General features: G+C 63.0%; 52 protein-coding genes and 2 pseudogenes (2 of these 54 cut by a window edge). 26 read left to right on the top strand and 28 right to left on the bottom strand.

The features are described from left to right. Both BTO32_RS10610 and hemN read left to right on the top strand, forming a co-directional pair. Positions 1-789 carry the 3' portion of an HAD family hydrolase gene (locus BTO32_RS10610; RefSeq protein ID WP_076724616.1) on the top strand. 900 nt of this gene lie to the left of the window's left edge, so only the last 789 of its 1,689 coding nucleotides appear in the window; its start codon lies beyond the left edge, outside the window; it ends in the stop codon at positions 787-789. A gap of 192 nt (positions 790-981) precedes the next feature. After that, entirely contained in the window at positions 982-2,397 is a 1,416-nt protein-coding gene (gene hemN, locus BTO32_RS10605) for an oxygen-independent coproporphyrinogen III oxidase (RefSeq protein WP_076724615.1), read from the top strand. Positions 2,398-2,404: 7 nt separating this feature from the next. Here the strand turns inward: hemN and moaA are convergent, their stop codons facing one another. Continuing rightward, positions 2,405-3,397 (bottom strand): GTP 3',8-cyclase MoaA, encoded by a 993-nt coding sequence (moaA, locus tag BTO32_RS10600; RefSeq protein ID WP_076724614.1) that lies wholly within the window; start codon positions 3,395-3,397, stop codon positions 2,405-2,407. Positions 3,398-3,558: 161 nt separating this feature from the next. Here moaA and BTO32_RS10595 point away from each other — a divergent pair, with 161 nt between their 5' ends. Further along, positions 3,559-3,996 (top strand): RrF2 family transcriptional regulator, encoded by a 438-nt coding sequence (locus BTO32_RS10595; RefSeq protein ID WP_076724613.1) that lies wholly within the window; start codon positions 3,559-3,561, stop codon positions 3,994-3,996. Here BTO32_RS10595 and BTO32_RS10590 read toward each other — a convergent pair. Continuing rightward, positions 3,984-5,075, bottom strand: a complete 1,092-nt coding sequence (locus BTO32_RS10590) for a fatty acid desaturase family protein (protein ID WP_076724612.1) — start codon at positions 5,073-5,075, stop codon at positions 3,984-3,986. The genes BTO32_RS10595 and BTO32_RS10590 overlap by 13 nt on opposite strands. 50 nt (positions 5,076-5,125) lie before the next feature. Continuing rightward, positions 5,126-6,244, bottom strand: a complete 1,119-nt coding sequence (locus tag BTO32_RS10585) for a ferredoxin reductase (RefSeq protein WP_076724611.1) — start codon at positions 6,242-6,244, stop codon at positions 5,126-5,128. A gap of 178 nt (positions 6,245-6,422) precedes the next feature. Here BTO32_RS10585 and BTO32_RS10580 point away from each other — a divergent pair, with 178 nt between their 5' ends. Next, the gene (locus BTO32_RS10580; protein ID WP_076724610.1) at positions 6,423-7,052 is read left to right on the top strand and encodes a TetR family transcriptional regulator; all 630 of its coding nucleotides are present in this window, start codon (positions 6,423-6,425) and stop codon (positions 7,050-7,052) included. Positions 7,053-7,064: 12 nt separating this feature from the next. Here BTO32_RS10580 and BTO32_RS10575 read toward each other — a convergent pair whose 3' ends face one another. Beyond that, entirely contained in the window at positions 7,065-8,498 is a 1,434-nt protein-coding gene (locus BTO32_RS10575; RefSeq protein ID WP_076724609.1) for a WS/DGAT/MGAT family O-acyltransferase, read from the bottom strand. 135 nt (positions 8,499-8,633) lie between these two features. Between BTO32_RS10575 and BTO32_RS10570 the strand changes: the two genes are divergently transcribed. Together BTO32_RS10570 and BTO32_RS10565 are read left to right on the top strand one after the other, a co-directional pair. Further along, entirely contained in the window at positions 8,634-9,014 is a 381-nt protein-coding gene (locus BTO32_RS10570) for a CidA/LrgA family protein (RefSeq protein ID WP_076724608.1), read from the top strand. After that, positions 9,007-9,741, top strand: coding sequence for an LrgB family protein (locus BTO32_RS10565; RefSeq protein WP_076724607.1), 735 nt, complete (start codon positions 9,007-9,009; stop codon positions 9,739-9,741). The genes BTO32_RS10570 and BTO32_RS10565 overlap by 8 nt, the downstream gene beginning before the upstream one ends. 19 nt (positions 9,742-9,760) lie before the next feature. On the opposite strand, the gene BTO32_RS10560 is transcribed toward BTO32_RS10565, so the two are convergent. The 4 genes from BTO32_RS10560 to tmpT all read right to left on the bottom strand — a co-directional run bounded on the left by BTO32_RS10560 (position 9,761) and on the right by tmpT (position 15,548). Further along, positions 9,761-11,338 (bottom strand): SpoVR family protein, encoded by a 1,578-nt coding sequence (locus tag BTO32_RS10560; protein ID WP_076724606.1) that lies wholly within the window; start codon positions 11,336-11,338, stop codon positions 9,761-9,763. After that, entirely contained in the window at positions 11,335-12,630 is a 1,296-nt protein-coding gene (locus BTO32_RS10555; RefSeq protein WP_076724605.1) for a YeaH/YhbH family protein, read from the bottom strand. Before BTO32_RS10555 ends, BTO32_RS10560 begins: the two co-directional genes overlap by 4 nt. A gap of 32 nt (positions 12,631-12,662) precedes the next feature. Beyond that, positions 12,663-14,585: a PrkA family serine protein kinase gene (locus BTO32_RS10550; protein ID WP_076724604.1), complete on the bottom strand. Its 1,923-nt coding sequence runs from the start codon at positions 14,583-14,585 to the stop codon at positions 12,663-12,665. A 309-nt stretch (positions 14,586-14,894) separates the two neighbouring features. Further along, the gene (tmpT, locus tag BTO32_RS10545) at positions 14,895-15,548 is read right to left on the bottom strand and encodes a thiopurine S-methyltransferase (protein ID WP_076724603.1); all 654 of its coding nucleotides are present in this window, start codon (positions 15,546-15,548) and stop codon (positions 14,895-14,897) included. An 80-nt stretch (positions 15,549-15,628) separates the two neighbouring features. Here tmpT and BTO32_RS10540 point away from each other — a divergent pair, with 80 nt between their 5' ends. Together BTO32_RS10540 and BTO32_RS10535 are read left to right on the top strand one after the other, a co-directional pair. Beyond that, positions 15,629-16,564, top strand: coding sequence for a D-2-hydroxyacid dehydrogenase (locus tag BTO32_RS10540; protein ID WP_076725075.1), 936 nt, complete (start codon positions 15,629-15,631; stop codon positions 16,562-16,564). Between the two features lie 87 nt (positions 16,565-16,651). Then, entirely contained in the window at positions 16,652-18,025 is a 1,374-nt protein-coding gene (locus BTO32_RS10535; RefSeq protein ID WP_084206831.1) for a YhjD/YihY/BrkB family envelope integrity protein, read from the top strand. Here BTO32_RS10535 and BTO32_RS10530 read toward each other — a convergent pair. The 4 genes from BTO32_RS10530 to BTO32_RS10515 form a co-directional block, all read right to left on the bottom strand. Beyond that, positions 17,958-18,980, bottom strand: a complete 1,023-nt coding sequence (locus tag BTO32_RS10530) for an HDOD domain-containing protein (protein WP_076724602.1) — start codon at positions 18,978-18,980, stop codon at positions 17,958-17,960. The two genes, BTO32_RS10535 and BTO32_RS10530, sit on opposite strands and share 68 nt — an antisense overlap. Positions 18,981-19,074: 94 nt before the next feature. Further along, on the bottom strand, positions 19,075-20,304 hold the full coding sequence (locus tag BTO32_RS10525; RefSeq protein ID WP_076724601.1) for a DUF445 domain-containing protein: 1,230 nt from the start codon (positions 20,302-20,304) through the stop codon (positions 19,075-19,077). Between the two features lie 165 nt (positions 20,305-20,469). Beyond that, complete coding sequence (locus BTO32_RS10520) at positions 20,470-21,213, bottom strand: 16S rRNA (uracil(1498)-N(3))-methyltransferase (RefSeq protein WP_076724600.1); 744 nt, start codon at positions 21,211-21,213, stop codon at positions 20,470-20,472. A gap of 6 nt (positions 21,214-21,219) precedes the next feature. Then, positions 21,220-22,569 (bottom strand): adenosylmethionine--8-amino-7-oxononanoate transaminase, encoded by a 1,350-nt coding sequence (locus BTO32_RS10515; RefSeq protein WP_076724599.1) that lies wholly within the window; start codon positions 22,567-22,569, stop codon positions 21,220-21,222. 168 nt (positions 22,570-22,737) lie between these two features. Between BTO32_RS10515 and BTO32_RS10510 the strand changes: the two genes are divergently transcribed. Next, entirely contained in the window at positions 22,738-23,244 is a 507-nt protein-coding gene (locus tag BTO32_RS10510) for a DUF2505 domain-containing protein (protein ID WP_076724598.1), read from the top strand. Between the two features lie 572 nt (positions 23,245-23,816). Further along, entirely contained in the window at positions 23,817-24,212 is a 396-nt protein-coding gene (locus tag BTO32_RS17735; protein WP_139339057.1) for a hypothetical protein, read from the top strand. A 47-nt stretch (positions 24,213-24,259) separates the two neighbouring features. On the opposite strand, the gene arsB is transcribed toward BTO32_RS17735, so the two are convergent. Beyond that, entirely contained in the window at positions 24,260-25,330 is a 1,071-nt protein-coding gene (gene arsB / locus BTO32_RS10505; protein WP_076724597.1) for an ACR3 family arsenite efflux transporter, read from the bottom strand. A 10-nt stretch (positions 25,331-25,340) separates the two neighbouring features. Next, the gene (gene arsH / locus BTO32_RS10500; RefSeq protein ID WP_076724596.1) at positions 25,341-26,057 is read right to left on the bottom strand and encodes an arsenical resistance protein ArsH; all 717 of its coding nucleotides are present in this window, start codon (positions 26,055-26,057) and stop codon (positions 25,341-25,343) included. A 212-nt stretch (positions 26,058-26,269) separates the two neighbouring features. Between arsH and BTO32_RS10495 the strand changes: the two genes are divergently transcribed. Genes BTO32_RS10495 through arsJ form a run of 3 tightly spaced genes read left to right on the top strand, consistent with a single transcriptional unit; the run spans position 26,270 to position 29,285 of the window. Continuing rightward, the gene (locus BTO32_RS10495; protein WP_076724595.1) at positions 26,270-27,034 is read left to right on the top strand and encodes a metalloregulator ArsR/SmtB family transcription factor; all 765 of its coding nucleotides are present in this window, start codon (positions 26,270-26,272) and stop codon (positions 27,032-27,034) included. 45 nt (positions 27,035-27,079) lie between these two features. Continuing rightward, entirely contained in the window at positions 27,080-28,084 is a 1,005-nt protein-coding gene (locus BTO32_RS10490) for an ArsJ-associated glyceraldehyde-3-phosphate dehydrogenase (protein WP_076724594.1), read from the top strand. Between the two features lies 1 nt (position 28,085). Then, positions 28,086-29,285 (top strand): organoarsenical effux MFS transporter ArsJ, encoded by a 1,200-nt coding sequence (gene arsJ, locus BTO32_RS10485; protein ID WP_076724593.1) that lies wholly within the window; start codon positions 28,086-28,088, stop codon positions 29,283-29,285. A 4-nt stretch (positions 29,286-29,289) separates the two neighbouring features. Here the strand turns inward: arsJ and BTO32_RS10480 are convergent, their stop codons facing one another. From BTO32_RS10480 to BTO32_RS10470, 3 genes are all read right to left on the bottom strand, one after another. After that, positions 29,290-30,351 carry an ArsO family NAD(P)H-dependent flavin-containing monooxygenase gene (locus tag BTO32_RS10480; RefSeq protein ID WP_076724592.1) on the bottom strand — a complete coding sequence of 354 codons (1,062 nt, stop codon included), beginning with the start codon at positions 30,349-30,351 and terminating at the stop codon, positions 29,290-29,292. 63 nt (positions 30,352-30,414) lie between these two features. Further along, complete coding sequence (locus BTO32_RS10475; RefSeq protein ID WP_076724591.1) at positions 30,415-30,651, bottom strand: thioredoxin family protein; 237 nt, start codon at positions 30,649-30,651, stop codon at positions 30,415-30,417. A 40-nt stretch (positions 30,652-30,691) separates the two neighbouring features. Then, entirely contained in the window at positions 30,692-31,708 is a 1,017-nt protein-coding gene (locus BTO32_RS10470) for a permease (protein WP_076724590.1), read from the bottom strand. Positions 31,709-31,953: 245 nt separating this feature from the next. Here BTO32_RS10470 and BTO32_RS10465 point away from each other — a divergent pair, with 245 nt between their 5' ends. Further along, positions 31,954-32,532 carry a sigma-70 family RNA polymerase sigma factor gene (locus BTO32_RS10465; protein ID WP_076724589.1) on the top strand — a complete coding sequence of 193 codons (579 nt, stop codon included), beginning with the start codon at positions 31,954-31,956 and terminating at the stop codon, positions 32,530-32,532. On the opposite strand, the gene merA is transcribed toward BTO32_RS10465, so the two are convergent. Together merA and BTO32_RS18090 are read right to left on the bottom strand one after the other, a co-directional pair. Beyond that, a complete protein-coding gene (gene merA / locus BTO32_RS10460) occupies positions 32,504-33,907 on the bottom strand; it encodes a mercury(II) reductase (protein WP_076724588.1) in 1,404 nt (467 codons plus the stop codon). The genes BTO32_RS10465 and merA overlap by 29 nt on opposite strands. Next, positions 33,904-34,026 (bottom strand): annotated as a pseudogene (locus tag BTO32_RS18090) (mercury resistance system transport protein MerF); the annotation flags it as partial. The pseudogene BTO32_RS18090 and the gene merA, both read right to left, overlap by 4 nt. Before the next feature lie 96 nt (positions 34,027-34,122). On the opposite strand from BTO32_RS18090, the gene merR reads away from it, so the two are divergent. The 3 genes and pseudogenes from merR to BTO32_RS18285 form a co-directional block, all read left to right on the top strand. Next, positions 34,123-34,560 carry a mercury resistance transcriptional regulator MerR gene (merR, locus tag BTO32_RS10450; protein ID WP_076724587.1) on the top strand — a complete coding sequence of 146 codons (438 nt, stop codon included), beginning with the start codon at positions 34,123-34,125 and terminating at the stop codon, positions 34,558-34,560. A gap of 20 nt (positions 34,561-34,580) precedes the next feature. Further along, positions 34,581-35,540 carry an arsenic resistance protein gene (locus BTO32_RS10445; RefSeq protein WP_076725074.1) on the top strand — a complete coding sequence of 320 codons (960 nt, stop codon included), beginning with the start codon at positions 34,581-34,583 and terminating at the stop codon, positions 35,538-35,540. Positions 35,541-35,601: 61 nt separating this feature from the next. Further along, positions 35,602-35,673: pseudogene (locus BTO32_RS18285) on the top strand (hypothetical protein); the annotation flags it as partial. Positions 35,674-35,746: 73 nt separating this feature from the next. Here BTO32_RS18285 and BTO32_RS10435 read toward each other — a convergent pair. From BTO32_RS10435 to BTO32_RS10405, 7 genes are all read right to left on the bottom strand, one after another. Beyond that, on the bottom strand, positions 35,747-36,493 hold the full coding sequence (locus BTO32_RS10435; RefSeq protein ID WP_076724585.1) for an amino acid ABC transporter ATP-binding protein: 747 nt from the start codon (positions 36,491-36,493) through the stop codon (positions 35,747-35,749). 13 nt (positions 36,494-36,506) lie between these two features. Continuing rightward, the gene (locus tag BTO32_RS10430; protein ID WP_076724584.1) at positions 36,507-37,178 is read right to left on the bottom strand and encodes an amino acid ABC transporter permease; all 672 of its coding nucleotides are present in this window, start codon (positions 37,176-37,178) and stop codon (positions 36,507-36,509) included. A 90-nt stretch (positions 37,179-37,268) separates the two neighbouring features. Beyond that, positions 37,269-38,024 carry a transporter substrate-binding domain-containing protein gene (locus BTO32_RS10425; protein WP_076724583.1) on the bottom strand — a complete coding sequence of 252 codons (756 nt, stop codon included), beginning with the start codon at positions 38,022-38,024 and terminating at the stop codon, positions 37,269-37,271. Positions 38,025-38,323: 299 nt separating this feature from the next. Further along, a complete protein-coding gene (gene metF / locus BTO32_RS10420) occupies positions 38,324-39,193 on the bottom strand; it encodes a methylenetetrahydrofolate reductase [NAD(P)H] (protein WP_076724582.1) in 870 nt (289 codons plus the stop codon). Between the two features lie 12 nt (positions 39,194-39,205). Then, positions 39,206-40,600, bottom strand: coding sequence for an adenosylhomocysteinase (ahcY, locus tag BTO32_RS10415; protein WP_076724581.1), 1,395 nt, complete (start codon positions 40,598-40,600; stop codon positions 39,206-39,208). Between the two features lie 140 nt (positions 40,601-40,740). Beyond that, on the bottom strand, positions 40,741-41,931 hold the full coding sequence (gene metK / locus BTO32_RS10410) for a methionine adenosyltransferase (RefSeq protein ID WP_076724580.1): 1,191 nt from the start codon (positions 41,929-41,931) through the stop codon (positions 40,741-40,743). Between the two features lie 152 nt (positions 41,932-42,083). Further along, on the bottom strand, positions 42,084-43,085 hold the full coding sequence (locus BTO32_RS10405) for a metalloregulator ArsR/SmtB family transcription factor (protein WP_076724579.1): 1,002 nt from the start codon (positions 43,083-43,085) through the stop codon (positions 42,084-42,086). A 226-nt stretch (positions 43,086-43,311) separates the two neighbouring features. On the opposite strand from BTO32_RS10405, the gene tkt reads away from it, so the two are divergent. From tkt to BTO32_RS10370, 7 genes are all read left to right on the top strand, one after another. Further along, entirely contained in the window at positions 43,312-45,312 is a 2,001-nt protein-coding gene (tkt, locus tag BTO32_RS10400) for a transketolase (RefSeq protein ID WP_076724578.1), read from the top strand. A 6-nt stretch (positions 45,313-45,318) separates the two neighbouring features. Next, a complete protein-coding gene (locus BTO32_RS10395; protein ID WP_076724577.1) occupies positions 45,319-46,353 on the top strand; it encodes a type I glyceraldehyde-3-phosphate dehydrogenase in 1,035 nt (344 codons plus the stop codon). Positions 46,354-46,384: 31 nt separating this feature from the next. Beyond that, positions 46,385-47,545: a phosphoglycerate kinase gene (locus BTO32_RS10390; protein ID WP_076724576.1), complete on the top strand. Its 1,161-nt coding sequence runs from the start codon at positions 46,385-46,387 to the stop codon at positions 47,543-47,545. A 113-nt stretch (positions 47,546-47,658) separates the two neighbouring features. After that, complete coding sequence (gene fba / locus BTO32_RS10385; protein WP_076724575.1) at positions 47,659-48,723, top strand: class II fructose-bisphosphate aldolase; 1,065 nt, start codon at positions 47,659-47,661, stop codon at positions 48,721-48,723. Positions 48,724-48,904: 181 nt separating this feature from the next. Then, on the top strand, positions 48,905-49,867 hold the full coding sequence (locus BTO32_RS10380; protein WP_076724574.1) for a DnaJ C-terminal domain-containing protein: 963 nt from the start codon (positions 48,905-48,907) through the stop codon (positions 49,865-49,867). 12 nt (positions 49,868-49,879) lie between these two features. After that, positions 49,880-50,224, top strand: coding sequence for a chaperone modulator CbpM (locus BTO32_RS10375; protein WP_076724573.1), 345 nt, complete (start codon positions 49,880-49,882; stop codon positions 50,222-50,224). Between the two features lie 116 nt (positions 50,225-50,340). Then, entirely contained in the window at positions 50,341-52,284 is a 1,944-nt protein-coding gene (locus BTO32_RS10370; RefSeq protein ID WP_076724572.1) for a methyl-accepting chemotaxis protein, read from the top strand. Here BTO32_RS10370 and BTO32_RS10365 read toward each other — a convergent pair. Next, positions 52,281-53,249, bottom strand: coding sequence for an NAD(P)H-dependent flavin oxidoreductase (locus tag BTO32_RS10365; protein WP_076724571.1), 969 nt, complete (start codon positions 53,247-53,249; stop codon positions 52,281-52,283). The two genes, BTO32_RS10370 and BTO32_RS10365, sit on opposite strands and share 4 nt — an antisense overlap. A gap of 193 nt (positions 53,250-53,442) precedes the next feature. On the opposite strand from BTO32_RS10365, the gene trhO reads away from it, so the two are divergent. Then, complete coding sequence (trhO, locus tag BTO32_RS10360; RefSeq protein WP_076724570.1) at positions 53,443-54,462, top strand: oxygen-dependent tRNA uridine(34) hydroxylase TrhO; 1,020 nt, start codon at positions 53,443-53,445, stop codon at positions 54,460-54,462. 29 nt (positions 54,463-54,491) lie between these two features. Next, positions 54,492-55,223 carry a DUF481 domain-containing protein gene (locus BTO32_RS10355; RefSeq protein WP_076724569.1) on the top strand — a complete coding sequence of 244 codons (732 nt, stop codon included), beginning with the start codon at positions 54,492-54,494 and terminating at the stop codon, positions 55,221-55,223. A 14-nt stretch (positions 55,224-55,237) separates the two neighbouring features. Here BTO32_RS10355 and BTO32_RS10350 read toward each other — a convergent pair whose 3' ends face one another. Further along, positions 55,238-55,860: the 3' portion of a YbgA family protein gene (locus BTO32_RS10350; protein ID WP_076724568.1), read on the bottom strand. 325 nt of this gene lie beyond the right edge of the window; 623 of the gene's 948 nt are visible here — the last part of the coding sequence; the start codon falls outside the window, past its right edge; it ends in the stop codon at positions 55,238-55,240.

The raw sequence follows: 55,860 nt of genomic DNA, 5'->3' as shown, positions 1-55,860 counted from the left end.
CTGATCCGGCCGGCGGTGATTCTGTTCGACTGGCACGCGACTCTGGTGGATACCCTGGATGCCATGTACCACGCGGTGGACGATATGCTGCCGGAATTCCATTCGCTGGGGTTGATGACGCGGATGGTGGCACCGGAAGACAGCAAGACGCCGGAGGATGCCCGGCTGGTCGCCTATGTGCGTGAGTTCGCGCGTCTGCATCCGAAGGTGAAGGCCGACCGGAAGATCTCCCGGACGGACATTTTCGAGGTACTGTTCGGGGACGACGAAAACGCCAAGCAGATCGCGCACCACGCCTTCAACCAGCACTACCGCAACCACTACGGTACCGTGAAGGCCTTTGAGCCGAAGGTGCGCGAGATGCTCGAGGGGCTACGGCGGCTGGGCCTTCAGCTGGGCGTGATTACCAACCGGGACCGGGAGTTCTTCGAACATGAGCTGGCGGCGGTGGAGGGGACCGGCTGGTCGCACCTGTTCGATGTTGACGTCTGCGGCGACGACACGCCCCTGCGCAAACCCCACCCCGACCAGCTGCTGCTGGCGGTGCAGAAACTGGACTATCCCCCGGACCCGAGTGTCTGGTACGTCGGCGACAGCACCACCGATGTCATCGCCGCCAAGCGCGCGGGCATGACCTCGGTGTTCTTCAACGGCGCCCAGTGGGACCTGCCGTGGCTGAACAAGATCTTTCCCGGTACCCACAAGCATCCGGACAAACCGGACGTGGTGGTCAACGACTTCTCCGAATTCTGGGCACTGGTGCTGGCCTGCGAGGTCGGGCCGCCCTAGTGTTCGGAGCGCCTCCAGATTCGCCAGCAGGGCTTCGACGCGGGCCCGCACATTCGCAGCGGGGGTTACCGGCTGCATGCCGTGCGTCGACGATCGTGCCCGGTCCTGACCCGGGTCAACGGCGGGGAGCCCGTAAGCTGCCATAATGAAACGCTTACGTGATGCATAGTTTTTCTACTCCAGAGTGTTGCCATGGCTTTCGATACCGTTGCTGAACGTTCCAATGAACTCCCGTCTTTCATCTGGGATGAGGCCCTGATCCGTCGCTACGACCTCAGCGGCCCACGCTATACCTCCTATCCCACCGCGGTGGAGTTCACCGCCGAGTTTGGGCCCGAGGCCATGGCGGAAGCCGCCCGCCGCAGCCGGGCGACCGGCGGTCCGCTGTCGCTGTATACGCACCTGCCGTTCTGCGCGCACCTGTGCTATTACTGTGCCTGCAACAAAGTGATCACCAAAAAGCGCGACAAGGCGATGCCCTATGTGGAGCGCCTGCTCCGGGAAGCGGCTCTCCAGGCCCGCCTGTTTGGCGCGGACCGGCCGGTGCAGCAGCTGCACTGGGGCGGCGGCACCCCCACCTTCCTGCCGCGCGAGGCCATGCGCCATCTGATGGCCGGGTACGCCGAACTGTTCAAGCTGGACAGCAGCGAAACCCGGGACTACAGCGTTGAGATCGATCCCCGCGAGGTTGCGGACGACACGCTGGCGACCCTGTGGGAGCTGGGTTTCAACCGCATCAGTCTGGGGGTGCAGGACGTCAACCCTGCGGTGCAGAAGGCGGTCAATCGGGTGCAGCCGCGCGCGATGACCGAGGCGGTGCTGGACGAGGCGCGCCGGCTCGGCTTCCGTTCCATCAATCTGGACCTGATCTACGGCCTGCCCTATCAGACGCCGGAAAGCTTTGCCGAAACCCTCGAGGCGGTGATCGAGATGTCGCCGGACCGGTTGTCGGTGTTCAGTTACGCCCACCTGCCGGACCGTTTCTATCCGCAGACCCGCATTCAGGCGGACACTCTGCCCAGCCCGCAACAGAAGCTGACCATCCTGCACAACACCATCAACCGGCTGCTGGACGCGGGTTATGAGTACATTGGCATGGACCACTTCGCCAAGCCGGACGACAGCCTGGCGGCGGCCCAGCGCGAAGGCCGTCTGCACCGGAATTTCCAGGGGTACACCACCCATTCGGATTGCGACCTGGTGTCGCTGGGTGTGTCGGCCATCGGCCAGACCGACGAGGCCTACTTCCAGAACAACCACGACTTGGCCGCTTGGGAGGCCGCCATCGACGAGGGCCGCCTGGCAACGATCCGGGGCGTGGCCCTGACCCGGGACGACCGCATCCGGCGCTGGGTCATCGGCCAGCTGATCTGCCAGTTCCGTCTCGACCGGAAACAGTTCGCGGCCCGGTGGCAGGAGGACTTCGACCGCTACTTCAGCGATGAACTGCGCCGGCTGGCGCCGATGATTCAGGACGATCTGGTCGCCGACCGGGGACAGGTTCTGCAGGTGCAACCGGCGGGCCGGCTGCTGATCCGCGCCATCTGCCAGATCTTTGATCTGTACCGCAAGGAAGGCGCCAGCCAGCGGTTCTCGCGGATCATCTGAGGCGGAGTCAGCCGCCGGTCATGTTCATGAAGCGCAGGATCTGGACCTCGCCCCGGCTGGAGAAGTGGTGGCGTTCCGGTTTCAGGTCCATGGCGTCGATGATGGCCTGGCGCAGGCGGTCATCGTCCTCGGCGTGCTCCCTGAGCACCGGGCGCAGATCGACCGAGTGCTCGTTCCCCAGGCACAGCAGCAGGCGTCCTTCCACCGTGACCCGGACGCGGTTGCAGCTGGCGCAGAAGTTGTGGGAGTGGGGGGAAATGAACCCGACCCGAATGTGGCTGTCGGGCATCCGGTAGTAGCGTGCCGGGCCGCCGGAGTCTTCGGTGGCCGGAATCAGGTCGTGGTGCCGCTGGATGATCGCACGCACCTCGTCGCTGGTGCACAGTGACAGTCCCCGGTCGTGCTCTTGGATTTCCCCAAGCGGCATCTCTTCGATGAAGGTGATGTCCACCTGCTTGCGTCGGGCGAACTCGATCAGCTCCGGAATCTCGTCGTCGTTGCGCCCTTTCATGATCACGCTGTTGAGCCGGATACGCCGGAAGCCCGCCTGTCGCGCCGCGTCGATGCCTTCGAGTACCCGGCTCAGGTCGCCGGTGCGGGTGATCTGCCTGAAGCGCGCCGCATCCAGGGAGTCGAGGCTGATGTTGAGCCGGTGCAGACCGGCCCGGCGCAGTGGTTCCGCCATCGTCGACAGTTGGCTGCCGTTGGTGGTCATGGCGAAATCCCGGAGGCCGTAACCGCCGATTTCCCGAACCAGTTCGAGGATGTTGCGGCGTACCAGGGGCTCGCCGCCGGTCAGGCGGACTTTTTCGGTACCCAGAGTCATGAAGGTCCGGGCGACCCGGGCGATTTCCTCCAGGGTGAGAACCTGTGGGCGTGGCAGAAAGGTCATGTCCTCCGCCATGCAGTAGACGCACCGGAAATCACAGCGATCGGTGACGGATAACCGAACGTAGTTGACGGTGCGGCCGAATCGGTCCGTGAGTACCTGTCGGGCCATGGTTCACCTGCTGTTCGCGTGCTTCCTGACTCTGAGTATAGTGGCAGTATTGCAGATCGGGGGCGGGAATCCGAGGGCCGGCGTGCAGTGGGCGGTGGAATGCCTATAGAATAGGCGATCCGCCGACCCCGCCTGATGGCCTCGCGACCCTGGAGTACTGCATGCACATCACCCGTTACACTGACTATTCCCTGCGCGTGTTGATTTACCTGGCCGTGCAAGGGGATCGCCTGGCCACCATTCAGGAAATCGCGGACAGCTACGAAATCTCCAAGAATCACCTGATGAAGGTGGTGCACCAGCTCAATAAGCGTGGCTACGTCGAAACCATCCGGGGCAAGAACGGCGGCATGCGGCTGAACCGGGTGCCGGAGGAGATTAACGTCGGGATCTTGGTGCGGGAAACCGAGCAGGATCTGGACCTGCTGGAATGCTTTTCCTCCAAGGATACCTGCAAGATCACGCCGGTGTGCGGTCTGAAGCCAATGTTCGCCGAGGCGCTGGAAGGCTTCCTCGGCGTACTGGATCGCTACACCCTGGCCGACGTGATTCAGGCGCCACACCGGCCACAGCTGTTGCGCCTGCTTCAGATGGCCTGAGCCGGAGGCTCGCGCCGCAGCCGTGCCCGCAGCCGGTCCGGCAGCGAGTAGTGCAGGATCCGGCGCAATACCGTGGCGTACTGCCGGCTGAAGCGTCCGGTGTTGTAGGGGATGCCGTAGCGCTCGCACACCGCCTGAACCCGTACCGAGATTTCCGGGTAACGGTGTGCCGGCAGGTCTGGAAATACGTGGTGCTCGATCTGGTAGCTGAGGTGGCCGCTGAGGATATGCAACCAGCGGCCCCCCGTGAAGTTGGAGGAACCGGTCAGCTGGCGCAGGTACCAGTGGCCGCGACTCTCATGCACGCATTCGGCCTCGGTGAAGGTTTCCGCGTCGGCCGTGAAGTGGCCGCAGAAGATCACCGTGCTGGCCCAGAGGTTGCGGATCAGGTTGGCGCAGGCGTTACCGGCCAGGACCACCGGTGCCACCGGCAGTGTCAGCAGCGGAAAAAACACATAGTCCTTGAACGCCTGGCGGCCGCCCTTGCGCAGGAATGCCTTCAGAAACGGCCACTTGTCCCGCCAGCGGAGTTCCCGCCGGCGCAGCTTCTCACTCTCCAGCTCATGCAGCCCCACGCCCCACTGGAAAAACACGCTCAGCAACACGTAGTTCATGAACTGCAACGCGTGCCAGGGTTGCCAGGGCTCCTCGTCGGTCAGCCTCAGGACGGCGTAGCCGTAATCCCGGTCCTTGCCGATGATGTTGGTGTAGGTGTGGTGCTCGTAGTTGTGGGTCCGGCGCCAGGAGTCGCCGGTACAGACGGTATCCCACTCATAGCGCTGGGAGTTCAGGGTGGGATCGTTCATCCAGTCGTACTGGCCGTGCATGACATTGTGGCCGATCTCCATGTTTTCCAGAATCTTGGCCAGCGCCAGCGAGACGGTTGCCGCCACGAACACCGGAGGCAGGAAACCAAGGGGCATCAGCACGCGCCCGCCGAGTTCCAGGGTCCGGTGCAGGCGCACCATGCCGCGGATGTAACGGGCATCGCGTTCGCCCAGGTCGGCCAGAACCTCGTCTCGGATGGCATCCAGATCCCGGGCCAGGGCCTGAAGTTGCGTGTCGGACAGTGTTGGCATCAGGGACTCCTTGCGGCCATCGGTGTGGCCGTGTTGCGTGACAGGTGAGGTCAAAGTTCCAGGGTGACCGGGCCGGCCGGGACGGAAACGCACAGTTGCACGGTCTCCTCGCCAGGCCCGGACGGTTTGCCGGTCAGCCGGTTGAGTACGGTGCCTCCGGTTTTGCGACAGCTGCATTGATGACAGATCCCCATACGACAGCCGTAGCGCGGGTTGAGGCCGGCGGCTTCGGCCAGTGCCAGCAGGCTGGCATCGCCGGTGGCATCGACGCTAACGCCGGCCCGCCGGAAGGTGACGGTGCCGCCGGTGGTGCCGGGGGCCAGCGCCCGGGCCGGGCCGACACTGAAACTGGCTCGACGGATCTGCGACGATCGCAGCCCGCGCTGAAGCAACTGTGACTCGGCCAGCTCCATCAGCCCCTGGGGACCGCACAGGTAGACCTGCCGGGCCTTGAGCCCGGGCACCGTGTCCAGGTGCGCGTCGCCGAGATGCCGGGATGAGCGGGGACCGTCGTCGGTGACGATGGTTACGGTCAGGGCCGGTGAGCGGGCGTCGAGAGCCCGTAGTCGCTCGGCAGCGATAACATCCGCCGGGGTACGGACGCAGTAGATGAGGGTCATGGGCACGCGGGCGTCCCCGGCCACCAGGGTTTCCAGCTGGCTGAGAATGGGTGTGATGCCGCTGCCGCCGGCAATGAACAGCAGCGGTTGCGCCGGCTCCGGCAACAGGAAATCACCGAAGGCCTCGCCCAGGGCCAGAGTCTGGCCTGGAGTCAGGTGCTGGTGCAGCCAGGGCGTGACCCGGCCACCCGGCTGCCGCTTGATGGTCAGGGTGATCCGCCCCTGCCGCTGCCACAGCGTCGGCGGGCTGGACAGGCTGAACGTGCGGTGGTGACGGACACCGTCGATGTCGACACCGACGGTAACGTGCTGGCCGGCCTGGAAACCGGCCCAGCGCCGGGCCGGACGCAGGGTGAAGGTCAGCGTGTCGGCGGTCTCCCGCTCGACCCGTTCCACCTGGGCCGGTGTGTACGCCTGTACCCATAGAGGGTTGACGGACGCCAGCAGGGGGTCCAGCCAGGCACCGGGGTTGTCCTGGTTGGCGAGCTGGCGCCCGAGCCAGAGAACGGTGCGGCGGGTGGCCGCGGATAGCGATGTTGAGATGGGCATGGATGTCTCTCCATGAAAGCTGCTTGTGTACGACTGTTCACCAATGTGTACGAGTGTACACATGAGGCTGTGCGCGGCAACCGCAGGTGTCGACTTGGCGTGAAATGACAAGGCCGCTGGCGATGGCTCCGGACAAATGTGTACACTTGTGGCCTTGATGCGGGAGCGGATGGAGAGAATGGCGGAACGACAGCGGCGAAAACCCGGGGAGACCCGGGAAAAACTGATGCAGGCGGCTCTGACCCTGGTCGGCAAGGGGCGGCACTTCGCCAGCCTGGGGATTCGCGAGGTGACCCGACAGGCGGGAGTGGTGCCCACCTCTTTCTATCGCCACTTCCGCAACATGGACGATCTGGGCCTGCAGCTGGTGGACGAACTGGGGTTGGTGCTCCGGCGCATGATGCGCGAAGCCCGGGCCAACGGCTTGCAGGCGGACAAGCTGATTGACGAATCGGTCGCCATCTTCGTGGCGCACGTGCAGGCCAACCGCAGTTTCTTCCTGTTCATGGCCCAGGGGTTGGCGGGCGAGAGCCGGGCGGTGCGGGAGGCCATTCGCGGCGAAATGCGGTTTTTTGCCAGTGAACTGGGCAACGATCTGCGGCGGTTGCAGTTGATGCCTCACCTGAACGACGCGGACCTGGCGCTGGCCTGTGACTTGGTGGTTCGGACCGTGGCCTTCAGCCTGACCGACCTGCTCGGGGTGTCCCCGGACGATGACTACCAGGTGGGTGAGATCCGCCGGCGGACCACCCGCTTCCTGCAGATGGTTCTGGTGGGCGCGTCCCACTGGCAGAGTGACCGGGCCTAGGGCCCGGCCGTGTCAGCGGCGCTTGCGGGCCCGGGATTTTGCCGGTGGGGATGGCGGCAGCAACAGCGACTCCAGCTCCGTCAGGGCCTCGCCGGTGTAGACCGCCAGTTTCTGCATGCTGGGCAGTGTGTCCCGGCAGCCGGTATAGCCGAAATTCAGCGACCCGGCATAGCTGAGGCAGGTCACGTTGAGCGCGCCGCCGTGGGCGATCAGCGACACCGGGTACATGGCCTCGAGCTTCGCCCCTTCGTAGTACAGCGTCTGGCCTGGCCCGGGCACATTGGAAATGGTGACGTTGAACACCGGGCGCATGCGCCCGCCAAGGCCCGACATCAGTTGCAGAATGTAGGGGGACATCAGCAGCATGGTGTACTGGGTCAGGGCGCTGCGGGGCAGTTTTTGCAGGTGCTCCTTGGCCCGGCGGGTGGAGGTTTTGATCTGCTGCAGCCGGTTCAGGGGCTCCGCCTCGTTGGTGGCCAGGGAGGCGATCATGAAGCTGATCTGGGTTCCGGTGCCTTGGTCATCGGCCGGCCGGATGTTGACCGGAATGCCGGCGGTGAGCGGTGCCTCCGGCAGGTTGTCCTGCTCCAGCAGGAAGCGGCGCAGGGCGGTGCCGCACAGGTACAGCACGATGTCGTTGAGGGACGCGCCGGAGACCTTCGACAAGGCCTTGAGCCGCTCCAGACGGTACTGCTGGGTGGCAAAGCGGCGCTGGGCGGTGACTCGATGGTTGAGCACCGACACCGGCCCGGTAAACGGCGCGGTCAGGCCGTCCTCGGGATGGCGCACGGAGTGCACCAGGCGGCTGGCCGCCTGCCACAGCCGGGGCGCCATGTCCGCCTGCAGCTTGAGGGCATCCATGGCCTGGGAAAAGGCGGCCGGAATGCTGGCGTCCGGGTCCGTTTTGCTGCCGCGGCGCTGCTGCGGCCGGACCGTCCAGGGGGGCGGCATGTCACGCCGGTCCGGATCGGTGGTCAGCACCCGTTGCATCAGGCGGACGCCGCTGATGCCATCGATCATGGAGTGGTGCATCTTGGTGTAAAGCGCGAACCGGTTGTTCTCCAGCCCCTCGATGACATGGCACTCCCACAGGGGCCGGGAAAAGTCCAGGTGATTCGAGTGCAGCCGGGAGATCAGGACGCCCAGCTCCCGCTCGCCTCCGGGGCGGGGCAGGGCGGAATGGCGCACGTGGTAATCCAGGTCGATGTGTTTGTCGGGGACCCAGTACGGGGCGACCAGGCGCCCGAGGAAGCCGGGCCAAGCCAGCTTGCAGCCCCAGGGGGGCGCCACGTCGCCGGCTTCCTTCATCCGGCTGACCATGTCGCGCAGAAAGGTTTCGGGAGCGCCCTCGGGCAGTGAGAAAATCTGCAGGGTGCCGACATGCATCGGCGTGTCTTCGGATTCCACCGCCAGCCATGAGGCGTCCAGCGTGCCCAGACGTTTCATTCCTTGTTGTACTCCGCCAGTCGATTGTTCATTGTTTGCCACCAGTATACTGGTATCCGCCGGCATGCACGATGTGAAGCATGCTAAAGTTTCCCGTTCCTTGCGAGGTTTCACGGTCAGCCAGAGGAGAGTCCCATGCAGTTTCTCAACGGCATTACCCTGCTGCTTGTCTACCAGTTGGTGGGTGAGGTGGTGGTCCGCCTGCTTGATGTGCCGATTCCCGGTCCGGTACTGGGGATGGTGATGCTGTTCGTGACCCTGGCGATCCGGGGCGCCACGCCGGAGCCGGTGGCCCAGGCCTCCAACGCCCTGCTGAGCCACCTGTCCCTGCTGTTCGTGCCGGCGGGCGTCGGGATGATGGTGCATTTCGACCGCATCGCCGCGGAATGGCTGCCGATCACCCTGGCACTGCTGATCAGCACCCTGGTGACCATGGCGGCAACGGCCCTGATCATGCAGTTCACCACCCGCTGGCTGGTCGGCCATCGGGAACGGGAGGGGCAGGACCATGGTTGAGCACGGCCTGACGGATATCTGGGTTTACCTGTCGGCGTCGCCGCTGCTGGGCCTGACCATGACGCTGGTGGCCTACGGCCTGGCACACCGGCTGTACCTGAGGGCCCGGGCCAATCCGCTGGTGAATCCGGTGGTGGGGTCGGTGGCGCTGCTGATCACGGTGCTGATGGCCACCGGCACCTCCTACGAGGATTATTTCGAGGGGGCCCAGTTCGTCCACTTTCTGCTGGGGCCGGCCACCGTGGCACTGGCGGTGCCCCTGTATCAGCAGCTCTCGCGTCTGCGCCAGCTTTGGTTGCCGGTGGCCATTTCCCTGCTCAGCGGCGTGGTGATCGCCGCCGGCAGTTCCATCTGGCTGGCCCGGCTGTTCGGCGGTTCCCGGGAAATTCAGATGTCCCTGGCGCCGAAATCGGCGACCGCGCCGGTGGCCATGGGCATTGCCGAGAAAATCGGCGGGCTGCCGTCCCTGACCGCGGTGCTGGTGGTGCTCACGGGTGTGACCGGGGCGGTGCTGGGAACCAAGCTGTTCGACTGGCTGCGGGTGCGGGATGACTCGGTGCGGGGCATCGCCATGGGGGTTGCCGCCCATGGCATTGGTACGGCCCGGGCGTTTCAGGTCAGCCCCCAGATGGGGGCCTTTTCCGGGCTGGCCATGGCCTTGTCGGCCTTCGCGACCGCCCTTCTGGTGCCGTGGCTGGTGGACTGGATGGCGGTGCTTCTGGCCTGAGTCCCGGGCCCGTCCTGGGTCAGTGGGAGACGAGCTCGTCCTCGTCTTCCAGTTTCCTGGGCGGGCAGTGGTATTCCTCCACCACGGTACCGTCGTCCACACTTTCCAGGTGCACGTCAAAGCCCCACAGGCGGTGCAGGTGCCGCATCACTTCCTCGGTATCTTCGCCCAGGGGGACGCGGTTGACCGGGGTGTGGCGCAGCGTCAGTGACCGGTCGCCCCGGATGTCCACGTTCCAGACCTGGATGTCCGGCTCGCGGTAGCTGAGGTTGTACTGCCGTGCCAGCTTCTCCCGCAACGGGCGATAACCCGGGTCGTCGTGGATGGCGGTGACCGTGTAATGGTCTTCCTGGTCGTCGTTCTCAATGGCGAACAGTTTCAGGTCGCGCATCACCTTGGGTGAAAGGAACTGCTGGATGAAGCTTTCGTCCTTGAAGTTCCTCATCGCGAAGTGCACCGTCTCCAGCCAGTCCGAGCCGGCGATGTCGGGAAACCACAGGCGGTCCTCGTCGGTGGGCGCCTCGCAGATCCGGCGCAGGTCGCTGAAGATGGAAAAACCCAGAGTGTAGGGGTTGATGCCGGAATACCAGGGGCTGTTGAACGGCGGCTGATAGATCACGGCGGTGTGGCTTTGCAGGAACTCCAGCATGAAGCCGTCGGTGACCAGGCCCTTTTCATAGAGCCGGTGCAGCAGGGTGTAGTGCCAGAAGGTGGCCCAGCCCTCGTTCATGACCTGGGTCTGGCGCTGAGGGTAGAAGTACTGGGCCAGTTTGCGCACAATCCGGACGATTTCCCGCTGCCAGGTTTCCAGCAGGGGCGCGTTTTTCTCGATGAAATACAGCAGGTTTTCCTGGGGTTCCTCCGGGAAACGCTTCTGTCGGCGCACTGGGTCGTCCTCCCCGTCCAGCCTGGGAATGGTGCGCCACAGGTCGTTGATGCGCCGCTGCTGGTATTCTTCCCGCTCCTTCTGGCGCCGGGCTTCCTCGGCCGCGGAGATGGGCGAGGGACGTTTGTAGCGGTCGACGCCGTAGTTCATCAGGGCGTGGCAGGAGTCCAGGGTCTGCTCCACCGCGTCCACCCCGTAACGTTCCTCGCACTCGGCCACGTAATTTCGGGCGAAGACCAGGTAGTCGATGATGGCGCTGGCGTCGGTCCAGGTGCGGAACAGGTAGTTGCCCTTGAAGAAGGAGTTGTGGCCGTAGCTGGCGTGGGCGATCACCAGCGCCTGCATGGGCAGGGTGTTTTCCTCCATCAGGTAGGCGATGCAGGGGTTGGAGTTGATCACGATTTCGTAGGCCAGCCCCATCTGGCCGCGCTGGTAGCCCTTGGCGGTGTTGAGGAACTGCTTGCCGAACGACCAGTGATGGTAGCCGATGGGCATGCCCACCGAGCTGTAGGCGTCCATCATCTGCTCGGCACTGATCACCTCAATCTGGTTGGGGTAGGTGTCCAGGCCAAACTCCTCGGCGCAGCGGGCGATTTCCTCGTCGTAGCGCTGGATCAGCTCGAAGGTCCACTCGGAGGTGGTGGAAATCGGCTCCGGAGCCTTGCGGGGCGTGCTCCGGGGAGCATTCGGGCGGTCGATGAGATCACTCATGCGGCTTTCCTCTCGAACAACTGACGGAAGACCGGGTAGATTTCACCCGGGTCCGAAATCTGCTGCATGGCAAAGCTCTGGGGGAAGCGCTCCATGATCTTCTCGTATTCGTACCAGAGCATCTGATGGTCCTGTGGGGTGATCTCCACATAGGCGTAGTACTGCACCAGGGGCAGGATGCTATCGGCCAGCAGCTTGCCACAGATGGGGGAGTCGTCGTTCCAGTTGTCGCCGTCGGACGCCTGGGCGGCGTAGATGTTCCACTCCGCCGGCGAGTAGCGGGACTCGATGATCTTTTGCATCAGCTTCAGCGCGCTGGACACGATGGTGCCGCCGGTCTCTCGGCTGTAGAAGAATTCCTGCTCGTCCACTTCCTTGGCACTGGTGTGGTGTCGGATGAACACCACGTCGATCTTCTTGTAGTTCTTCTTCAGGAACAGGTAGAGCAAAATGAAGAAGCGCTTGGCGATGTCCTTGTGCATCTGGGTCATGGAGCCGGAGACGTCCATCAGGCAGAACATCACGGCGCTGGTCGCGGGCTGGGGCTGCTTGACGTGCTGGCGGTAGCGCAGGTCGATCTCGTCGATGAACGGGATACGCCGCACATTGGCCTTCAGTTGCCGGATTTCCTCCTCCAGAGCCTGGATCTGATCCTGATGGCTGAAGGCCGGGTCCAGCTCCGCCGGCGCGGCCTTCAGCTCGGCCAGCTGGGCTTCCAGATCCCGGATCTTTTTCTTGCGGGCGCCGCCCAGGCCGAGCCGGCGGGCATGGGCGCCCCGCAGCGAGCGCACCACGTCCAGTTTGGCCGGCACGCCCTGGCTGGTGAAACCGGCGCGGACGTATTTGAACGCCTCGGTGTCTTTCAGCTTTTTGCGCGCCAAGTTGGGCAGCTCCAGGTCATCGAACAGGAAGTCCAGAAATTCCTCCTGGGTGATCTGGAAGGCGAATTCGTCCATGCCCTCGCCGTCCGGGCTGGCCTGGCCCTGGCCGCTACCCTGGCCACCGCCGCCCTCCGGTTTGGGAATGGTGTCGCCGGCCACGAATTCCTGATTGCCGGGGTGGACCACCTCGCGGCGGCCGCCCGGGCCATGGTGGAACACCGGTTCATCGATGTCCCGGGTTGGTATGCTGACTTTCTCTCCCCGTTCGACGTCCGTGATGGAGCGCTGATGCACCGCGTCCGCCACCGCTTTTTTGATGTGGTGGCGGTAGCGGCGCAGGAACCGCTCCCGGTTCACCGCGCTCTTGTTCTTGCCATTCAGTCGTCGGTCGACGATGTGAGTCGTACCCATGATGCTACTCCTGTCAGCGAGTGGTCACTGACTCAGTGAGACTTGCGAACACGCAGGTACCATTCGGCGAGCAAACGGACCTGTTTCTCGGTATAGCCTCGTTCGACCATGCGTTCGACGAACTGCTTGTGTTTCTTCTGGTCTTCCTGACTGGCTTTGGGGTTGAAGGAGATGACCGGCAGCAGGTCCTCGGTGTTGGAGAACATTTTTTTCTCGATCACGCTGCGCAGCTTCTCGTAGCTGAGCCAGGACGGGTTGCGGCCCTGATTGTTGGCCCGGGCCCGCAGCACGAAGTTGACCACCTCGTTGCGGAAGTCCTTCGGGTTGCTGATGCCGGCCGGCTTCTCGATTTTCTCCAGCTCGTCGTTGATGGACGCGCGGTCGAGGATTTCGCCGGTTTCCGGGTCCCGGTACTCCTGATCCTGAATCCAGAAGTCGGCATAGGTGACGTAACGGTCGAACAGGTTCTGACCGTATTCGCTGTAGCTTTCCAGATAGGCGGTCTGAATTTCCTTGCCAATGAACTGGACATAGTGGGGCGCCAAGTATTCCTTGATGAAGCGCAGGTACTTCTCCTGAATTTCGGTGGGGAACTGCTCCTGTTCGATCTGCTTTTCCAGCACATAGAGCAGGTGCACCGGGTTGGCGGCCACTTCGGTGGTGTCGAAGTTGAACACCTTGGACAGAATCTTGAAGGCGAAGCGGGTGGACAGGCCGTCCATGCCTTCCATCACCCCGGCGGCGTCCCGGTACTCCTGAATGGACTTGGCCTTGGGATCGGTGTCCTTGATGTTCTGGCCGTCGTACACCTTCATCTTGGAGTAGATGCTGGAGTTTTCCGGTTCCTTGATCCGCGACAGCACCGAGAACTGCGCCAGCATGTCCAGGGTATCCGGAGCGCAGGGCGCGCCGGCCAGGGAACTGTTGGTGAGCAGTTTCTTGTAGATCTGAATCTCCTCGGTGACCCGCAGGCAGTAGGGGACCTTGACGATGTAGACCCGGTCCAGGAAGGCCTCGTTGTGCTTGTTGTTACGGAAGGTCTGCCACTCGGACTCGTTGGAATGGGCCAGGATCACGCCGTCAAACGGCACCGAGCCCATGCCTTCGGTGGTGTTGTAGTTGCCCTCCTGGGTGGCGGTGAGCAGCGGATGCAGCACCTTGATCGGTGCCTTGAACATCTCCACGAACTCCAGCAGCCCCTGGTTGGCTTTGCACAGGCCGCCGCTGAAGCTGTAAGCGTCGGGGTCGTCCTGGGAGAAGTCCTCCAGCATGCGGATGTTGACCTTGCCCACCAGAGCCGAAATGTCCTGGTTGTTGTCGTCACCCGGTTCGGTCTTGGCCACGCCGATCTGGTCCAGAACCGAGGGGTATTTCTTGACCACCCGGAACTGGCTGATGTCACCGCCGAATTCATGCAGGCGCTTCACCGCCCAGGGCGACATGATGGAGTTCAGATAGCGCCGGGGGATGCCGTACTCGTCCTCAAGGATGTCGGCGTCCTCCGCCGGGTCGAACAGCCCCAGGGGCGACTCGTTCACCGGCGACCCCTTGATCGCGTAGAAGGGCACTTTCTGCATCAGGGCCTTGAGCTTTTCCGCCAGCGAGGACTTGCCGCCGCCGACCGGGCCCAGCAGGTACAGGATCTGTTTCTTCTCTTCCAGCCCCTGGGCGGCGTGCCGGAAGAAGGACACGATGTTCTCCACGGCGTCTTCCATACCGTAGAACTCGGAGAATTCGGGGTATCGCTTGATGACCTTGTTCGAGAAGATGCGTGACAGCCGGGGGTCACGGGAGGTGTCGACCAGTTCTGGTTCGCCGATGGCGATTAACATGCGTTCCGCGGCGGTGGCATAGGCCGTCCGATCTTTTTTGCAGATCTCCAGGTATTCCTCGAGGGAGTATTCTTCCTCTTTGGTCGCCTCATACCGTTCTTTGAAATGCTGCAGTATGCTCATAGATATTCCCTCGCTCGCTGTTGCTCAGCTGTTCAGTTCACGCAGTTCCCTCGTTGCTGTTGGCGCCGCCGTTCCCGGCGGTGGTTCGTTAGGTTGTGTCCGGAAGGGTTAGATACTCACGAGCACAGGTGACCACTGCCGACCATCCCGCTCGCTTAATTTGAGCTTAGTTCACGTTCTGCAAATTCGACAGCAAGGGATTGGTATAGGTTCATTAAATCGTGGTATGCGATGCGCGGATGTGTCGCCACGCCCGCGGGCCACGGCAGGGGCAGCCCCGGCCCAGCGGCGGGGCGCCTGGAGATGGACTCAGCGCCGCGTCAGGCGGAAAACGCTCTCGGTGGCCTCGGCCAGGCCACGACGCTTGGCGAAGGGGTGGTCGTTGCCGAGGTTGTTGGTCAGGATCGGCTCGATGTCGTAATCCTGGCCGTACAGTTCCCGGACTTCGTCGTCACTGACATTGAACGGCGGCCCCTGGATGTTGGCCCGGTAATCCAGAGTGATCAGCAGGATTCGTGTGCCTTCGGGCAGGATGGCGGTCAGGTGCGCCACGTAGCGACGACGCATTTCGGGAGGCAGCGCGATGAGGGCGGCCCGGTCGTAGACCAGTCGCACGTGCTTGACGTCGTCCGGCACCAGCTGGAAAAAGTCGCCACACCACAGCTGCAGGTCATCGTGCCGGAACCGGGTGAACGGCTCGCCCGGATGGACCTGGGCCTTTTCGCCCGCTTCCTCGAAGAAATCCTTGCAAGCGATGTCGCTCAGTTCCACGCCGATGATGGGGTGCCCGCGGTCGTGCAACCACCACATATCGTGGGATTTGCCGCACAGGGGGACCAGCACCGTGTCGGTGCGCGTGCCGGCCAGCTCGGGCCAGTGGTCGTGCAGGTACTGGTTGACGGTACCCTCGTGAAAGCCGATTTCATTGTTCGCCCAGCGCTGGTGCCAGAATTCGTGTTCCATGGGATCTCCTTCGTTCCGCTGGTTTGGAGGTTTCCCCCAGTCTACCGTAATCTGTCCGATTCATGACCGTGGAGGAAAACATGAACGCCGTATTCCTGGATGCACGTACCCTGGGCAATGACGTTGACCTGTCTCCGATCGAGGCCGTGACCGGCCCTCTGACCCGTTATGACCAGACCCGGCCGGACCAGGTTCTGGAGCGCATCCGGGGCTTTGATACCGTGCTGGTGAACAAGGTGGTGCTGACCCGGTCCCATTTTGAGGCCTGCCCGGAGCTGAAACGCATAGCCGTGGTGGCCACCGGCGTGAACAACATCGACATGGCCGCCGCCGGTGAGCTCGGCATCCAGGTCATGAACGTGACCCACTATGGCCGCTCGACGGTGGCCCAGCACACCATGGCGCTGATCCTGGCTCTCGCCACCCGGCTGCTGGACTACGACCGGGACGTGCGCGCCGGGCGTTGGGCGAGCAGCGACAGCTTCTGCCTGATGCACCACCCGATCCTGGAGCTCGAGGGCCGGACCCTGGGCATCATCGGCTACGGTGACCTGGGGCAGGGCGTGGCCGAACGGGCCCGGGCCTTTGGTATGAACATCCTGCTCGGGGCCCGGCCAGGGCAGCCCCCGGGCGAGGTGGACGGATACCCCCGCCTGCCCCTGGAGGCGCTGCTGCCCCGGGTGGATGTGTTGTCGCTGCACTGCCTGCTGACCGACGACACGCGCAATCTGATGGGTGCGCGCGAGCTGGCCATGATGAAAAAGGACGCGCTGCTGATTAACACCAGCCGGGGCGGGTTGGTGGATGAGCAGGCTCTGGCCGACGCGTTGCGGGCCGGCAACCTCGGTGGCGCGGGGGTGGACGTGCTCACCGAGGAACCGCCACGCAATGGCAACCCGTTGCTGGCCGCCGACATCCCCAATCTGATCGTCACGCCCCACTCGGCCTGGGCCAGCCGGGAAGCCCGGCAGCGCATCGTGGACATCACCGCCCGTAATCTCGCCGCCGGAGCCTGAGCGCCGGACAAATGCGCCGGAACCGGCCATACTTGACGGCAGCCGGCCCCGGCGGCCGATGGCACAGGCACTGCAACAGGATGTGACGTGGCTTCATTTCAATTCCGAGAACGACTGCAAGCGGCCGAGGACTGGATCCTGGCCAACCCCAATCCACCCCAGCACTGGCCCTGGACCTGGCTGTACAAAGTCGGCCGTTCCCTCTATGCGCTGGTCCGGGATGTGCTCAGTGGCCAGCTGACCCTGCACGCCATGAGCCTGGTCTACACCACGCTGCTGAGCATCGTGCCGCTGCTGGCCCTGAGCTTCTCGGTGCTCAAGGCGCTGGGCGTGCACCAGCGCATGGAGCCCTTCCTGTTCCAGTTCTTCGAGCCGATGGGCCCCCAGGGCGTGGAGGTGGCCGAGCGCATCCTGGGGTTCGTGGACAACATGAAGGTGGGGGTGCTCGGCTCCGTGGGCCTGGCGCTGCTGGTGTACACGGTGATTTCCCTGGTTCAGAAGATTGAGCGCTCCTTCAACATGATCTGGCGGGTGCCGGACATGCGCTCCATGGCCCAGCGTTTTTCCAATTACCTCAGCGTGATCATGGTGGGCCCTTTGTTGATGGTGTCGGCGATCGGCGTCACCGCCACGATTTTCTCGTCCCGGGCGGTGCAGGCGCTGATGGCCATCGAGCCGTTCGGGTCGGTGTTGCTGGCGGTCAGCAAATTCACGCCGTTTTTCCTGGTGGTGGGCGCCTTCACCTTTGTCTACGTGTTCATCCCTAATACCCGGGTCAAGCTGCGCTATGCCTTCATCGCCGGGGTGGTGGCCGGGGTTACCTGGCAGGCAGGGGGCATGCTGTTCGCGTCCTTTGTTGCCGGCTCCGCCAAGTACGCTGCCATCTACTCCAGCTTCGCCATCGGCATCGTCCTGCTGATCTGGATCTACGTGAACTGGATGATTCTGCTGCTGGGGGCCAGTCTGGCCTTTTACCTCCAGAATCCGGGGGCGGTGGCCAAGCGCCGCCGGGTGGAGCTGGCCCCCGAGCTGCAGGAGAAAGTCGGGCTGGCACTGATGTGGCTGGTGTCCCGGCCGTTCAGCGAAGGCCGTCCGGCGCCCCAGCAGGAAGTGCTGGAGCATCAGCTGCGTGTGCCTGGAGAGGTGACCCGGAAAATCAGCGACAAGCTGATCCGGGCCGGCTTGCTGACCCTGGCGGGACGCCAGGGGGACTGTCTGGTGCCCGGCCGGGCGCTGGAGCGGATTACGGTGGCCGATATACTCGCGGCGGTGCGCCGGGACGAGGACCGGGTGGTGGATCGGCTGCCGTCCGAGGTGCCCCGCACGCTGTACGAGGCCTCCGGCAGCGGCGCCTCGGTGTCTCTGGCGTCCCTGCTGGCGGGCGCTGGCGAGGCTAGCCCTCCTGGAGTATCTGGCGAAGCGCCTTGCGCACCTGGGCAAACGTCTCGTCACCGAGACTGACCAGGGCGCGCAGCTCATCTTCGCCGAGGTTGCGCTGATGGGCGTTCCGAAGCACCTCCCGGGTGCCCATCAGCATGCCGTCGCTGAGCGCGGTGTTGGGCTGGTCGGGCGCGGGGCGCTCTGCCGTCAGCAGCAGGGCGTGGTACTTGGGCGGCAGGCTCCATTCGTTGGCGAGCAGCTGGCAGGTCGCCCACTGATAGCAGGCGATGGCATGCCGGACCAGGGCCGGTTCCAGTTCACGCCCATCCGGGCCTGACGGGCACAATCGCGCCAGTTCGCGGCGCAGGGTGAGGTAGGCCAGGGCCGGCAGCAGGCCCACCATGAAATGGGCGCTGGCGTCCTGGTTCCGCGACCGGGCGATGATTTCCGAGGCGCGGGCACAGGCCAAGCCCCAGAGCCAGCAGCGGCGGGCGAACAGGGCCTCGCGGCTGTTGCGGGCCGCCATCATCGGACGCATGAGCGTCGCCGAGATGACATCCCGGATGCCTTCGATACCCAGCAGGAACACCGCCTGGTCCACCGATTCGATGGTGTGATCCGGAGGCCGGAAGTAGGGGCTGTTGGCCACCTGAAGCAGCTGGTCGGTCAGCGCCGGGTCCTGCAGGATGGTGTCGGTCAGGGCTTGGCGGCCGGTGTTCTCGTCGGACAGGGCTCGCATCAGCATGGGCAGGCTCAGGGGGCGGCGCGGCAGCTCTTCCAGGGTTCCGGCGCGCAGGCGCTGGCCCAGCCGTTCCAGAACCCCCGCATGGGCACTGATGTCTGCCGTCAGTGCCCGGGGTTCGGTGTCGAGCAGCCAGCAAAACAGGTGGTGCTCCAGCTGATGGGCGTGATCGGGGGTATCGGATGCCTGCCCCCGGGGGGTGGGCACGGGGTTGAACAGGCGTGACTCCGGGGCCCGCTCCGCCGGCGGCGCCGCGGAGAACATGCCTGTCAGCCAGGAGATCCATCCAGGCATCCACTGCCTCCCATCGACCATGCGTGAAACGGTTTTGTCTGTATCGATAGGAGTATAGTGGGGCCCCCGCCAGTTTGACAGCTTCGCGGGCGGGTCAGACGAGAGACTCCCCGAAGACGAAGATCAGCTGGCAGAGTCCGGCGGCGAAGCCGAGGAACGCGCCGACCAGGATCAGCTTGATCTCGTCTTCCTGGAAGCAGGGGCGCAGCAGGTCCTGGAACTCCTCGGACGAGAGCGCCGTCATGCGCTCCACCATGATCGACTCCACCGCCCGGGCCCGGTCTTGCTCGAACACCGGGTTGTTGAAGGACGTCCGGGAGATCTCGATGGCTTTCTCGCCCACCCGGTTTTTCAGGGAAGCGAAACCGGTCGGGCCGAACGCCATCTGGGTGAGGGCCTTGCCCATGCCGGCGGTTTCGTCCACCAGCGGCTTGATGTGCTTCTTGACCATGTTGCGGGCCCGGTCGCCCTTGGGGCCATCGAGAATGGCCTGGATGATGTTGCCAACCGTCAGGATTTCATGGGTCACGATGTGACAGAAGGATTCGGCCACCTCGGGCTGGCGCTTGAGGAACAGGCCCTGGAGCCGGAACGGGCCAATCTGGCGGGCCCGCAGCGGCCGGAAGATCACGTTCAGGGCAATCCAGTTGGTGGCCCAGCCCACCAGCAGGCCGAACACCGGCAGCACCCACCAAGCCGGGTACACGTACCACACGGCCATCTGCACCAAGCCGAACAGGAACCCGAAGTAGAGGCCGGAGTTGATGATGAAGCGGAACTCCACCTCGCCGCATTCCAGAAAAATGCGGTTCAGCAGGCGCTTGTCTCCGGCCAGCCGCTCAATCACCATGCCCTTGATGTCGAGTAGATCCTCGATGTTCGCGGAAACGTCCCCGACCAGATTGTTCACCAGCTGCGGCGTGGATTTTCGGACCCGCTCGTACACCATGCGCCGGGCCGAGGCCGGCAGATTCTCCCAGAAGGTGGGGTAGTCCCGGAGCATCAGCTCGTCGACATACTCTTCGATGCGCGGGTCCACCGAGTGGACGATGTGCGCGGCCAGCACCTGGGGATCGATCTGCTGAAAAATCTCCTGCACGGTGCCGATCTTGGCAATGGTGGCATCCACGCTCTTGGCCGCCATTTTCCGGGCCTTGGAGGGAATGATGCCCTGCCAGCCCAGCAACGGTGGCCTGCCGACAAACTCCAGTGGGTAGAAGGTCATCTGGATGGCCAGCCAGTTGGTGGACCAGCCGATCAGCGCCGCAATCACGGGGATGCTCAGGTATTGCCAGAATTCGGGGGAGGTCAGCAGGCTCGTCATCCGGTACTCGTACTCGTCGTCGTGTTGTTACTGGCCCGGGGTGGCCAGGCATCGGCAGGTGCGCGCAAACCCTGAAATTGTCAGACACGGATCATGTGACCGGCCCCGCCGGCTGTCAATGACTGGGATGCCGGCCGAGCCCGGCGGCACGGCCGTGCCGCCGGGCTACCCCCGGTGCCCGCCGAAATCCCCCCACAGCCATTGGCACAGTGTCAGCGCCGCGACCGGGGCAGTCTCGGTGCGCAATACCCTGGGGCCGAGGGCGACCGGAACGAACCCCGCAGCCTCCGCCGCCGCGACTTCATCGCCACTGAACCCCCCCTCCGGCCCGATCATGAGCGCGACACGGGTGGGGCGGGCCAGGGTCGTCAGGGATTGCTCGGTGCGGTGGTGGAGCACCAGGCGGAGATCACAGTCTCGGGCCAGGTCGAACCATTCCGGCAGTGACATCACCGGCATCAGCTGAGGAACCCGGGCCCGCCCGCACTGTTCGGCGGCGCTGATGGCCACCTGCTGCCAGTGCTTCAACCGCTTGTCCTCGCGATCCCCTCGGAGCCGGACATCGCAGCGCTCGGAGGTCAGCGGCACGATGCGGGTCACGCCCAGTTCCGTGGCCTTCTGCACGGCATAGTCCATCCGGTCGCCCTTGGACAGGGTCTGGGCCAGTACGATCTCCAGAGGGGATTCGGAGGGGTTGGGGATTTCCTCAAGGATGGTCGCCGCGACCCGCTTCTTGCCCGCCTCGACGATGCGGGCGGGGTAGTCGTGGCCGTTGCCGTTGAACAGCCGCAGCTCCTGGCCAGGCTGCATGCGCAGGACCCGGCCCACGTGCTGGGCGGCGTTGTCATCCAGGGCGGCGGTCTGCCCGACCGCCAGGGGCGTGTCCGTGTAGATTCGCGGGATGCGCATCCGGTGTCAGTCCTTCACTGCCAGTTCGATGCCTTCGGTGGCCACCTGAGCCAGATGACGGATCTGCTCTTCGGTGATCACATACGGAGGCATAAAGTACACCACATTGCCTAGCGGGCGAAGCAGTGCCTGGCGGGTGAGGGCGTGCTGGTACACCCGCAGTCCCCGTCGCTCCTGCCAGGGAAAGGGGGTCTTGTGGGCCTTGTCCCTGACCATTTCGATCGCCAGGGTCATGCCGTGCTGGCGGATGTCACCGACGTTCGGGTGGTCCGCCAGATGCGCCACCGACTCGGCCATGCAGCGGGCCAGCTGGCGGTTGTTCTCGATCACCTGTTCGTCCCGGAAGATGTCCAGGGTGGCCAACGCCACCGCGCAGCCGATCGGATTGCCCGTGTAACTGTGACTGTGCAGGAACGCCCGCAGGGTCTGATAGTCGTCGTAGAAGGCCTCGTACACACGGTCGGTGGTCAGCACCACGGACAGCGGCAAGTAGCCGGCGGTCAGCCCCTTTGACAGGCACAGGAAGTCCGGGCTGATGCCCGACTGCTCGCAGGCGAACAGGGTGCCGGTGCGGCCGAATCCCACCGCGATCTCATCGGCAATCAGGTGGACCTGATAGCGGTCGCAGGCCTCCCGCAGCCGGGTGTGGTAGATCGGATGGTGCATGCGCATGTGGCCGGCACACTGAATCAGCGGTTCCACCACCACCGCGCAGATTTCCTCGTGCTTCTCCGCCAGCAACCGCTCCATCGCCTCGAACTGGCGCAGGGCATAGGCCTCGTCGGTTTCTCCCGGTTCCTTGAGGTAGGCGTCGGGGGAGGGCGCGGTCAGCACGTCCATCAGCAGCGGCTGGTAGGTGTCCTTGTACAGCGACACGTCGCCCAGCGCCAGGGCACCCAGCGTTTCGCCGTGGTAGCTGTTGCTCAGGTTGACGAAGTTTTTCTTGCCCGGCCGGCCCAGGTTCTTCCAGTAGTGGTAGCTCATCTTCAGCGCCACCTCGATGGCGGACGAGCCGTTGTCGGCATAGAAACAGCGGTTCAGACCCTCGGGGGTGACGGACACCAGGCGCTCGGACAGGCGGACCACCGGCTCGTGGGTAAAGCCGGCAAGGATGACGTGCTCCAACTGTTCCGTCTGCTCCCGGATGGCGGCGTTGATGCGCGGATTGGCGTGCCCGAACAGGTTGACCCACCAGGAACTGACCGCATCGATGTAACGGTTGCCCTCGAAGTCCTCCAGCCAGACGCCTTCGCCTCGCTTGATGGGGATCAACGGCAGGGTTTCGTGGTCTTTCATCTGGGTGCAGGGGTGCCAGACGGCTTTCAGGTCGCGGGCGACCAGCTCGGCGTTGTTCATGGGCTGTCTCCGGTCACGTCGTGGTGCGGGTGTGTTCTGTTAACCAGTCGGGATCTTACAGTTAACCGCGCGGGCTGGCCACCATGCCTGGCGGCCGTGCCCCAGCGGCCAATGGCGCCGCCACGGTGGCAGCCCACAATCCCGGGAAACAAGAAAACGGAGTCGGCCATGGAGTTTGAAGTCACACACGCCTATGAGGCACCGCTGGAACAGCTGCTGGAGCAGTTCTTCGACGAAACGCTCATCCGTGAGAAAAACGCCCGGTTGGGGGCCCGGGACGTGGTGGTGCGGGAGCTCCGCCGCGAACCCGCCTCGGCCAAGCTGGTGGTGGAACGGGAGGTTCGGGCGTCACAGGAGGTGCCGGCCATTCTGGCCAGTTTTCACCGGGAGTGGAATTCGGTTCGCCAGGAGGAGCACTGGTTCCGAAAGAACGAGGACGAATGGCACTGTGAGTTCCGCGTCCATCTGGCCGGGGTCCCGGCCCGGATGACCGGTATGATGCGCCTGTTGCGGCATGGCGACGGTTGCCGTAATCAGGTCTCGCTGAGGGTGCGTTGCGACCTGCCGCTGATCGGGCGCAAGATCGCCGGTTTCCTGACCCAGGACTCCCGCCTCAAGATCGACCTCGAACATGAGGTGATCAAGGCGCTGACGGCCGGGACGGCGGCTCGTTGAGGACGCCGGTGCCGGTTTGCCGGCGCCCTTCGCAGGCCCGATGTGGCGAAAGGGGGCGTTGCGGGTACGGTAACTGTGGCAGAGTCGGCTCAGCCAACATCAAAGTCCCTGAGGACGGCGGGTTTGGCTGAGCCCGCGGCTACTTTGCAGAGTTCTTTGCCGGTCACCGGGCGAAATGATTGTCGTTGCCGATCCCTTTCGTAAAACCTCGAAAGTCGAACGGCGAATTGCGACGCCAAGTAAGCAATTGGATGGTATTCGCAGTGTTTGGGGAAATGGTCCTATCGGTCTCTGAATGAGGGGCGGACATGTTTACGCATTTTTCGTATTTCGAAACCTTCCACGAATAGGCCCACGCATTGAATCCCGGATGGGAGATGAAAGCGAACCTTTGCCGTGTTCTTTGAAGCTGTGGGTCACCGTACCTTTCACGGTGTATGTGCTTCCCATGTTTCTGTATTTTTTTGTCAGGTTGGTATCTCGGAGCGTTGGATTAGCTGGACGCCACGACGTAACTGTTCCAGTACGCTTGGTCAGCTGATGTTGGTTGATCGTAGCGCGGATGCGGACCAATGAATGACAAAGCTATTTATGTTCTGGCTCACATCGGTAACTTCAGCCTGTTCTTTGGACTATTGCCGCTACTCGTTATCCTTACTATTAGTTTCCGATATGTGATTTTGATTGAACACCGTGTGGCGACTGAGGGAAGCGCTATTTCAGCTGCGCGAGTGATCTGGACTGGAAAAGTTATCGGGCGTCTGATGAGAAGCAGTAATGTTTTTGCTTATCTCGTTTTGCGTTCAACTCCCTTTCCCTTTTTACGAAGGCGTGCCTCTTTGTTGGGGAACCCGTGTGTGTTGTTACCAAAAAGTTGGCAAGCATGGATCATCGTTCCGTTCTTTTTACTGTACTCCTCTGTTTTAGTAACTGTTGTTGTGAACTTGGTTCTATCGTCTGTCGCGTGAGGCTGTGAAGCCGTGACGGCGAATGGGGTGCCGGCTGGGCAGGGCCCTCAGGCCGGGAACCGATCCCGGGTCCTGTTGGCGATGCGTACCAGCATCAACATCAGTGGAACCTCCACCAGCACGCCAACCACGGTCGCCAAAGCCGCCCCGGATTGTAGACCGAGCAGTCCGATGGCCGTAGCGACCGCAAGCTCAAAGAAATTGCTGGCGCCGATCATGGCGCCGGGCGCTGCGATGCAGTGGCGCACCTTCCAAAGCCGGGCCCAGCCGTAGGCCAGGAAGAAAATCAGGAAGGTCTGAACAACCAGTGGCACGGCGATCAGCAGGATATGCAGGGGATTGTTCAGGATCACCTCGCCCTGAAAGGCGAACAGCAGTACCAGGGTGACAATCAGTGCCGCCGGGGTAACAGGGCCGAGACGTTTCATGAACACTTCGTCGTACCAGCGCTGTCCCCGGCGGGCAATCAACGTGCGTCGGGTCAGGTAGCCAGCGGTCAGCGGAATGACAATGTACAGCACCACGGACAGTATGACGGTATCCCAGGGTACTTCGATATCGGAAATGCCCAGCAGGAAAACAACAATCGGTGCAAACGCAAACAACATGATCAGGTCGTTCAGGGACACCTGCACCAGCGTATAGGCGGCATCGCCCTTGGTCAGGTAGCTCCAGACGAAGACCATCGCAGTGCAGGGGGCCGCACCCAGCAGGATCGCGCCGGCCAGGTACTCACTCGCCAGCTCTGGGGCAATAAATGGCTCGAAAACCACTGTCAGAAAGAACCAGGCAATCGCAAACATGGTAAAGGGTTTGATCAGCCAGTTGACGATGGTGGTAATGGCCAGGCCTTTCGGTTCTTTTCCCACTCCGACCACGGCACTGAAATCAATCTGCGCCATCATCGGGAAGATCATCGCCCAGATCAGAATGGCGATGGGAATGGAGACCTGAGCGTATTCGAAACGAGACAGGGTTTCCGGTATCACCGGCGCCAACTGGCCGAGCGCCACGCCGGCCATGATGGCCAGAGCCACCCACACCGACAGATACCGGCCGAACAGATCCATGCCTTCGCCAGAGCTTTCCGCCTGGGTCATTTCGGTGCTGCTGTTCATCGCCCTTCCCTCACATTGACCGCTGGTTGACGCGTTTGGAGACTTCTTCAGCACTTTCTACCCGCTCCGAATACCGGTCGGTCAGGTAGTCGCTACGATCCCGGATCAGCAGGGTAAATTTCACCAGCTCCTCCATCACATCGACGATGCGGTTGTAATACGGCGAAGGCTTCATTCGGTCGTTATCGTCGAATTCCATAAACGCCTTGGGCACCGACGACTGATTGGGGATGGTGACCATGCGCATCCATCGGCCAAGCACCCTCAACTGATTGACCGCGTTGAAAGACTGGGAGCCGCCACAAACCTGCATCACGGCCAGGGTCTTGCCCTGGGTGGGGCGCATGCCGCCAATCGAGAGCGGGATCCAGTCAATCTGGGTTTTCATGATGCCGGTCATGGCGCCGTGGCGTTCCGGCGAACACCACACCATACCCTCGGACCATTCCGTCAGGCTGCGAAGTTCCTGAACTTTCGGGTGCGAGGCATCCTCGGCATCCGCCAGGGGCAGGCCGCGGGGGTCAAAAATGCGGGTTTCCGCACCCATGGCCTCCAGCAGGCGGGCGGCTTCTTCCACGGCCAGCCGGCTGAACGATCTTGCTCGTAACGAGCCATAGAGCAGCAGGATGCGGGGGGCGTGAGTCGAAGGCTTGTCCGCGAATACCTGGGCGGTGGTGGGGGATACAAAGTGTTCCGGGTTGACGTTGGGCAGGTCTGAGTTACCCATGGCGCTCCTCAGTTTTGTGCGACTTAATTCAAGAAAATGGTCGGCTTAGAGTTCGATAAGAAGACGAACCTCTTGCCGAAAAGATGCTGCCTTCAGAACATTTTTTTCAGGCTCAGGTGCTCGTGTTCTTGCACAGGTTTACATTGTCGATGACCTCGGATAGTATCCAAAAAATAGCATATGCAAAATATACAACATATGGATAATCGAATATGAAGCGCCGAGTTCTGTTTGTCTGCACCGCCAATAGCGCCCGCTCTCTCATGGCTGAGGCGTTGTTAAAACACATGGCGGGCGACCGCTTTGAGGTTGCCAGTGCCGGCACTGAGCCTGCCGGGCCCCATCCCATGGCGTTGCAGGTGCTCAAAGAATCCGGAATCGAGGTAGACGGACTCCACAGCAAGTCATTGGCTGATTTGCAGGAGGAAGAATGGGATTATGTGATTACCCTCTGTGAGAAGGCCGCCAACGAATGTGGCAGCGTCTGTCCGTCGGCCCAGCAGATTGCATGGGATTTTCCGGACCCGGTCCCCAGCAACCGCCATGCGACCTTTGCCCTCACCCTCAAAGAACTGAAGGAGCGAATCGGGCTGTTCACCCTGGTGCACCAGAAAGAAACCGGGATGAAGCCGATGGATTACAAACCGGCTGACGTATTCCGGGCATTAGGAGAAGAGCTTCGCCTGGCCATGCTGATGCTGATCCGCGATCAGAAGAAACTCTGCGTCAACGAGCTGACCGCAGCGCTCGATGCCCCGCAACCGAAAATCAGCCGGCACCTCGCGACGCTGAGGGAGGCCGGACTGCTTGAGACGGAACGCAGGGGGCAGTGGGTCTTTTACTACCTGCATCCCCAGTTGCCGCCCTGGGTGCTCCGGGTTCTGGACGAGACGGCGGAAAGTAACCCCGGGCTCACACAACGGGAGAAAGCGGCACTTCTGGCGATGCCTGACCGGCCCGGTATCCGGCTTGTCTGAAATGACCATGAATTTATTGATAAAAGAGCTTCGAAGGAGTCCATTATGAGCAAGATCAAGGTAGGTATTAACGGGTTTGGCCGGATTGGCCGGTTGGCCCTTCGGGCGGCCTGGGAGTGGCCGGACATGGAGTTTGTCGCGATCAATGACCCCGGCGCGGATGCACACACGCTGGCGCACTTGCTGAACTTTGACAGTGTACACGGCCGCTGGGGCCACGAGGCCGGGGTGGACGGCGACCATATCATGATCGGCGAGCAGCGGATTCGCGTTACCCGCAACAAAACCATTGCGGAAACGGATTGGTCCGGCTGTGATCTGGTGATTGAAGCCAGCGGCAAAATGAAGACGGTCGAGGTGCTGCAGGGGTATCTGGATCAGGGTGTGAAGCGCGTAGTAGTGACTGCCCCAGTGAAGGAAGCCGGTGCCAGAAATATTGTGGTTGGCGTAAACGACAAGAGTTTCGACCCCGCTAACGACCGCATTGTGACGGCTGCCTCGTGTACCACCAACTGCCTCGCTCCGGTGGTGAAGGTGATTCATGAGAAGCTGGGTATCAAGCACGGCTCCATCACCACCATTCACAGCCTGACCAACACCCAGACGATTCTCGATGCGCCCCACAAAGACCTGCGGCGGGCCCGGTCCTGTGGCAGTTCTCTGATCCCCACAACCACGGGTTCGGCCACGGCCATCATCGAGATCTTCCCGGAGCTGAAAGGCCGGCTCGACGGCCATGCGGTTCGCGTTCCGTTGACCAATGCGTCACTGACGGACTGCGTGTTTGAAGTCGAGCAGCCCACGGACCGTGAAACGGTCAATCGTCTTCTGAAAGAAGCCGCCGAAGGTGAGCTGAAAGACATTCTGGGCTACGAAGAGCGTCCGTTGGTGTCGATTGATTATACAACCGACCCACGGTCATCCATTGTCGATGCCCTGTCCACTATGGTGGTCAACGGTACCCAGGTGAAGATCTACGCCTGGTACGACAACGAATGGGGTTACGCCAACCGGACCGTCGAGCTGGCTCGCTTGGTAGGTTCTGCCTGATATGACGGCCTCCATCCGACAGTACCTCGTCATCACTGGCAACTACTGGGCATTTACCCTCACAGACGGTGCGCTGCGGATGCTGGTGGTGCTGCATTTCCACCAGCTGGGGTACTCGCCGCTGGAAATTGCCCTGCTATTTATCTTCTACGAGTTCTTCGGCGTGGTCACCAACCTCGTGGGCGGTTATCTGGGGGCTCGTATGGGTCTGAACCGCACCATGAACATCGGGCTGTTCCTGCAGATTGTGGCACTGGGTATGCTGGCAGTACCGGCGGCCATGCTGACGGTGCCCTGGGTCATGGCGGCCCAGGCGCTCTCCGGCATTGCCAAGGATCTGAACAAGATGTCAGCCAAAAGCGGCATCAAGCTGCTGGTGCCGGATGAGCAGCAGGGCACCCTCTACAAATGGGTGGCGATCCTCACGGGCTCAAAGAACACCCTGAAAGGGGTGGGTTTCTTTCTCGGTGGTGTGCTGCTGATGGCCGCCGGTTTCAAGGGCGCGGTGATTATCATGGCCGTGGCGCTGGGACTGGTATGGCTGGCCAGCCTGTTTCTGCTCGGGCAGGATCTGGGCAAGAGTAAGGCCAAGCCGAAGTTCAGCGACATTCTGTCGAAAAGCCGGGCCATCAACGTGCTGTCTGCGGCCCGCATGTTTCTGTTTGGTGCCCGGGATATCTGGTTTGTGGTCGCGTTACCGGTCTACATGGCTACGGTCTTTGGCTGGGATCACTGGCAAGTTGGCGGCTTTATGGCCAGCTGGATCATCGGTTACGGCTTTGTTCAGACGATCGCGCCGCGCATTACCGGCCACTCAAACGGCAAATCAGGTGCCGTGCTTTGGGCGGCAGGACTGGCGCTCATTCCAGCCGGCATTGCTGGTGCGCTGATGGCCGGCTGGTCGGCCCAGGCGGTGGTGGTCGGCGGCTTGCTGGTGTTCGGTGTGCTGTTTGCCATTAACTCCTCGCTGCACAGTTATCTGATTGTCAGCTATGCCCGGGGCGATGGCGTCTCGCTGGATGTGGGGTTCTACTATATGTCCAACGCGGCCGGCCGTTTGCTGGGTACCATCCTGTCTGGCTGGGTCTATCAGGCATACGGGCTGGAAGCCTGCTTGTGGATATCTTCAGCGTTGGTCGCAACCGCGGCACTGTTGTCGGTGATGCTACCGGAGGAGCGTCCGGTGATAGAGAGCCACTGATCCCTCAGAAACCCTCAAGATAGTCATTGATCTCATGCGCAGCGGCCCGGGCGCTGCGCATGACGCCCAGCAGGGTCGCAGAGGCAAATCCGGTCCAGTCGCCGTAACCCACCAGCCATAAACGAGGCTCCTTGACGGAGCGTGTGCCTTCGGTGTCTACCCGGCCATCGGCCTCCACCACGCCGAGGCCTTCAAGATGAGCCAGCGCGGGGCGAAATCCGGTACACCAGATCACCGCATCAACGGCTTCCTCTTCGCCGTCCGGCCAGACCACACCCTGTGGCGTAAAGCGGGTGAACATTCGACGGGTTTCCAGCACGCCCCGTTCCCGGGCTTCCTTGACCGGCGGTACCATAACGATGTCCGCCAGGGTGCCCGCTGGGGTGTATTCCCGGCCCTCCTGCTCAGCTTTCCACTTCTCTGTGGCCATCTCGAAGAGTGCGCGGCCATCCACGTCGTCCGGTAAAAATTTTGGTGGATGCCGGGTGACCCAGCTTGCATTGGCCACCCTAGAAACCTCCGCATAGATCTGGGCGCCGGAATTGCCTCCGCCAACCACCAGAACCCGCCGATCCCGGAAATCCTCAGGGCGCCGATAGTGGGCGGAGTGCACCTGACGCCCCCGGTAGTCGCCGATGCCTTCCACCTGAGGAATAAAGGGATGACTCCAGGTGCCGGTGGCGCTGACAACGACTTTTGCGTGGTAGGTGCCACGATCGGTTTCAACCGACAGACGGTTGACACCTCGGGTAAGGGACGCCACCTCCACCGGCCGTTCGACCGGTATGTCATAGCGTTTCTGGTACCGCGCCAGGTAGTCGATGACTTCATCCCGCTGCGGCCATTCGCCATCTTCGGTTTCCGGCATCTGCCAGCCAGGCAGGGAACTCCACTGCGCCGGCGAGAACAACTGAAGGGAATCCCAGCCATGCCGCCAGGCGCCACCCGGCGCCGGCTCCCGGTCCAGAATCCGATAATCCAGCTTGTGCCGCCGAAGAAAGTAACCGGTTGCCAAACCGGCCTGACCACCACCGATCACCAGGACATCGACTGCCGTTGAACTCATGTGTGCTCCTTTGTTTTCACCAGGTCGAACGACTCACCGGGCAGGGCCATTCGGTAAATCGGGTCAGGATTCCAGCCAGCCGACAATCTTGTTCCTTTCGGGGATCGAGCCGCTGTGCACGACCTTGCCGTCAATCGCTACCGCTGGGGTGGACATCACCTTGTACGCCATGATTTTCGCCGGATCGGTCACTTTGATGACCTCGACCGATTGGCCCAGTTCCTGAGCCACGCGCTCAATGCTCTCAGCAGTGGTAACGCACTTCTTGCAGCCGGTACCCAGTACTTCGACATGTTTCATAAGATTCTCCAGTCTGGTTGTTTCATGCTTGACGTTTTGATCAGAACCCGGCGAACAGCCAGGGACCAATCCCGTTGATTATCCAGCCGACCACCATGAAGTTGGCCAGCAGGATCACAAAAATCATGGCCAACAGGCGGTATGTCATGACCTGTTTGAGCATGATAAATTCCGGAAAGCTGGCCGCCACGGTGGCCATACAGAAGGCCAGCGTGGTGCCCACCGGCAGGCCCTTGACAATGAGGCTCTCCATGACCGGTATCACGCCGGTGGCGTTGGAATACAGGGGCAGGCCCGCGAACACAGCCGCGGGTACACTCCACCACTGGCCGCTGCCGAGGTTCTCGGCAAACCAGCCATCCGGCACAAAGCCGTGCAAAGCCGCACCCAGGCCAACGCCGATGAGCACCCACTTCCAGATGCGACCGACAATTTCCCGGAGTTCGTCTTTGGCAAACTGGTGCCTTTCAGCCAGGGTCAGCTTTGGTGCCTCGGGCACGTCAACCTCGTGCTCGTGCTCCCGGGTTTCGGAAGCGGCTGCCTGATAGGCTTTGGCGGCAAAATCCTTCAGCCAACGCTCCCCCTTTACCGCATCCAGAATCATGCCGCCGATAATGCCAACGACCATGCCAATCACAATGTAGGCCAGGGTGAACTTCCAGCCGAGCAGGCTCCAGAGCATGATCACGGCCACTTCGTTGATGATGGGCGAGGTGAACAGAAAAGCCATGGTGATGCCCAGCGGAATGCCGGCGCTGGTAAAGCCCAGAAACAGCGGAATACTGGAGCAGGAACAGAACGGGGTAATAGCGCCAAAACCAGACCCGAACACATAGCCCATCACGCGATGTTTCTGTTGGATATAGGCCCTAACCCGTTCCAGATTGAGAGAGGCCCTTGCCAGCGCGATCAGATAAATCATCACGATCAGCAGAAACAGGATCTTACTGGTGTCTTCAATGAAAAAATGAAGGGAGCTGCCCAGTTTGGTGTCCGGGTTCAGCCCCACCAGGTCATAGGCCAGCCAGTTGGCGAGGCGCGTGAATATTTCAAACATGGTCGCAGGCGCCCTTGTTATCCTGTTGAAAATGGATTGCTGAGTGGAAGACGAACCGTGTCGTTAAAGGATACTCCCCTATTCCGAAAAACATGGCTGAGCCGGAGGGGACGATGAACCCTCCGTGGCAGTTCCGGCGATGCCATATATGGATCAAGCGGTGCGACTCTTCGTCTTGAGGCATAATAGGGAATAAACAATGGCGGCGGGGGCCTCGTCCTGCCCCTTGAAGTGAGTGGATCGAGATGACATTCGACTGTGTACTGCAGGCCTGGCACGATCATCAGGCAGAGCTTCGCGGCTTTCTGATCGGTCAGGTTAAAGAGCCCGTGATGGCCGACGATGTTTTGCAGGATGTGTTCTTCAAGGCCATGCGCGAGGGGCGGGCGTTCTGTGAGTTGCAGAACCCCCGCGCCTGGTTGTTCCGGGTTGCCCGTAACGCACTGACCGACAGCCACCGCTTGCGCAAGCATTGGGTGCCGGTGAGGGATCATTTACCAGACGAGCGCGCGCCGGAGCGGGCACCGGTGGATGAGCTGGATGCCTGCATCGCGGCAACCTTGCCGGACCTGGCGGAGAGCGATCGGGACATTATACAGGCTTGTGATTTGGGCCCGATGTCACAGGAGGCCTATGCGGACGCCAGAGGCCTTTCGCTCCCCGCTGCGAAAGCCAGGATCCGCAGGGCAAGAGAGCGGCTGCGGGAGGCGTTGGCGAAGCGATGCGACGTAGTATTGGACAGCGCGGGTAACGTCTGCTGCCATGCGGGGCTGGATGACGCCCGCCGGTGTTTCTCTACCCCGCACAACAGGACAGCTGGCTGACGTCTTTGGTAAAGGTCTGGGCACAGAGCTTGAGCCCCTCCACCATGGTCAGATACGGGAACAGCTCATCGGCGAGATTGTGAACGGTTATGCGGGCGCGAAGGGCCATGACGGCGGTCTGGATCAGCTCGCCAGCCTCGCCCGTCACGGCCTGAACGCCCAGCAACCGTCCGCTTTCCCGCTCCGCAACCATCTTGATGAAGCCACCGGTATCGAAGTTGATCAGCGCCCGGGGCACGTCACTGAGGGTCAGGATGCGGCTGTCGGTGTCGAATCCCTGAGCCTGGGCCTCTGCCTCGGACAGACCGACGGTGGCCACTTGCGGATCGGTAAAGATCACCTTGGGCATGGCGCTGAGGTCGAGGCTGGCGTTACCGCCGGTCATGTTGATGGCTGCCCGACTGCCACCGGCGGCAGCCACGTAGACGAACTGGGGTTGATCGGTGCAGTCGCCCGCGGCATAAATGCCCGACGAGGTGGTCTGCAGGTGGTTGTCGATCCGGATCGCGCCGCGTTCGGTGGCCACGCCGATGGCCTCCAGGTTCAGGATCTCGGTATTGGGTGTACGGCCAGTGGCCACCAGCAGTTGCTCCGCTTCCAGGGTGCCGGCGTTGGTTTGGAGGGTGAACACCCGGCCGTTATGGGCAATCTCACTGGCCTGGGTCTGCTTGAGCACCTCGATGCCCTCGCGACGGAAGGCCGCTTCCACGGCATCACCCACTGCTGGGTCTTCCTGTGACAACACTCGGCTGCGGGCCAGAATTGTGACCTTGCTGCCAAGGCGGGCAAAGGCCTGGGCCAGCTCGATGGCCACCACTGAGGCGCCAATCACAACGAGGCGCTCGGGAATGTGGTCCAGTTCCAGCGCACGGGTGGACGTGAGGTAGGGGGTCTCGGACAGCCCCGGAATCGGAGGTATGGCTGGCCGAGCACCGGTGCCGATAAAGGCCCGGTCGAAGTGCACCGTCTGCTCGCCACCGTTGTTGAGCGTAACCATCAGTGTACGCTCGTTCACGAACCGCGCCTCGCCTCTGAGGACGGTAATCGCGGCATTATCATCAAGAATGCTCTGGTACTTAGACTCGCGCAGCTCCTCCACCCGGGCCTGTTGCTGAGCCAGAAGGGCTGAACGATTCACTACCGGTACCTGGGCGCTGAGTCCCCCGTCAAACGGGCTTTCCCGGCGAAGATGGGCGATGTGGGCCGCCCGGATCATGATCTTGGACGGTACACAACCAATGTTGACGCAGGTTCCGCCGATGGTGCCGCGCTCAATCAGCGTCACCCGGGCACCGCGTTCCGTTGCCTTCAAGGCCGCGGCCATGGCACTGGCACCACTGCCAATCACTGCAATGTGCAGGTTGTTGTCACTCATTCACGTTCCTCCTGGGTTGAAGGGCTATCGCAGCAGGCGTCGTACTTCTTTCTACGCCAGAGGACATAGCAGGTCAGGCCAATGAAAAAGACCAATGCGGGCAAAAGCACGTAGTCGAAATACCCTGTGAGGACTCTGACAGTACGTTGGCTCCTGTCATGAGATGGGGGACTGAGATAAGGTTACTCCCGTAGTCAGCTACGGAATCAACACCTATGTCTGAAAAACCGCGTTCACTGACCATTGGCGCCCTGGCCAAAGCCGCCGGCATGGGAGTGGAAACCATCCGCTATTACCAGCGCCGTGGATTGGTGGAGGAACCCGAAAAGCCCTACGGAAGCATTCGCCATTACGACGACGAGGCGCTGGCGCGTCTTCAGTTCATTCGAACAGCCCGGTGGTTGGGCTTCAGCCTAGACGAGATAAAAGAATTGCTGAGGTTGCAGGATGGTACCCATTGCGATGACGTACGGGCACTGGGTGAGCAGAAGCTCGCCAATGTGCGTGAGCAAATTTCAAGTCTGCAGCGTATCGAGCGCACGCTGGAAGGGCTGGTGCAGGCCTGTTGCACCGAGCAGGGTGATGTGAAATGCCCGATCATTACGTCTCTTTATGAGGGTGTGCAGGAAGGTCGCTTACCGTCGACTCGTTGAACACTGACCAAGAGTTTTCGATGCGAGACCAGATGGAACGACACCAATCCTGGATTTACCTGGCCTTTATTCTGGCGGGGCTTGCCACCGGGATTGCCCTGCCGGACACGGCATCGCGTTTAGAAGCGGGTCTATGGCCACTACTGGGCGTTTTACTCTATGCCACCTTCACCCAGGTGCCTCTGACCCACCTGGGTCAGGGGTTGCGGGACTGGCGTTTCCTGGCGGCACTTGTGCTGGGTAACTTTGTGATCACGCCCTTGCTGCTCGGTGCCCTGGTGGCGTTGCTTCCCCTGTCCCCCGCCGTCCAGGCCGGGGTGTTACTGGTGCTGCTCGTCCCCTGCACAGATTGGTTTATCAGCTTCACACATCTGGGCAAGGGCGACGCAGGCCGCGCCATTGCCGCCACGCCCGTGCTGCTGCTGTTACAGATGTTGATGCTGCCGGTCTACCTTTGGGTATTCCTGGGCGGCTCGTGGTTTCAGGCGTTGATAAGTCGCCAGCTGGTAAGTGCATGTGTCGGTCTGATTCTTGTTCCCCTGACGTTGGCCTGGAGCACTGAATACTTTGCCGAGCGCCGTGTCGCGGCCAAGCGTTGGGTGAGCGGTATGGGGCTGCTTCCCGTGCCGTTGCTGGCCCTGGTCGTATTTGTCATTGCGGCGTCTCAAGTCAAAACGGTGGCTGGACTTACCGGCGTGTTGGGCTCGGTTGCCCTCGTTTTCATCGCCTATCTGGTTTACGCCGCGCTGCTGGGCAAGGCCCTCAGTCGGCTGTTCCGGCTCCCCGTTTTATCCGCCAGAACCTTGACGTTCAGCTTTGGCACCCGCAACTCCTTTGTGGTTCTGCCCATCGCGTTGACCTTGCCCGAGGCCTGGCAGGGCGCCGTCGTGGTCATCGTTTTCCAATCGCTGGTTGAGCTGTTTGGCATGGCCGTTTATCTGACTTGGATTCCTGGCCAGTGGCTGCCCGATCATCGATAGTTCACCGAAAACGTCGGCGTATGCCCTCCGTTGGGACTGTCGATGTCCCGCCGCGGAGCGCGTGCACACGGTGCCGTCGAACGTGACGGCCCATATTCGGACGCTTGAAGAGGCGTTAGGTGCGACCCTGATTGATCGACAGGGGCTGCGTTGCGGCCGGAGCCCCCGGCTCTCGGGGGCTTTGTGGCAGGCCGGGGCCTGGGAGGTCAGTGGGCGAGTACCCGGGACAGGAAGGCCTGGGTGCGCTCGTTCTGCGGGTTGTCGAACACTTGGTCCGGCTTGCCCTGTTCCACAATCTGGCCTTCATGGACGTAGATCACGCGATCGGCCACTTCCCGGGCAAAGCCCATTTCGTGGGTGACCACCATCATGGTCATACCGTCCCTGGCCAGTTCGCGCATGACATCCAGTACCTCGCCGATCATTTCCGGATCGAGTGCCGAAGTGGGCTCGTCGAACAGCATCAGCCGGGGTTCCATGGCCAGGGCGCGGGCAATGGCCACCCGTTGCTGCTGGCCGCCGGACAGCTGGCTGGGGTACTTGTCCGCCTGGTTGCCGATGCCGACCCGGTTGAGCAGGCGCTCAGCGGTGGCATTGGCCACGGTCTTCGGGGTGTCCTTCACCTTCATCGGCGCCAGCATGATGTTTTCCCGTACCGTCAGGTGGGGAAACAGGTTGAACTGCTGGAACACCATGCCCACTTCCTTGCGGATTTCGGCCAGGGCCTTCTGGTTGCCACCCCGGGGGGCGAGGGCATGGCCATCGACCACCAGTTTGCCGGACTCGAACTCCTCCAGGCCGTTGACACACCGGATCAGGGTGGACTTGCCGGAACCGCTGGCGCCGATGATCACCACCACTTCGCCCGGCTCCACGGTCAGGTCAATGTTTTTGAGGACATGCAGCTTGCCGAAGTACTTGTTCATGCCCTTGATTTCCACGATATGAGTCATGACTTGTTTTCCTTCAGACAGAGGCCACGCCACGGCGCTCCAGCGCCCGCAGCAGCAGGGACAGGGATAGGGTGATGGCCAGGTACAGGATGGCGACCACGAAATAAACCTCGAAGGCGGTGAAGGTGTTGGCGATGTACACCTGGCCCTGACGGACCAATTCGCCGACACCGATCACGGAGAACAACGAGGTGTCCTTGATACTGACGATGGCTTGGTTGCCCAAGGGCGGAATCATACGGCGGAACGCCTGGGGCCAGACCACGGACCAGAAGGTTTGGCTCCGTGACAGGCCGAGGGACAGGCCGGCTTCGGTCTGCCCCTTGTCGATGGACTGCACGCCGCCGCGTACCACTTCGGATATGTAGGCTCCGGAGTTGAGGGCGATGGCGGCGATGCCGGCGGTGAGCGGGTCGATGGGGCGGCCGATCAGGTCCGGCAGGCCGTAGAAAATGAACAGGACCTGCACCAGGATCGGGGTGCCACGGAAAATCTCGATGTAGGCCGTGGCGGGCCAGCGCAGGAACCATTTTTTGTTGATGCTGAGCAGGCCGAACAGGATGCCCAGGAGGAAGCCGATGAGCAGGCCGCCAAAGGAGATCAGCAGGGTGTAGGGGATCCCCTTGAGCAGAAACGGGATGGAGTCGATGGCCGCCTGCCAATCGAACTGAAACTGGAATTCCACGGTATAGGTCTCCGCAGGAGGTTGCGTTCAGGAACAGCCGGGGCTGGGGCCCCGGCGCGGGGAACTGGACCGGGAAGGTCCGTGGGTCGGTTACATGTCGTCCGGCATCGGGCCGAACCACTTCTCGTAGATGGCTTTGTAGGTGCCGTCTTCCTTCATGGCGGCGAGGGCCTGGTTGACGTCGTCGACCCATTCACTGCCGTCCACCAGCGCGATGCCGTATTGCTGACCTTCGTACAGGGGACCGACGGTCATGACCTTGCCCTGGCCCTTGGTGCGGGCGAAGTAGCCGACGTTGGGGGCGTCATAGAATACTGCGTCGACCGCCCGGGACATCAGCGCCATGTACATGTCGGAACTGCCCGGGTACGGGGTGACACCGTCGTCGTTCTCCAGGTTGGCCATCAGGTAGTCGTAGGAGGTGCTGCCGATTTTGGTGCCGATCTTCATGCCCTCGAGGTCACTGAACTCGTCCACGTCGCTGCCCTTGCGGACCAGGATGCGCAGGCCGGAGTCGTAGTACGGGTCGGAAAAGTCGACGATCTTTTCCCGTTCCTCGGTAATGGTGATGCCGGCGATGGCGATGTCGACGTTGCCGGTCTGCAGGGCGGGGATGATGCCGTTGAAGTCCATGGTCTGGAGTTCGTAATCAAAACCGGCCCGTTTGGCGACTTCGGCGATGATCTCCATGTCGAAGCCGATCATTTCACCGCTTTTCTGGTCCATCATCTCGAAGGGGACGAAACTGGGGTCGGTCACGACCTTGAGGGTTTCAGCGCTTGCGGTTCCTGCGGCTACGGTGAGAGCCAAGCTGGCCCCCAGGGTCTTCAGCCATTGGGTCGTCATGTTTTCTCCTTTTTTACTTTATTGTCGTGCTCCATTTGCCCGGTAAGGCAAGCCGGAAGGGGGACGGCGGGTGGCCGTGGACTCCCGGGGAGCGTGAATGGAACTGCACCATGTACACTCTAGACTATGACCCAGGGAGGCGCCGGAAATCAAATGGTTGGGCGATAGGCGGGGCTTGGTCGGGGTGAGTCGGAGGCGGCGCCGGCCGCCCCCGATTCTGGGGTGACCCGGTGGGGGGGGGGGGGGGGGGGGGGGGGGGGGGGGGGCGCGGCCCCCCCCCGATTCTGGGGTGACCCGGGTCAGAACGCGATTTTTTCGCGGTCGCTGATGCCCAGGTTGTTCCAGATGGTGAGGCTGGGTTCGGCCTGGTTGAGGGTATAGAAGTGCAGGCCCGGCGCGCCCGCCTTGAGCAGGCGTTCGCACATGTCCGTCACCACTTCCTCGCCGAACTTGCGGATGCTCTCGCTGTCGTCGCCGTAGGCTTCCAGCTGCTTGCGGATCCAGCGGGGAATCTCCGCGCCGCACATGTCGGAGAACCGGACCAGGCTGGAGAAGTTGACGATGGGCATGATGCCCGGCACCACCGGAATCGTGACCCCCATCTTTTCCAGCCGGTCGATGAAGTAGAAGTAGCTGTCCGCATTGTAGAAGTACTGGGTAATGGCGCTGTTGGCGCCGGCCTTCACCTTGCGGGCAAAATTCTTCAGATCGTCCTCGGCGTTGCGTGCCTGCGGGTGGAACTCCGGGTAGGCGGCGACTTCCAGGTTGAAGTGATCGCCGCTGTGTTCGCGGATGAACTCCACCAGCTCGTTGGCGTAGCGCAGTTCTCCGGAGGCGCCCATGCCCGAGGGCAGGTCGCCGCGCAGGGCGACGATCCGGGTGATGCCGTGCTCCCGGTACAGGTCCAGCAGCTCCGCGATGTCCTGTCGGGTGCCCCCGACACAGGACAGGTGCGGGGCGGTGGAGATGCCCTGACGGTGCAGGTTCAGCACGGTTTCGATGGTGCGGTCCCGGGTCGAGCCGCCGGCACCGAAGGTGACCGAGAAGAAATCCGGATTCACCTCGGCCAGCCGGTCACGCACCGCCTGCAGCTTTTCCTTGCCCTGGTCGGTCTTGGGCGGGAAAAACTCGAAGCTGAAGCGGCGTTTGAATTGCTTCTGAGATTCCATGATGGCTTCCGTTTAGTACCTGTAGGTTTCCGGCTTGTAGGGGCCTTCGACCGGCACGCCGATGTATTTTGCCTGCTCCGGCGTCATGCGGGTGATCACGCCGCCGAAGCCTTCCACCATCGCCCGAGCCACTTCCTCATCCAGTTGCTTGGGCAGCACCTGAACGTACACGCCCTTGGCCTTGGCGTCCTCGGGCAGGTCACCGAACCTGCGTTCGAACAGGTAGATCTGGGCCAGGACCTGGTTGGCGAAGGAGCCATCCATGATCCGGGACGGATGGCCGGTGGCGTTGCCCAGGTTCACCAGGCGGCCTTCGGAGAGCAGGATCAGGTGGTCGTTGCGGGCCTTGTCCCGGTACACCACGTGCACCTGTGGCTTCACTTCCTCCCACTCCCAGTGCTTGCGCATGTAGGCGGTGTCGATCTCGTTGTCGAAGTGGCCGATGTTGCAGACCACGGCGCCGCTCTTGAGGGCCTTGAGCATGTTGGCGTCGCAGACGTTGACGTTGCCGGTGGTGGTGACCAGCAGGTCGGTCTGGCCCAGCAGGTCTGCGTTGATGCAGTCCTCGGTGCCGGTGTTGACACCGTTCAGGTAAGGGGAGACCACCTCGTAGCCGTCCATGCAGGCCTGCATGGCGCAGATCGGGTCAACCTCGCTGACTTTTACGATCATGCCTTCCTGGCGCAGGGAAGCGGCGGAGCCCTTGCCGACGTCGCCGTAGCCGATCACCAGCGCCTTCTTGCCCGCCAGCAGGTGGTCGGTGGCTCGCTTGATGGCGTCGTTGAGGCTGTGACGGCAGCCGTACTTGTTGTCGTTCTTGGACTTGGTGACGGAATCGTTGACGTTGATCGCCGGCACCTTGAGCCGGCCTTCGCGCAGCATTTCCTGCAGGCGGTGGACGCCGGTGGTGGTTTCCTCGGTGATGCCGTGGCACTTGGCGAGGATGTCCGGGTATTTCTCGTGCAGCAGGGCGGTGAGGTCGCCGCCGTCGTCCAGGATCATGTTCGGCGCCCAGCCGTCCACGTCCGCGCCGACGGTGCGTTCAAGGCACCATTCGTACTCTTCCTCAGTCTCGCCTTTCCAGGCGAACACCGGAATGCCCCGGGCCGCGATGGCGGCGGCCGCGTGGTCCTGGGTGGAGAAAATGTTGCAGGAGGACCAGCGCACATTGGCTCCCAGTTCCACCAGGGTTTCGATCAGCACGGCCGTCTGGATGGTCATGTGGATGCAGCCCATGATGTTGGCACCTTTGAGCGGCTGCTGGTCGCGATACTTGTTGCGCAGGGTCATCAGGGCCGGCATCTCGCCTTCGGCAATCTTGATTTCCTTGCGGCCCCACTCGGCCAGTGAAATGTCGCGGACTTTGTAATCGTCAAAGCTGCTCAGTTGTTCTGCCGGTGTGCTCATTGTGTACTCCTGTTTGATTGGGTCGGTCCGGTTCGCGGCTCCGTGACCGCTCATGACGGGGTTGCCTCAGCGCCGCCACCGGAAGGCGGCGGGCTCGTCCATATCGGGCCGACCGCAGCGGCCGGCCCTGGCAAACGCCATTAAAGGCCCGCAGCGTCCTTCAGGGCCGCGGCACGGTCGGTCTTCTCCCACGGGAATGCGGTAAAGGTCTTGCCGCCCACGGTCATCTCGAACGGCTCGCGACCGAAGTGGCCGTATGCCGCCGTCGGGCGATACATCGGGTGCAGCAGGTCCAGCATCCGGGTGATCGCGTACGGGCGCAGGTCGAAGTGCTGGCGAACCAACTCGACGATCTTGTCGTCGCTGACCTTGCCGGTGCCGAAGGTGTTCAGCGAGATGGAGGTGGGCTCGGCCACGCCAATGGCGTAGGACACCTGGATCTCGCACTTGTCGGCCAGGCCGGCGGCGACGATGTTCTTGGCCACGTAACGGCCGGCATAGGCGGCGGAGCGGTCGACCTTGGAGGGGTCTTTGCCGGAGAAGGCGCCGCCCCCGTGGCGGGCCATGCCGCCGTAGGTGTCGACGATGATCTTGCGACCGGTCAGGCCACAGTCGCCCACCGGGCCGCCGATGACGAACTTGCCGGTCGGGTTGATGTGGAACTGGGTGTCTTTGTGCAGCAGTTCCGCCGGCAGGGTGTGCTTGATGATCAGCTCCATCACCGCTTCTTTCAGGTCGGCCTGGGACACCTCGGGATCGTGCTGGGTGGACAGCACCACCGCGTCAATGCCAACCACCTTGCCGTTTTCATAGCGGCAGGTGACCTGGCTCTTGGCGTCCGGGCGCAGCCACGGCAACAGGCCGCTCTTGCGGGCCTCGGCCTGGCGCTGGACCAGTCGGTGGGAGAAGGTGATGGGCGCGGGCATCAGCACGTCGGTTTCATTGCTGGCGTAGCCGAACATCAGGCCTTGGTCGCCGGCGCCCTGGTCTTCCGGCTTCTGCCGGTCCACGCCCTGGGCGATGTCCACGGACTGCTTGCCGATGATATTGATCACGCCGCAGGTGTCGCCGTCGTAGCCCACGTCGGAGGAGGTGTAGCCGATGTCCTTGATGACGCCGCGCACCAGTTCTTCCAGGTCGACCCAGGCGCTGGTGGTGATTTCGCCACCCACGATGGCAACGCCGGTTTTCACCATGGTTTCGCAGGCCACGCGGGCGTGTGGGTCGTCGGCCAGGATCGCGTCCAGAACGGCATCGGAAATCTGGTCCGCCAGTTTGTCCGGGTGGCCCTCGGAAACCGACTCGGAAGTAAAGATGCTGTAATCAGACATAGCTGCGTGCTCCCTCTTGTGAGCGTATCAAAATCATGCCGGGGCCACGGATGACCAAAGCCGGCGGCCTTCGTTTGCGTGGTTTTACCGGGTGTACGTAATTCCACTTACACCCATATCAAAAAATTTTGATGTTTGGATGTCAGCCGCGCCTAGGCTGGCATCGGGGCTTTCCAGAATTCCCGGACCTGAATCTGAAAACCGTTGCGCAGGCCGATGAACAGCCGCTCCCCGGCCACCAGGTCCGCCTCCGCCGCCCAGCGGGTCAGCTCCTCCGGTTCAAAGCCGAGCCAGAGGTCGCCGCAGTTCTCCTTGACCCAGTTCTGATCGTGGCTGCACAGGTCGCTGACCACGAAACAGCCGCCGTTGTTCATCAGAGCCGCGGCATCGAGAAAAATGTCCGCCGGACTGGGCACGTGGTGCAGCACCATATTCGCCACCACCAGATCGAAGGCGTCGCCCCGGGCCAGCAGAGTGTCGGTGACGCCTTCGATCAGGTCGACGTTGTCGAGCCGCGCCTCGATGCAGGTCCGGGTGGCCTTGGCCAGCATGTCGCGGCTGTTGTCCAGGGCCACCACCTGCTCGAACAGCTCGGACAGCACGGGCAGGAACCCTCCCTCCCCGGGGCCGATCTCCAGGGCGGACTGCCACGGTTGGCGCTCGGCCCGCCGGCGGATCAGCTCCGCCGTTGGCTCGGCGTACAGCTCGAACGCGGCGATCAGCTCCTGCTGCTCCCGGAACTGCTCCGCGTGCCGGGCAAAGAACGCCTGCGACTGTTCCGCCCGCTGGCGCCGGATGGCGTCGATCTTGTCCTGCAGGTGCCGGGCCAGGGGCAGCCGGTCCACGGTCTCGAAGATCTGGCGGATGGTCTGGTCCGTGAGTGTGTCGCTGTCCAGATGCAGCGGGCGGCGGTAGAAAATCGCGTTGCCTTCCCGCTGCGGCTCCAGCAGCCCGGCTTTATGCATCACCTTCAGGTGATGGCTCATGCCGGACTGGCGCATGTCGAACATCTGGCTCAGCTCCAGCACGCCGAACGTGTCCCGGCGCAGCACGCGCAGTATCTCCAGGCGCAGCGGATCGCCGCTGGCCTTGAAGATGGGGGCCAGGGCGTCGGCCGTGGCCAGATCGTTCGCATGGGCATTCATTGCAGTCATGGGTGCGAAGTTTAGGTGGGTTGGGGTGGTCAATCAATAGGCATATCAAAAAATTTTGATATAGGTATATGGCGAGAGGGTGGGTGCCCGTTTCGGGAATCCGCAGGACGGGGAGGCGGAAAAAGATGCCGTCCGATTTGCCCCGGCCGGCCCTAATCGGCGAAAATACGCGCCTTCTTTTTGATCAGTCCCCCTTGTCCTCGATACATACACTGGAGAAACGTCAATGCCGTCTCGTAAAGATCTTGCCAACGCCATTCGCGCGCTGAGCATGGATGCGGTGCAAAAAGCCAATTCCGGCCACCCGGGTGCGCCCATGGGTATGGCGGATATTGCCGAGGTGCTCTGGAACGACTTCCTGAAGCACAACCCGGCCAACCCGCAATGGGCCAACCGTGACCGCTTCGTGCTGTCCAACGGTCACGGCTCCATGCTGCAGTACTCGCTGCTGCACCTGAGCGGTTACGACGTTTCCATCGACGACCTGAAGAACTTCCGCCAGCTCCACTCCAAGACGCCGGGCCACCCCGAGTTCGGCTACACTCCGGGCATTGAGACCACCACCGGCCCGCTGGGCCAAGGCATTGCCAACGCCGTTGGCTTCGCCATCGCGGAAAAGGCCCTGGCGGCACAGTTCAACCGGCCGGGTTTTGAGATCGTCGATCATTACACCTACGCCTTCCTGGGCGATGGCTGCCTGATGGAGGGCATCTCCCACGAAGTGTGCTCCCTGGCCGGTACCCTGGGCCTGGGCAAGCTGATCTTCTTCTACGACGACAACGGCATTTCCATCGACGGTGAAGTGGAGGGCTGGTTCACCGACAACACGCCGAAACGCTTCGAGTCCTATGGCTGGCAGGTCATCCCGGACGTTGACGGCCACGATCCGGACGCGGTCCGTGCCGCTATCGAGGCGGCCCGCGCCAACACCGAACAGCCGACCCTGATCTGCTGCAAGACCATCATCGGCTTCGGTTCCCCGAACAAGCAGGGCAAAGAAAGCTGTCACGGTGCGCCCCTGGGCGAGGACGAAGTGGCGCTGGCCCGTCAGGCTCTGGGCTGGTCGCACCCGCCGTTCGTGATCCCGGACGAAATCTACGCCGCCTGGAATGCCCATGACCGGGGCGCCGCCGCCCAGCAGGCCTGGGAGGAACTGTTCGCGGCCTACGAGCGGGCCGAACCCGAGCTGGCGGCGGAATTCAAGCGCCGGATGGCGGGCGAGCTGCCGGCGGACTTCGCCGAGAAGGCCGACGCCTACATCCGCGAGTGCCAGGCCAAGGGCGAGACCGTGGCCACCCGCAAGGCGTCCCAGAACACCCTGAACGCGTTTGGCCCGATGCTGCCGGAGCTGATGGGCGGCTCCGCCGACCTGGCCGGTTCCAACCTGACCCTGTGGAGCGGTGCCAAGGGCCTGAGCCGGGACGACGCCTCCGGTAACTACATCTACTACGGCGTGCGCGAGTTCGGCATGGCCGCGATCATGAACGGCATTGCCCTGCACGGCGGTTTCGTGCCTTACGGCGCCACCTTTCTGGTGTTCATGGAGTACGCCCGCAACGCGGTGCGCATGGCTGCACTGATGAAACAGCGGGCCATCTTCGTGTTCACCCACGACTCCATCGGCCTGGGCGAGGACGGCCCGACCCATCAGCCGGTCGAGCAGCTGGCCAGCCTGCGTACCACGCCCAATATGAACACCTGGCGCCCGGCCGACGCGGTGGAATCCGCGGTGGCCTGGAAAGCCGCTCTGGAGCGCCGGGACGGCCCCTCGGCTCTGGTCTTCTCCCGTCAGGGGCTGGCGCACCAGGAGCGCAGCGACGCGCAGCTGGCCGACATCGCCCGGGGGGGCTACGTGCTGTCCGACAGCGACGGCACGCCGGACCTGATCCTGATCGCCACCGGTTCCGAAGTGGCGCTGGCACAGGAGGCCGCGGAGCGTCTGCGCGCCCAGGGCCGGGCGGTACGGGTGGTCTCCATGCCCTCCACGGAAGTGTTCGACGCCCAACCGGCCGAATACAAGCAGCGGGTGCTGCCGCTGGAGGTCACCAACCGCATCGCCATCGAAGCGGCGGCCGCCGACTTCTGGTACAAGTACGTGGGGCTGGACGGCCGCATCATCGGCATGACCACGTTCGGTGAGTCCGCCCCGGCCGGCGAACTGTTCCGGGAATTCGGCTTCACCGTCGAGAACGTGCTGGACGTGGCCGCCGAGCTGCTGGACGACTGATCGCCCATGGCGCGCACCGGGCCTTTTCGGGTTGCCATCAACGGGTACGGCCGTATCGGCCAGTGCGTGTTGCGGGCCCTGTATGAAAACGGCTATCGCGATCATCTGCAGGTGGTCGCGATCAATGAGCTGTCGGACATCGACACCATTGCCCACCTGACCCGGTACGACTCCACCCATGGCCGCTTCCGCGGCGACGTCGCGGTAGCGGGCAGCGAACTGCAGGTGAACGGCGACCGGATTCGGGTGCTGCGGCATCCGGACCCCGCCGATCTGCCCTGGCGCCTGCTGGACGTGGATCTGGTGCTGGAGTGTTCCGGTGCCTACTCCGACCGGGCCACCGCGCAGAAGCACATCGACGCCGGTGCCCGGCGGTTGTTGTTCTCCCAGCCCGCGGAGGCGGATGTCGACCGCACCGTGGTATATGGCATCAACGACCGGGAGCTGAGCGCGCGGGACGTCATCGTCGCCGCCGGCTCCTGCACCACCAACTGCCTGGTGCCGGTGGTCCAGGTCCTCGACCAAGCCCTGGGTATCGAGCACGGCGCCACCACCACCATCCACGCCGCCATGAATGACCAGCCGGTCATCGACGCCTACCACCACAAGGATCTCCGCCGCACCCGCAGCGCCCTGCACAACATCGTGCCGGTGGAAACCGGGCTGGCGCGGGGGATCGAGCGGCTGCTGCCGCATATGGAAGGGCGGTTCAGCTCGGTAGCCATGCGCGTGCCCACCCTGAACGTGTCCGCCATCGACATGGTGGTGACGGTCCGCACCCCGACCGACGTGGTGTCGGTCAACCACCTGCTCCGGCAGGCGGCGCAGGGGCCGCTCCGGGGTATCCTTGGTTATACCGACGAATTGCTGGCCAGTTCCGATTTCAACCACGATGCCCATTCCGGCGTGGTGGACGGCGGCCAGACCCGGGTGACCGGAGGCACCCTGGTCAAAGTGTTGTGCTGGTTCGACAATGAGTGGGGATTTGCGAACCGGATGCTCGACGTCAGCCGCAGTTGGCTGGCCCGGATTGATGAGTGAGTTTCAGACCACAAGACAAAGGAACACGACAATGGCCATCAAGAAGATGACTGACCTGGACCTGGCCGGCAAGCGGGTCCTGATCCGTGAAGATCTGAACGTGCCGGTCAAGGACGGCCGGGTGACCAGCGACGCCCGCATCCGCGCTGCGTTGCCGACCATCCTGGCGGCGCGGGATGCCGGCGCCCGGGTAATGCTGATGTCCCACCTGGGCCGCCCCGAGGAGGGCGTGTACGACGAAGCCGCGTCCATGAAACCGGTGGCGGAGCACCTGTCCGGCCTGCTGGGCCAGAACGTTCGCTTGGTCCAGGATTACCTGGACGGCGTGGACGTGGCCGAGGGTGAAGTGGTGCTGTTCGAGAACGTACGCTTCAACAAGGGCGAGAAAAAGGACGACGAAACCCTGGCCCGCCGGTACGCGGCCCTGTGTGACGTGTTCGTGATGGATGCCTTCGGTACCGCGCACCGTGCCCAGGCCTCCACCCACGGCGTCGCCCGCTTTGCCCCCGAGGCCTGCGCCGGCCCGCTGCTGGCGGCCGAGCTGGACGCTTTGGGCAAGGCTCTGGACAACCCCGCCAAGCCGGTGGTCGCCATTGTCGGAGGTTCCAAGGTGTCCACCAAGCTGGACGTGCTCAACGCGCTGTCCCGGGTGTGCGACCAGATCATTGTGGGGGGCGGCATCGCCAACACCTTCCTGGCTGCCGCCGGCCATCCGGTGGGCAAGTCCCTGTGCGAGCACGACCTGATCGACACCGCCAGGGACATCGCCTCCCGCGTGGAAATCCCGCTGCCGGTTGACGTGGTCGTGGCGCCGGAGTTCGCCGAAAACGCCAGTGCGACCACCAAACGCATCGACGACGTCACCGACGGCGACATGATCCTCGACGTAGGGCCTGAAACCGCCGGCAAATTCGCCGAGCTTCTGAAAAACGCCAAAACCATCCTGTGGAACGGTCCGGTGGGCGTGTTCGAGTTCGACCAGTTCGGTAACGGCACCCAGGCCCTGGCCAACGCCATCGCCGAAAGCGACGCCTTCTCCCTGGCCGGCGGCGGCGACACCGTTGCAGCCGTTGACAAATACGGCGTAGCTGACAAGATTTCCTACATCTCCACCGGTGGCGGCGCGTTTCTGGAATTTGTGGAAGGCAAAACCCTGCCGGCAGTCGCTGTACTGGAAGAGCGTGGTGCTTAAAGAGACCAGTTAATCGTCAGATTCGCGAGGCCAGCCCCGCTGCCAGCCGAAGCAGACTCACAGGTCTGAAACGAACAGAATTCAAACCTCAAAATCAACGAAGGAGACAACCCATGGCCCTGATATCGCTGCGGCAACTTCTGGACCACGCCGCCGAGCATGGTTACGGTGTGCCAGCCTTTAACGTCAACAACCTCGAACAGATGCGTGCCATCATGGAAGCCGCCGACAAGACCGACTCCCCGGTCATCGTCCAGGCCTCCGCCGGTGCCCGCAAATACGCCGGTGCCCCCTTCCTGCGCCATCTGATCCTGGCGGCCATCGAGGAGTTCCCCCATATCCCGGTGGTCATGCACCAAGACCACGGCACCAGCCCGGCCGTATGCCAGCGCTCCATCCAGCTGGGTTTCAGCTCCGTCATGATGGACGGCTCTCTGGGTGAAGACGGTAAAACCCCGACCAGCTACGAATACAACGTCGACGTCACCCGTCGCACCGTGGAAATGGCTCACGCCTGCGGCGTCTCCGTGGAAGGTGAGCTGGGCTGCCTGGGCTCCCTGGAAACTGGCCAGGCCGGCGAGGAAGACGGCATCGGGGCCGAGGGCACTCTCGACCACAGCCAGATGCTGACCGATCCGGAAGAGGCGGCGGACTTCGTCAAGCAGACCGGCGTGGACGCTCTGGCCATCGCCATCGGCACCAGCCACGGCGCCTATAAGTTCACCCGTCCGCCCACCGGCGACATTCTGGCCATCGACCGAATCAAGGAAATCCACGCCCGCATTCCGGACACCCATCTGGTCATGCACGGCTCCAGCTCTGTGCCCCAGGAGTGGCTGAAAGTGATCAACGAATTCGGTGGCGAGATTCCGGAAACCTACGGCGTGCCGGTCGAGGAGATCGTCGAAGGCATCAAGCACGGCGTGCGCAAGGTCAACATCGACACCGACCTGCGCCTGGCCTCCACCGGTGCCATCCGCCGCTTCCTGGCCAACAACAAGGCGGAATTCGATCCGCGCAAGTACCTGAAGGAGTCCATCAAGGCGATGCAGGACATCTGCGTGTCCCGCTACGAAGCCTTCGGTACCGCCGGTATGGCCAGCAAGATCAAACCGATCAGCCTGGACGGCATGGCCGAGCGCTACGCCGCCGGCGAGCTGGATCCGAAAATCGCCTGAGGCCTGGCGTCGGCCGGCCGATCCATTCTGGCGAGAAACGGGGCTTCGGCCCCGTTTCTTTTTTTGACTCTCAACAATTACGAACAACTCCCTCCTTGTAATTTCAGCAACCTCATCAAATATATAGTGGTTAGCAAGCGAGCACATCGGCTCAGACGTTTAACCAGTGGTGAGGAGCAGGATGGAATTCAAAGACTATTACGCCGTACTCGGTGTGAGTGAATCCGCCTCCCCCGAGGAGATCAAGAAGGCCTACCGCCGGCTGGCCCGCAAATACCATCCGGATGTCAGTAAGGAGACCGACGCCGACGAAAAGTTTAAGGACATCGGCGAGGCTTACGAAGTCCTGAAGGACCCGGAAAAGCGGGCGGAATACGACCAGCTGCGCAGGTACGGCCGGCGTGGCGATGGCAGTTTCGAGCCGCCGCCCGGCTGGCAGAGTGCCTCCGGTTTCGGCGGTGGTGGCTTCACCGAGGCCGATGCCCGGCAGTTCAGTGACTTTTTCGAGGAAATCTTCGGCGGTGGCCGTCGGGGCGGCTTCGACGGTGGCGGTTTCCACCGGGGCAGCGCGCGCCTGCGGGGTGAGGATGTCCACGCCCGGCTGGCGCTGTTCCTGGAGGAGGCGTTTCAGGGCTGTGAAAAGCAGATCGCCTACACGGTTCATGAACTGGATGAGCACGGCCGTGTCCGGGCCCGGCGCAAGACCCTCAAGGTGAAGATTCCGGCCGGCGTGCGGGAGGGTCAGCACATCCGCCTGAAAGGCCAGGGCTCGCCCGGCCTGGGCGGCGGCGAGCCGGGGGATCTGTTCATTGAAATCGAGCTGGCGCCGCATCCCCACTTCACCGTGGAAGGACGGGACGTGCTGATCACGGTGCCGGTGACGCCGTGGGAGGCGGCCCTTGGGGCCACCATCACGGTGCCGACCGTCGGCGCCCGGGTCAACGTCAAGGTGCCCAAGGGGTCCACCAGTGGCCGTAAGCTGAGGCTCAAGGGTAAGGGCTTCCCGGGCAAGCATCCCGGCGACCAGATCGTGATCCTCCAGGTGACGGTGCCGGCCCAGCATTCGCCGGAGGCGGAGGCCCTGTACCGGCAACTGGCGGAGCTGGAGAAGGACTTCAACCCACGGGCCAAACTGCATGTGTAACCGGAGGCTGAGATGACCAAGCAGGACCCGATGATGGTGGTGAGCGTGACCGATCTCGGTGGCAGCACCTTCACCCTGCGCGAAGTGTGCGAACGGGGGGATTGCCACGCCGAGTTCGTGATCGAGCTGGTGGACTACGGCATTATCTCGCCGGTGGAGGAGGGGGCCGAGGCGGCGCAGTGGCGGTTTGACGTGGCCGCGCTCAATCGGCTGCGCAAGGCGCTCCGGTTGCAGCGGGACTTGAAAATCAACCTGCCGGGTCTGGCTATGTCCCTGGATTTGCTGGATGAACTCCAGGAGATGCGGCGGGAGGTGCGGCGCCTGAACCAGCAGCTCCGGCAACTTCTGGGGGACTGACCGGCGATCCTTTCGCAACTGGCTTGCATCTTGCATATGTCTTCTTCCAAGACATGGCTTGGGAAGCTGTCGATATGGGCAGGGAGAGCCTGTAACGCCTTGTTGATGGAGAGTCTATGAACACGAGCCTGTTCATGAAGAAAGTGTTGGCCAGCCGCCTGCTGAGGCCGGTGTTCCTGATCCTGGTGGTGGCCGGTGTGTTGCAGGTGGTGGTCAGCCAGTGGCTGATCGCCCGCCAGGTCGACACCTTGGTGGCCGCCGCTGGGAGTGCGTTGGAGAGCAGCGGCCGGCAGATGAGCGACTCGTTCGGCGAGACCCGCGAGGATGTCCGGGCCCGGTTGCAGGCCATGCGGGAGCAGACCACCGCCGAGCTGGCGGAGGAACTGACCCGGCAGCAGACCGACCAGCGCCAGCGCATCGCCGCCAACGTCCGGGCGGCGGTGCTGGCGGAAGCCCAGGGCTTGGCGGACGTGCTCGCGTCGGTGGCGGCGCCGCTGATCTGGGACCGCGACATCCCCCGCCTCACCGACTTGGTGGAACTGGCGGACGCCCGGGAGTCGGTGCTGTTTGCCGTCTACTTCGACCAGTACGGCGAGCGGATGACCCGCTACGTCGACCGCTCCGACCCCAGGGTACGCACCCTGATGGAACAGGGCGAAGGCCATGGTGCGGCCAGTCGGGTGCTGGATGCGGCCGCCCGGGATCCCAACGTGGTGATCGTGACCGCCGACATCAAGCCCCAGGGTTCGTCCATCGGACAACTGAAGCTGGGACTGTCGTTGGAAGGCATCAACCGCGACCTGGAAACCCTGGAGCAGGAGTTCAGCGCCACCATCGAAAACAGCATCAACGCGCTGCGCAACACCTTGGACGCGGAGACCGAACAGGTCAACCAGCGTCTGCAGCAGCAGCTGGCGAGCATGGATGGCGTGGCCCGGGATCGGATTGCCGAAACCGAGCAGGCACTGGAGGCGGAAGCCCGGAACCTGTCCAGTACCCTGTCCTGGCTGGCGGTCGGCTCCATCCTGGTGTTGATCCTGCTGGTGGCGGCGGTGCTTGGCGGCGGGGTGCTGCCCCGGGTGCTGCGGCTGAACCGTGCCATCTGGGGGATTGCCGATGGCGAGGCGGATCTCACCCGCCGGGTGTCGTTGCAGGGCAAGGATGAACTGACCGAGATGGCCCGGGGCATGAACCGTTTCATCGCCCGCATTCAGGAACTGGTGTCGGACGTTCAGGCCACGGCCGAAGCTTCGGCCAGTCAGGCCAACGAGCAGGGTGATCTGAGCCGCCGCGCGGTCGCTTCGGTGAAACGGCAGAAACAGGAAGTGGCGGAGGTGTCCGAAACCATGGCCGCGATGTCCGGCAGCATCTCTGAGGTGGCCGACAACATTCAGGACGTGGCCGGCTCGGTTCGCACCGTCAGCGCTGAAAGCGAGGCGACGGCGGGCCTGTCCCGGGAAGTCCGGCATCGTCTGGAGCAGGTGGTGAAGGATGTGGAACAGGCGGTCGCCGTGGTCAGCAACCTGGATGCCCGTAGCCAGGAGATCGAGTCGGTGCTGTCGGTGATCGGCGCCATCGCCGAACAGACCAACCTACTGGCGCTGAACGCCGCCATCGAGGCGGCCCGGGCCGGCGAGTCCGGGCGCGGCTTCGCCGTGGTCGCTGACGAGGTGCGTACCCTGGCCAGCCGCACCCAGGATTCCACCACCGAGATTCAGGGCATCATCGAGCGGCTGCAGCAGGGCAGCCAGGAAGTGGTGCGGGTGATCAACCAGGTCTCCGACCGCATCGCCGAGTCCACGTCGGAATTCCGCAAGGCCGACGAGCACTTTGAACAGATCAATCAGCTGCTGTCGCAGCTGCAGGAACGGGCGCTGGCCATTGCCTCGGTCGCCGAGGCGGAAGGCCGCAACGCCACTCGGGTCAGCACCAGCGTCGACGAGATCGCCCGCTCCTCGGAAGAGGCGGCCGAGGCCATCGAGCACTCGGACCGGGGCAGCAAGGCCATTGGCGAGCTGCTGACCACCCTGAAGGCCAAGACCTCGCAGTTCCGGGTCTAGCCCTGGCAGAGTCGGGCCCGGGCCGCCCGGTATTCCCGGCTCAGCCGGCTCACCAGGTCCGCGACACTGAGCACGTCGTGGATCTGGCTGACGCCCTGGCCCGCCGACCACACCGTTTTCCAGGCCTTGGCCTCGTCCGCCAGTGGTTTGAGCTTTTCGCCGTAGTTCACCTCGCCGGCCTGGTGCAGTTTGTCCATGGGATAGCCGGCCGCCTCCAGGCTCTGGCGCAGGAAACTGGCGGGCACCCCGGACACCGCCGGGGTGTGGATGATGTCGGTGGACTCCGCCTCGATGATCATGTTCCGGTAGGCGTCCTCGGCCTGGGATTCCAGGGTGTTGATGAAGCGGGTGCCCATGTAGACCAGATCCGCGCCCAGGGCCTGGGCGGCCAGGATATCCTCGCCGTGGCTCAGGCCCCCGGCCAGCAGCAGGGTGCCGTCGAACACCGAGCGGATCTCATGGGCCAGTACGAAGGGGTTGAGGGTGCCGGCATGGCCGCCAGCGCCGGCAGCCACCGCGATGATGCCGTCGACACCGGCCTCGGCCGCCTTGCGCGCATGCTTGAGGGTGGTGACGTCGTGGAACACCAGGCCGCCGTACCCGTGCACCGCGTCCACCACTTGGCTGGCCGCGCCCAGGGACGTGATTACGATGGGCACCCGGTGTTTTACGCACAGGGCCAGGTCGGTTTGCCAGCGAGGGTTGGTGCGGTGCACCACCAGGTTGACCGCCCAGGGGGCTTGCACCGCGCCGGGGTGTTGCCGGTGCTCCCGTGCCAGGGTTTCGTTCATCTGAATCAGCCAGGCTTCAAACCCCTCGCTGGTGCGCTGGTTGAGGGCCGGAAAGCTGCCGACGATGCCCTGCCGGCAGCAGGCCAGCGCCAGTTCGGGGCCGGAGATCAGGAACATGGGGGCGGCAACCAGCGGCAAGGCCAGACGATCGACGAGTGGTGGGGGGAGGGGCATGGCGTGTCCTTTCGTTCTTGTTGGGAATGGGCGTGTCCCGGGATCTTACCTTGACCGGCGGGCCCTGCAAACGGTTGGTCGGGTCACTTGCACCGGTGGCCCCGTGGGGTACACTCTGCGCCCCCCATGGTCAAATCATACACACCCCGAACCCAGGCTCCGGATTTGCGATCCGGCCGGCAGGAGCATATCGATGAGTGAAAACACCGTTGTCTGCGCACTCTACACGTTCGCAGTCCTGAACGATTTCCGGACACTGCGCCAGCCGTTGCTGGACCTGATGCAGGGGAACGGCGTGCGCGGCACGCTGCTGCTGGCCCGGGAAGGCATCAACGGCACCATCGCCGGCCCCCGCGACGGCATCGACGCAGTCAAGGCCTGGCTGGCGGACGACGGCCGTTTCGACGGCATCGACTACAAGGAGTCCCTGGCGGACATCCAGCCGTTCAAGCGCACCAAGGTCAAGCTTAAGAACGAGATCGTCACCCTCGGCGTGGCCGGGATCGACCCCCGGCATGTGGTGGGAACTTACGTTGAGCCGTCGGACTGGAACGATTTGATTTCCGACCCCGAGGTGCTGGTGATCGACACCCGCAACCGCTACGAGGTGGACGTCGGCACCTTCCGCAACGCCGTCAGCCCGGACACGGACAGCTTCCGCGAATTTCCGGAATACGTGCAGCGGAACCTGGACCCCGCCCGGCACCGTAAGGTGGCCATGTTCTGTACCGGCGGCATCCGCTGTGAAAAATCCACCGCCTACCTCAAGTCCCGGGGGTTCGAGGAGGTTTACCACCTTCGGGGCGGCATTCTGAACTATTTGGAGACAGTGCCGGAGAGCCAGAGTTTGTGGCAAGGTGAGTGCTTTGTCTTCGACGACCGGGTCACCGTCAACCACCGCCTGGCCCGGGGAAACTATGACCTGTGCCATGCCTGCCGCCGACCGATCACAGAGGCCGACAAGCAGCGACCGGAATACGAGCGAGGGGTCAGCTGCCACCGGTGCATCGACGACCTGTCCGAGGCGCGCAAGGCGCGGTTCCGTGAGCGTGAGCGCCAGATGCGGCTGGCCCGGGCACGGGGCGAGGCGCACGTGGGGGGCGAGGCCGCCCGGGCCATCGCCGAGCGCAAGGCCCGCAAACAGGCGCAGCGGAAGGCTCAGGCACGGCGCAGCCAGGCGGGAGAGCCGGCCCGGACACGGGAGGACCATTGATCAACCCAGCAAGCAAGCGAGGAGTAACCATGGTGATCAGGAAACCACTGGTGATTGCGTGTCTGGCCTTGGCGCCCATGGCTCAGGCTCAGGAAAGCGAAAACTGGAAAGGGGAAGCCGAACTGGGGGTGCTGATCAGCTCCGGCAACACCGAGGAAACCCAGATGAACGGGCGCCTCGGGCTGGTGCGGGAAACCGAGGCCTGGCGTCACTCCGGCGATTTCAAGTCCAAGTACACCAAGTCGGACGGCGAGACTTCCGCCGAGGAGTACCAGGCGGCGCTGGAAACCGACTACAAGTTCGACGATGAACGCTACTGGTTCGTGCGCGGCGCCTACGAGGATGACCGCTTCTCCGGCTACGACTACGAGTCGTCCGTCAGCACCGGTTATGGCCAGCGGGTTTGGCAGCTGGGGGAACGTTCGTTTCTGGACCTGTCCGGCGGTCTGGGTTACCGCTACAACAAGCTGCAGGACGCCAACGACGAGGGTGATGATGTCGAGAAGGAGGCCATTGCCCGGCTGGCGGCGCAGTTCGATTACGCCCTGTCCGAGTCCGCCCTGTTCCGCCAGAAGCTGAGCACGGAAGTCGGGCTGGACGAGCACAACACCATCAGCCAGTCGGAAACGGCACTGCAGGCCACCATCGTCGGTACCCTGTCGATGAAGGCGGCGTTCCGGGTGAAACACGTCTCGGACGCACCCGAGGGCACGGAAAAGACCGATACCGAAACGTCGCTGTCCCTGCTGTACGGATTCTGACCCCCCGCCGGGGCTCAAACGTGGTTCCTGAGCCCCAGCTCGTCCGGGTAGGGGGCCAGGTATTTCTGAATGTGCAGGTAGTCCACCGGTTCCCGGCGCTGCGCCAGGCGCAGCAGGGTCATGGGCACCACCAGCGGCACCTCACCGCGCCGGTAGGCGTCCAGCTGCTCCAGCAGAACCTGCTTGTCCTCCGCCGGCATCGAACCTTTCAGGTAACCCAGCAGGTGCAGCATGGCGTTCACGTGGGAGCCGCGGCTGACGGGTTGGCGCATCGCCGTCATGAAGCCCTCGATGTACCGCCGGGCGATGTCCTCCAGCGGCGCCGACCGAAGGTCCGCGAGCAGCGGCCCCAGCTGCCGGTAGATCGGCTCCGAGTGCGCCAGCAGCTGGAACTTGTGGCGGCTGTGGAATTCGATCAGTGCCTGGGGGCTGAGCCGGTCGCCGGCCACGTTTTGCAGCCAGTCGTCATAGGCGAACACCCGTTCGATGAAATTCTCGCGCAGGCCACTGTCGTGCAGCCGTCCTTCCTCCTCCACCGGCATCAGCGGGTAGGCGCGCATCAGGGCGTCGGCGAACAGGCCCCGGCCGTCCCGATTCAGCAGTTGCCCCTGCTCGTTGTGCACCTTGATCCGTTCCA

It is taken from the genome of Marinobacter lutaoensis, assembly GCF_001981305.1.
Classification (GTDB): Bacteria; Pseudomonadota; Gammaproteobacteria; order Pseudomonadales; family Oleiphilaceae; genus Marinobacter; species Marinobacter lutaoensis.
The sequence above is the reverse complement of the archived record's forward strand: the minus strand, read 5'-3'. Positions and strand labels throughout refer to the sequence as shown.

What these genes read in the sequence shown, in the direction of transcription:
- hemN (WP_076724615.1), top strand. Translation starts at nt 982, where the DNA reads ATGGCTTTCGATACCGTTGCTGAACGTTCCAATGAACTCCCGTCTTTC.
- moaA (WP_076724614.1), bottom strand. Translation starts at nt 3,397, where the DNA reads ATGGCCCGACAGGTACTCACGGACCGATTCGGCCGCACCGTCAACTAC.
- BTO32_RS10595 (WP_076724613.1), top strand. Translation starts at nt 3,559, where the DNA reads ATGCACATCACCCGTTACACTGACTATTCCCTGCGCGTGTTGATTTAC.
- BTO32_RS10590 (WP_076724612.1), bottom strand. Translation starts at nt 5,075, where the DNA reads ATGCCAACACTGTCCGACACGCAACTTCAGGCCCTGGCCCGGGATCTG.
- BTO32_RS10585 (WP_076724611.1), bottom strand. Translation starts at nt 6,244, where the DNA reads ATGCCCATCTCAACATCGCTATCCGCGGCCACCCGCCGCACCGTTCTC.
- BTO32_RS10580 (WP_076724610.1), top strand. Translation starts at nt 6,423, where the DNA reads ATGGCGGAACGACAGCGGCGAAAACCCGGGGAGACCCGGGAAAAACTG.
- BTO32_RS10575 (WP_076724609.1), bottom strand. Translation starts at nt 8,498, where the DNA reads ATGAAACGTCTGGGCACGCTGGACGCCTCATGGCTGGCGGTGGAATCC.
- BTO32_RS10570 (WP_076724608.1), top strand. Translation starts at nt 8,634, where the DNA reads ATGCAGTTTCTCAACGGCATTACCCTGCTGCTTGTCTACCAGTTGGTG.
- BTO32_RS10565 (WP_076724607.1), top strand. Translation starts at nt 9,007, where the DNA reads ATGGTTGAGCACGGCCTGACGGATATCTGGGTTTACCTGTCGGCGTCG.
- BTO32_RS10560 (WP_076724606.1), bottom strand. Translation starts at nt 11,338, where the DNA reads ATGAGTGATCTCATCGACCGCCCGAATGCTCCCCGGAGCACGCCCCGC.
- BTO32_RS10555 (WP_076724605.1), bottom strand. Translation starts at nt 12,630, where the DNA reads ATGGGTACGACTCACATCGTCGACCGACGACTGAATGGCAAGAACAAG.
- BTO32_RS10550 (WP_076724604.1), bottom strand. Translation starts at nt 14,585, where the DNA reads ATGAGCATACTGCAGCATTTCAAAGAACGGTATGAGGCGACCAAAGAG.
- tmpT (WP_076724603.1), bottom strand. Translation starts at nt 15,548, where the DNA reads ATGGAACACGAATTCTGGCACCAGCGCTGGGCGAACAATGAAATCGGC.
- BTO32_RS10540 (WP_076725075.1), top strand. Translation starts at nt 15,629, where the DNA reads ATGAACGCCGTATTCCTGGATGCACGTACCCTGGGCAATGACGTTGAC.
- BTO32_RS10530 (WP_076724602.1), bottom strand. Translation starts at nt 18,980, where the DNA reads ATGCCTGGATGGATCTCCTGGCTGACAGGCATGTTCTCCGCGGCGCCG.
- BTO32_RS10525 (WP_076724601.1), bottom strand. Translation starts at nt 20,304, where the DNA reads ATGACGAGCCTGCTGACCTCCCCCGAATTCTGGCAATACCTGAGCATC.
- BTO32_RS10520 (WP_076724600.1), bottom strand. Translation starts at nt 21,213, where the DNA reads ATGCGCATCCCGCGAATCTACACGGACACGCCCCTGGCGGTCGGGCAG.
- BTO32_RS10515 (WP_076724599.1), bottom strand. Translation starts at nt 22,569, where the DNA reads ATGAACAACGCCGAGCTGGTCGCCCGCGACCTGAAAGCCGTCTGGCAC.
- BTO32_RS10510 (WP_076724598.1), top strand. Translation starts at nt 22,738, where the DNA reads ATGGAGTTTGAAGTCACACACGCCTATGAGGCACCGCTGGAACAGCTG.
- BTO32_RS17735 (WP_139339057.1), top strand. Translation starts at nt 23,817, where the DNA reads ATGAATGACAAAGCTATTTATGTTCTGGCTCACATCGGTAACTTCAGC.
- arsB (WP_076724597.1), bottom strand. Translation starts at nt 25,330, where the DNA reads ATGAACAGCAGCACCGAAATGACCCAGGCGGAAAGCTCTGGCGAAGGC.
- arsH (WP_076724596.1), bottom strand. Translation starts at nt 26,057, where the DNA reads ATGGGTAACTCAGACCTGCCCAACGTCAACCCGGAACACTTTGTATCC.
- BTO32_RS10495 (WP_076724595.1), top strand. Translation starts at nt 26,270, where the DNA reads ATGAAGCGCCGAGTTCTGTTTGTCTGCACCGCCAATAGCGCCCGCTCT.
- BTO32_RS10490 (WP_076724594.1), top strand. Translation starts at nt 27,080, where the DNA reads ATGAGCAAGATCAAGGTAGGTATTAACGGGTTTGGCCGGATTGGCCGG.
- arsJ (WP_076724593.1), top strand. Translation starts at nt 28,086, where the DNA reads ATGACGGCCTCCATCCGACAGTACCTCGTCATCACTGGCAACTACTGG.
- BTO32_RS10480 (WP_076724592.1), bottom strand. Translation starts at nt 30,351, where the DNA reads ATGAGTTCAACGGCAGTCGATGTCCTGGTGATCGGTGGTGGTCAGGCC.
- BTO32_RS10475 (WP_076724591.1), bottom strand. Translation starts at nt 30,651, where the DNA reads ATGAAACATGTCGAAGTACTGGGTACCGGCTGCAAGAAGTGCGTTACC.
- BTO32_RS10470 (WP_076724590.1), bottom strand. Translation starts at nt 31,708, where the DNA reads ATGTTTGAAATATTCACGCGCCTCGCCAACTGGCTGGCCTATGACCTG.
- BTO32_RS10465 (WP_076724589.1), top strand. Translation starts at nt 31,954, where the DNA reads ATGACATTCGACTGTGTACTGCAGGCCTGGCACGATCATCAGGCAGAG.
- merA (WP_076724588.1), bottom strand. Translation starts at nt 33,907, where the DNA reads ATGAGTGACAACAACCTGCACATTGCAGTGATTGGCAGTGGTGCCAGT.
- merR (WP_076724587.1), top strand. Translation starts at nt 34,123, where the DNA reads ATGTCTGAAAAACCGCGTTCACTGACCATTGGCGCCCTGGCCAAAGCC.
- BTO32_RS10445 (WP_076725074.1), top strand. Translation starts at nt 34,581, where the DNA reads ATGCGAGACCAGATGGAACGACACCAATCCTGGATTTACCTGGCCTTT.
- BTO32_RS10435 (WP_076724585.1), bottom strand. Translation starts at nt 36,493, where the DNA reads ATGACTCATATCGTGGAAATCAAGGGCATGAACAAGTACTTCGGCAAG.
- BTO32_RS10425 (WP_076724583.1), bottom strand. Translation starts at nt 38,024, where the DNA reads ATGACGACCCAATGGCTGAAGACCCTGGGGGCCAGCTTGGCTCTCACC.
- metF (WP_076724582.1), bottom strand. Translation starts at nt 39,193, where the DNA reads ATGGAATCTCAGAAGCAATTCAAACGCCGCTTCAGCTTCGAGTTTTTC.
- ahcY (WP_076724581.1), bottom strand. Translation starts at nt 40,600, where the DNA reads ATGAGCACACCGGCAGAACAACTGAGCAGCTTTGACGATTACAAAGTC.
- metK (WP_076724580.1), bottom strand. Translation starts at nt 41,931, where the DNA reads ATGTCTGATTACAGCATCTTTACTTCCGAGTCGGTTTCCGAGGGCCAC.
- BTO32_RS10405 (WP_076724579.1), bottom strand. Translation starts at nt 43,085, where the DNA reads ATGACTGCAATGAATGCCCATGCGAACGATCTGGCCACGGCCGACGCC.
- tkt (WP_076724578.1), top strand. Translation starts at nt 43,312, where the DNA reads ATGCCGTCTCGTAAAGATCTTGCCAACGCCATTCGCGCGCTGAGCATG.
- BTO32_RS10395 (WP_076724577.1), top strand. Translation starts at nt 45,319, where the DNA reads ATGGCGCGCACCGGGCCTTTTCGGGTTGCCATCAACGGGTACGGCCGT.
- BTO32_RS10390 (WP_076724576.1), top strand. Translation starts at nt 46,385, where the DNA reads ATGGCCATCAAGAAGATGACTGACCTGGACCTGGCCGGCAAGCGGGTC.
- fba (WP_076724575.1), top strand. Translation starts at nt 47,659, where the DNA reads ATGGCCCTGATATCGCTGCGGCAACTTCTGGACCACGCCGCCGAGCAT.
- BTO32_RS10380 (WP_076724574.1), top strand. Translation starts at nt 48,905, where the DNA reads ATGGAATTCAAAGACTATTACGCCGTACTCGGTGTGAGTGAATCCGCC.
- BTO32_RS10375 (WP_076724573.1), top strand. Translation starts at nt 49,880, where the DNA reads ATGACCAAGCAGGACCCGATGATGGTGGTGAGCGTGACCGATCTCGGT.
- BTO32_RS10370 (WP_076724572.1), top strand. Translation starts at nt 50,341, where the DNA reads ATGAACACGAGCCTGTTCATGAAGAAAGTGTTGGCCAGCCGCCTGCTG.
- BTO32_RS10365 (WP_076724571.1), bottom strand. Translation starts at nt 53,249, where the DNA reads ATGCCCCTCCCCCCACCACTCGTCGATCGTCTGGCCTTGCCGCTGGTT.
- trhO (WP_076724570.1), top strand. Translation starts at nt 53,443, where the DNA reads ATGAGTGAAAACACCGTTGTCTGCGCACTCTACACGTTCGCAGTCCTG.
- BTO32_RS10355 (WP_076724569.1), top strand. Translation starts at nt 54,492, where the DNA reads ATGGTGATCAGGAAACCACTGGTGATTGCGTGTCTGGCCTTGGCGCCC.